Origin of the sequence: Streptomyces sp. 1331.2, from assembly GCF_900199205.1 — a bacterium.
Taxonomy (GTDB): domain Bacteria; phylum Actinomycetota; class Actinomycetes; order Streptomycetales; family Streptomycetaceae; genus Kitasatospora.
Genome location: NZ_OBMJ01000001.1, coordinates 4175574 through 4232094, shown reverse-complemented (window position 1 = coordinate 4232094; position 56521 = coordinate 4175574). Strand labels below are relative to the sequence as shown.

At 73.4% G+C, this 56521-nt stretch carries 49 protein-coding genes and 1 tRNA gene (2 of these 50 only partly in view); 22 read left to right on the top strand and 28 right to left on the bottom strand.

The features are described from left to right. The 3 genes from CRP52_RS18000 to CRP52_RS17990 all read left to right on the top strand — a co-directional run. On the top strand, positions 1-2184 hold the 3' portion of the coding sequence (locus CRP52_RS18000) for an ATP-dependent Clp protease ATP-binding subunit (protein ID WP_097237352.1). The gene continues 336 nt to the left of window position 1, outside the view; 2184 of the gene's 2520 nt are visible here — the last part of the coding sequence; the start codon falls outside the window, past its left edge; the stop codon is at positions 2182-2184. 343 nt (positions 2185-2527) lie between these two features. Then, positions 2528-4882, top strand: coding sequence for an immune inhibitor A domain-containing protein (locus CRP52_RS17995; protein WP_097237351.1), 2355 nt, complete (start codon positions 2528-2530; stop codon positions 4880-4882). 422 nt (positions 4883-5304) lie between these two features. Next, positions 5305-6225, top strand: a complete 921-nt coding sequence (locus CRP52_RS17990; RefSeq protein ID WP_179852838.1) for a M23 family metallopeptidase — start codon at positions 5305-5307, stop codon at positions 6223-6225. Between the two features lie 7 nt (positions 6226-6232). On the opposite strand, the gene CRP52_RS17985 is transcribed toward CRP52_RS17990, so the two are convergent. Continuing rightward, a complete protein-coding gene (locus CRP52_RS17985; RefSeq protein WP_179852837.1) occupies positions 6233-6889 on the bottom strand; it encodes a TetR/AcrR family transcriptional regulator in 657 nt (218 codons plus the stop codon). A gap of 222 nt (positions 6890-7111) precedes the next feature. Between CRP52_RS17985 and CRP52_RS17980 the strand changes: the two genes are divergently transcribed. After that, complete coding sequence (locus CRP52_RS17980) at positions 7112-8707, top strand: MDR family MFS transporter (protein ID WP_097237349.1); 1596 nt, start codon at positions 7112-7114, stop codon at positions 8705-8707. 60 nt (positions 8708-8767) lie between these two features. Here CRP52_RS17980 and CRP52_RS17975 read toward each other — a convergent pair whose 3' ends face one another. Next, entirely contained in the window at positions 8768-9706 is a 939-nt protein-coding gene (locus tag CRP52_RS17975) for an A/G-specific adenine glycosylase (protein WP_097237348.1), read from the bottom strand. A 214-nt stretch (positions 9707-9920) separates the two neighbouring features. On the opposite strand from CRP52_RS17975, the gene CRP52_RS40520 reads away from it, so the two are divergent. Then, complete coding sequence (locus tag CRP52_RS40520) at positions 9921-10829, top strand: hypothetical protein (RefSeq protein ID WP_143685774.1); 909 nt, start codon at positions 9921-9923, stop codon at positions 10827-10829. Between the two features lie 171 nt (positions 10830-11000). Here the strand turns inward: CRP52_RS40520 and disA are convergent, their stop codons facing one another. After that, entirely contained in the window at positions 11001-12059 is a 1059-nt protein-coding gene (disA, locus tag CRP52_RS17965) for a DNA integrity scanning diadenylate cyclase DisA (protein WP_030056163.1), read from the bottom strand. A gap of 200 nt (positions 12060-12259) precedes the next feature. Then, entirely contained in the window at positions 12260-13807 is a 1548-nt protein-coding gene (radA, locus tag CRP52_RS17960) for a DNA repair protein RadA (protein WP_097237346.1), read from the bottom strand. Between the two features lie 267 nt (positions 13808-14074). On the opposite strand from radA, the gene CRP52_RS17955 reads away from it, so the two are divergent. Continuing rightward, a complete protein-coding gene (locus CRP52_RS17955) occupies positions 14075-15904 on the top strand; it encodes a BACON domain-containing protein (RefSeq protein WP_097237345.1) in 1830 nt (609 codons plus the stop codon). Between the two features lie 61 nt (positions 15905-15965). Here the strand turns inward: CRP52_RS17955 and CRP52_RS17950 are convergent, their stop codons facing one another. Further along, on the bottom strand, positions 15966-17300 hold the full coding sequence (locus CRP52_RS17950; protein ID WP_097237344.1) for a DUF1254 domain-containing protein: 1335 nt from the start codon (positions 17298-17300) through the stop codon (positions 15966-15968). A gap of 76 nt (positions 17301-17376) precedes the next feature. After that, complete coding sequence (locus CRP52_RS17945; protein ID WP_097237343.1) at positions 17377-18756, bottom strand: DUF1254 domain-containing protein; 1380 nt, start codon at positions 18754-18756, stop codon at positions 17377-17379. Positions 18757-18903: 147 nt separating this feature from the next. Between CRP52_RS17945 and CRP52_RS17940 the strand changes: the two genes are divergently transcribed. Next, on the top strand, positions 18904-19944 hold the full coding sequence (locus CRP52_RS17940) for an NAD-dependent epimerase/dehydratase family protein (RefSeq protein WP_097237342.1): 1041 nt from the start codon (positions 18904-18906) through the stop codon (positions 19942-19944). 129 nt (positions 19945-20073) lie between these two features. Here CRP52_RS17940 and CRP52_RS17935 read toward each other — a convergent pair whose 3' ends face one another. The 7 genes from CRP52_RS17935 to CRP52_RS39645 all read right to left on the bottom strand — a co-directional run bounded on the left by CRP52_RS17935 (position 20074) and on the right by CRP52_RS39645 (position 27265). Further along, positions 20074-21123: a family 2 encapsulin nanocompartment cargo protein polyprenyl transferase gene (locus tag CRP52_RS17935; protein WP_097237341.1), complete on the bottom strand. Its 1050-nt coding sequence runs from the start codon at positions 21121-21123 to the stop codon at positions 20074-20076. A 217-nt stretch (positions 21124-21340) separates the two neighbouring features. After that, positions 21341-22756, bottom strand: a complete 1416-nt coding sequence (locus CRP52_RS17930) for a family 2B encapsulin nanocompartment shell protein (RefSeq protein WP_097237340.1) — start codon at positions 22754-22756, stop codon at positions 21341-21343. Positions 22757-23034: 278 nt separating this feature from the next. Beyond that, on the bottom strand, positions 23035-23580 hold the full coding sequence (locus CRP52_RS17925) for a methylated-DNA--[protein]-cysteine S-methyltransferase (protein ID WP_257032548.1): 546 nt from the start codon (positions 23578-23580) through the stop codon (positions 23035-23037). Positions 23581-23762: 182 nt separating this feature from the next. Further along, positions 23763-23996: a hypothetical protein gene (locus tag CRP52_RS17920; RefSeq protein WP_097237338.1), complete on the bottom strand. Its 234-nt coding sequence runs from the start codon at positions 23994-23996 to the stop codon at positions 23763-23765. Positions 23997-24329: 333 nt separating this feature from the next. Then, complete coding sequence (locus tag CRP52_RS17915) at positions 24330-25232, bottom strand: serine/threonine-protein kinase (protein WP_097237337.1); 903 nt, start codon at positions 25230-25232, stop codon at positions 24330-24332. Next, on the bottom strand, positions 25232-27064 hold the full coding sequence (locus CRP52_RS17910; RefSeq protein WP_257032547.1) for an ABC transporter ATP-binding protein: 1833 nt from the start codon (positions 27062-27064) through the stop codon (positions 25232-25234). The genes CRP52_RS17915 and CRP52_RS17910 overlap by 1 nt, the downstream gene beginning before the upstream one ends. 69 nt (positions 27065-27133) lie before the next feature. Next, positions 27134-27265 (bottom strand): hypothetical protein, encoded by a 132-nt coding sequence (locus CRP52_RS39645; protein WP_257032546.1) that lies wholly within the window; start codon positions 27263-27265, stop codon positions 27134-27136. Positions 27266-27679: 414 nt separating this feature from the next. Between CRP52_RS39645 and CRP52_RS17905 the strand changes: the two genes are divergently transcribed. The 6 genes from CRP52_RS17905 (at position 27680) to CRP52_RS39640 (ending at position 33152) form a co-directional block, all read left to right on the top strand. After that, entirely contained in the window at positions 27680-28120 is a 441-nt protein-coding gene (locus CRP52_RS17905) for a Tat pathway signal sequence domain protein (RefSeq protein WP_143685773.1), read from the top strand. Next, on the top strand, positions 28107-28997 hold the full coding sequence (locus CRP52_RS17900; RefSeq protein WP_257032545.1) for a class F sortase: 891 nt from the start codon (positions 28107-28109) through the stop codon (positions 28995-28997). The genes CRP52_RS17905 and CRP52_RS17900 overlap by 14 nt, the downstream gene beginning before the upstream one ends. 236 nt (positions 28998-29233) lie before the next feature. After that, the gene (locus CRP52_RS17890; RefSeq protein ID WP_143685772.1) at positions 29234-30109 is read left to right on the top strand and encodes a hypothetical protein; all 876 of its coding nucleotides are present in this window, start codon (positions 29234-29236) and stop codon (positions 30107-30109) included. Next, positions 30106-30918, top strand: a complete 813-nt coding sequence (locus CRP52_RS17885; RefSeq protein WP_097237334.1) for a response regulator transcription factor — start codon at positions 30106-30108, stop codon at positions 30916-30918. The genes CRP52_RS17890 and CRP52_RS17885 overlap by 4 nt, the downstream gene beginning before the upstream one ends. Then, positions 30915-32120 carry a sensor histidine kinase gene (locus CRP52_RS17880; protein ID WP_097237333.1) on the top strand — a complete coding sequence of 402 codons (1206 nt, stop codon included), beginning with the start codon at positions 30915-30917 and terminating at the stop codon, positions 32118-32120. Before CRP52_RS17885 ends, CRP52_RS17880 begins: the two co-directional genes overlap by 4 nt. A 441-nt stretch (positions 32121-32561) precedes the next feature. Then, complete coding sequence (locus tag CRP52_RS39640) at positions 32562-33152, top strand: nuclease-related domain-containing protein (protein ID WP_257032544.1); 591 nt, start codon at positions 32562-32564, stop codon at positions 33150-33152. 109 nt (positions 33153-33261) lie between these two features. Here CRP52_RS39640 and CRP52_RS17870 read toward each other — a convergent pair. Then, positions 33262-33335, bottom strand: a tRNA-Thr gene (locus tag CRP52_RS17870). Positions 33336-33617: 282 nt separating this feature from the next. Between CRP52_RS17870 and CRP52_RS17865 the strand changes: the two genes are divergently transcribed. From CRP52_RS17865 to CRP52_RS17855, 3 genes are all read left to right on the top strand, one after another. Continuing rightward, a complete protein-coding gene (locus CRP52_RS17865; RefSeq protein WP_097237332.1) occupies positions 33618-34709 on the top strand; it encodes an ABC transporter ATP-binding protein in 1092 nt (363 codons plus the stop codon). A 218-nt stretch (positions 34710-34927) separates the two neighbouring features. Next, positions 34928-35371 carry a hypothetical protein gene (locus CRP52_RS17860; RefSeq protein ID WP_097237331.1) on the top strand — a complete coding sequence of 148 codons (444 nt, stop codon included), beginning with the start codon at positions 34928-34930 and terminating at the stop codon, positions 35369-35371. 52 nt (positions 35372-35423) lie between these two features. Further along, complete coding sequence (locus tag CRP52_RS17855) at positions 35424-36308, top strand: nucleotidyltransferase family protein (RefSeq protein ID WP_179852836.1); 885 nt, start codon at positions 35424-35426, stop codon at positions 36306-36308. Positions 36309-36438: 130 nt separating this feature from the next. Here CRP52_RS17855 and CRP52_RS17850 read toward each other — a convergent pair whose 3' ends face one another. The 7 genes from CRP52_RS17850 to CRP52_RS17820 form a co-directional block, all read right to left on the bottom strand. Beyond that, positions 36439-38115: a DoxX family membrane protein gene (locus CRP52_RS17850; protein ID WP_097237330.1), complete on the bottom strand. Its 1677-nt coding sequence runs from the start codon at positions 38113-38115 to the stop codon at positions 36439-36441. Between the two features lie 167 nt (positions 38116-38282). After that, positions 38283-39275, bottom strand: a complete 993-nt coding sequence (gene rlmB / locus CRP52_RS17845) for a 23S rRNA (guanosine(2251)-2'-O)-methyltransferase RlmB (protein ID WP_097237329.1) — start codon at positions 39273-39275, stop codon at positions 38283-38285. 137 nt (positions 39276-39412) lie between these two features. Next, on the bottom strand, positions 39413-40807 hold the full coding sequence (gene cysS, locus CRP52_RS17840) for a cysteine--tRNA ligase (protein WP_097237328.1): 1395 nt from the start codon (positions 40805-40807) through the stop codon (positions 39413-39415). Positions 40808-40903: 96 nt separating this feature from the next. After that, positions 40904-41299 carry a PPOX class F420-dependent oxidoreductase gene (locus tag CRP52_RS17835; protein WP_097237327.1) on the bottom strand — a complete coding sequence of 132 codons (396 nt, stop codon included), beginning with the start codon at positions 41297-41299 and terminating at the stop codon, positions 40904-40906. A 147-nt stretch (positions 41300-41446) separates the two neighbouring features. After that, complete coding sequence (gene ispF, locus CRP52_RS17830) at positions 41447-41938, bottom strand: 2-C-methyl-D-erythritol 2,4-cyclodiphosphate synthase (RefSeq protein ID WP_097237326.1); 492 nt, start codon at positions 41936-41938, stop codon at positions 41447-41449. Further along, positions 41928-42683, bottom strand: a complete 756-nt coding sequence (gene ispD / locus CRP52_RS17825) for a 2-C-methyl-D-erythritol 4-phosphate cytidylyltransferase (RefSeq protein ID WP_257033083.1) — start codon at positions 42681-42683, stop codon at positions 41928-41930. The genes ispF and ispD overlap by 11 nt, the downstream gene beginning before the upstream one ends. A gap of 324 nt (positions 42684-43007) precedes the next feature. Continuing rightward, complete coding sequence (locus tag CRP52_RS17820; RefSeq protein ID WP_014136563.1) at positions 43008-43490, bottom strand: CarD family transcriptional regulator; 483 nt, start codon at positions 43488-43490, stop codon at positions 43008-43010. 428 nt (positions 43491-43918) lie between these two features. Here CRP52_RS17820 and CRP52_RS17810 point away from each other — a divergent pair, with 428 nt between their 5' ends. After that, positions 43919-44599, top strand: a complete 681-nt coding sequence (locus CRP52_RS17810) for a DUF461 domain-containing protein (protein WP_097237324.1) — start codon at positions 43919-43921, stop codon at positions 44597-44599. 153 nt (positions 44600-44752) lie between these two features. Here CRP52_RS17810 and CRP52_RS17805 read toward each other — a convergent pair whose 3' ends face one another. Both CRP52_RS17805 and CRP52_RS17800 read right to left on the bottom strand, forming a co-directional pair. Further along, positions 44753-45448: a response regulator transcription factor gene (locus CRP52_RS17805; protein WP_030061050.1), complete on the bottom strand. Its 696-nt coding sequence runs from the start codon at positions 45446-45448 to the stop codon at positions 44753-44755. Between the two features lie 2 nt (positions 45449-45450). Further along, the gene (locus CRP52_RS17800) at positions 45451-46893 is read right to left on the bottom strand and encodes a sensor histidine kinase (protein ID WP_097237323.1); all 1443 of its coding nucleotides are present in this window, start codon (positions 46891-46893) and stop codon (positions 45451-45453) included. Positions 46894-47199: 306 nt separating this feature from the next. On the opposite strand from CRP52_RS17800, the gene phoU reads away from it, so the two are divergent. Continuing rightward, on the top strand, positions 47200-47898 hold the full coding sequence (gene phoU, locus CRP52_RS17795) for a phosphate signaling complex protein PhoU (RefSeq protein ID WP_097237322.1): 699 nt from the start codon (positions 47200-47202) through the stop codon (positions 47896-47898). 177 nt (positions 47899-48075) lie between these two features. Then, positions 48076-48255 (top strand): hypothetical protein, encoded by a 180-nt coding sequence (locus CRP52_RS17790; RefSeq protein WP_097237321.1) that lies wholly within the window; start codon positions 48076-48078, stop codon positions 48253-48255. Positions 48256-48299: 44 nt separating this feature from the next. On the opposite strand, the gene CRP52_RS17785 is transcribed toward CRP52_RS17790, so the two are convergent. Beyond that, on the bottom strand, positions 48300-48890 hold the full coding sequence (locus CRP52_RS17785; protein ID WP_097237320.1) for a lytic polysaccharide monooxygenase auxiliary activity family 9 protein: 591 nt from the start codon (positions 48888-48890) through the stop codon (positions 48300-48302). Between the two features lie 266 nt (positions 48891-49156). Next, entirely contained in the window at positions 49157-49915 is a 759-nt protein-coding gene (locus tag CRP52_RS17780; RefSeq protein ID WP_097237319.1) for a phosphoglyceromutase, read from the bottom strand. Between the two features lie 151 nt (positions 49916-50066). On the opposite strand from CRP52_RS17780, the gene CRP52_RS17775 reads away from it, so the two are divergent. Further along, entirely contained in the window at positions 50067-51350 is a 1284-nt protein-coding gene (locus CRP52_RS17775) for an MDR family MFS transporter (RefSeq protein ID WP_097237318.1), read from the top strand. A gap of 10 nt (positions 51351-51360) precedes the next feature. On the opposite strand, the gene CRP52_RS17770 is transcribed toward CRP52_RS17775, so the two are convergent. Further along, entirely contained in the window at positions 51361-51909 is a 549-nt protein-coding gene (locus CRP52_RS17770) for a YbjN domain-containing protein (protein WP_097237317.1), read from the bottom strand. Positions 51910-51980: 71 nt separating this feature from the next. Further along, a complete protein-coding gene (mshA, locus tag CRP52_RS17765) occupies positions 51981-53351 on the bottom strand; it encodes a D-inositol-3-phosphate glycosyltransferase (RefSeq protein ID WP_373560561.1) in 1371 nt (456 codons plus the stop codon). Positions 53352-53565: 214 nt separating this feature from the next. On the opposite strand from mshA, the gene CRP52_RS17760 reads away from it, so the two are divergent. Beyond that, entirely contained in the window at positions 53566-54399 is an 834-nt protein-coding gene (locus CRP52_RS17760; protein ID WP_097237315.1) for an SAM-dependent methyltransferase, read from the top strand. 195 nt (positions 54400-54594) lie between these two features. Here CRP52_RS17760 and CRP52_RS17755 read toward each other — a convergent pair whose 3' ends face one another. Then, entirely contained in the window at positions 54595-55158 is a 564-nt protein-coding gene (locus CRP52_RS17755; protein WP_179852835.1) for an O-acetyl-ADP-ribose deacetylase, read from the bottom strand. A gap of 236 nt (positions 55159-55394) precedes the next feature. On the opposite strand from CRP52_RS17755, the gene CRP52_RS17750 reads away from it, so the two are divergent. Beyond that, on the top strand, positions 55395-56521 hold the 5' portion of the coding sequence (locus CRP52_RS17750) for a PP2C family protein-serine/threonine phosphatase (protein WP_097237314.1). It continues 394 nt past the right edge of the window; only the first 1127 of its 1521 coding nucleotides appear in the window; its start codon is at positions 55395-55397; its stop codon lies beyond the right edge, outside the window.

Below are 56521 nucleotides of genomic sequence, written 5' to 3'. Positions count from 1 at the left end.
ATCCGCGAGGGCGAGGGCGTCGCCGCCCAGGTCCTGGTCAAGCTGGGTGCCGACCTCAACCGGGTGCGCCAGCAGGTCATCCAGCTGCTCTCCGGCTACCAGACCGGCGGCGGCAAGGAGTCGGCCACGGCCGGCGGGCCCGCCGAGGGCACCCCGTCGACCTCGCTGGTCCTCGACCAGTTCGGCCGCAACCTGACGCAGGCCGCCCGCGAGGCCAAGCTCGACCCGGTCATCGGGCGCGAGAAGGAGATCGAGCGGGTCATGCAGGTGCTGTCCCGCCGCACCAAGAACAACCCGGTGCTGATCGGTGAGCCCGGCGTCGGCAAGACCGCCGTGGTCGAGGGCCTGGCGCAGGCGATCGTCAAGGGCGAGGTCCCGGAGACGCTCAAGGACAAGCAGCTCTACACGCTGGACCTGGGCGCCCTGGTGGCCGGCTCGCGCTACCGCGGTGACTTCGAGGAGCGCCTGAAGAAGGTGCTCAAGGAGATCCGCACCCGCGGCGACATCATCCTGTTCATCGACGAGCTGCACACCCTGGTCGGCGCGGGCGCCGCCGAGGGCGCCATCGACGCCGCCAGCATCCTCAAGCCGATGCTGGCCCGCGGCGAGCTGCAGACCATCGGTGCCACCACCCTGGACGAGTACCGCAAGCACCTGGAGAAGGACGCCGCGCTGGAGCGCCGCTTCCAGCCGATCCAGGTCGCGGAGCCCTCGCTGCCGCACACCATCGAGATCCTCAAGGGTCTGCGCGACCGCTACGAGGCCCACCACCGGGTCTCCATCACGGACGCCGCCCTGGTCGCCGCCGCCACCCTGGCCGACCGGTACATCTCGGACCGCTTCCTGCCGGACAAGGCGATCGACCTGATCGACGAGGCCGGTTCCCGGATGCGCATCCGCCGGATGACCGCGCCGCCGGACCTGCGCGAGTTCGACGAGAAGATCGCCGACGTGCGCCGCGAGAAGGAGAGCGCGATCGACGCGCAGGACTTCGAGAAGGCCGCGTCCCTGCGCGACGACGAGAAGCAGCTCCTGCAGGCCAAGGCCAAGCGCGAGAAGGAGTGGAAGGCCGGCGACATGGACGTCGTCGCGGAGGTCAACGAGGAGCTCATCGCCGAGGTCCTGGCCACCGCCACCGGCATCCCGGTCTTCAAGCTGACCGAGGAGGAGACCTCCCGCCTGCTGCGCATGGAGGACGAGCTGCACAAGCGCGTCATCGGCCAGAAGGACGCCATCAAGGCGCTCTCCCAGGCCATCCGGCGCACCCGTGCGGGCCTCAAGGACCCGAAGCGCCCCGGTGGTTCGTTCATCTTCGCCGGCCCGTCCGGTGTCGGTAAGACCGAACTGTCCAAGACGCTGGCGGAGTTCCTCTTCGGCGACGAGGACGCGCTGATCGCGCTCGACATGTCCGAGTTCTCCGAGAAGCACACCGTCTCCCGGCTGTTCGGCTCCCCGCCCGGCTACGTGGGCTACGAGGAGGGCGGCCAGCTGACCGAGAAGGTCCGCCGCAAGCCGTTCTCGGTCGTCCTCTTCGACGAGGTCGAGAAGGCCCACCCGGACATCTTCAACTCGCTGCTGCAGATCCTGGAGGACGGTCGTCTGACCGACTCCCAGGGCCGCGTGGTCGACTTCAAGAACACCGTCATCATCATGACGACCAACCTCGGCACCCGGGACATCTCCAAGGGCTTCAACCTGGGCTTCGCGGCCACGGGTGACACCCAGACCGGGTACGAGCGGATGAAGGCGAAGGTCGGCGAGGAGCTCAAGCAGCACTTCCGCCCCGAGTTCCTGAACCGCGTCGACGACATCGTGGTGTTCCACCAGCTGTCCGAGGACGACATCATCCAGATCGTCGACCTGATGATCGCCAAGGTGGACGAGCGGCTCAAGGACAAGGACATGGGCCTGGAGCTCAGCGTCGAGGCCAAGAAGCTGCTGGCCAAGCGCGGCTACGACCCGATCCTGGGTGCCCGTCCGCTGCGCCGCACCATCCAGCGCGAGATCGAGGACCACCTCTCCGAGAAGATCCTCTTCGGCGAGCTGCGGGCCGGCCACATCGTCGTCGTCGACGTCGAGGGCGAGGGCAAGGACGCCAAGTTCACCTTCCGCGGCGAGGAGAAGTCGGCCGTCGCGGACACCCCGGCGGCGGTCGCCTCGTCCGGTCCTGACCTGACGAAGTAGCCCAACTTTTAACAGACAACTTCACAGCAACGGAGCCCCCGGCGTTCGCGCCGGGGGCTCCGTGCGTTCCGGCCCGCGGGCGGCGGTACCGGTACGAACCGGGAAGGGCTGCTCCCGCGCTGGTTGGTGCGGGTGCGCTCCTTTTCTCAGTGAGGTTTAACGAAGATACGGTTGACAGATGGTCAGCTGATGGGAAGTCGCGGAGCATAGCGCCGTGGCCATGTCATGGTCAAGATCTATCTTTTTTATGCACGCTTGTATCCAATGACGTCCACCTGTCTTTCATTTTGGTTTGCCGGGCTTTGGCTGAGAGCTGGCCCCGGTCGGGGAGGACGTCACAACGTTGAAGAACACCAGGAGAACCGCTGCAGCCGCCACTGCCGCAGCGGTCATAGTCACGCTCGGCGCGGGCCTGTTCCCGGGCACCGCCGTCGCGGCCGGCTCGGCCCCCGTGCCGATTGACCCGGCTGACGCCGTTCAGGCCGTCAACACCGAGCACAACATCCCCGGCCCGCTGACGGCGAAGGTGGAGGCCGAGCAGAAGGCCGCCACCGAGAAGCTGCTCGACGGGACCGCCGAGGTCGAGGAGCACAACGGCTCGACCAGCGTGAAGCTCGGCAAGGACAAGTACGTCGAGCTCAAGCGCGAGCGCACCGACAAGATCTTCACGATCCTCGTCGACTTCGGCGACCAGGTGGACAACACCACCAAGACGCCGGACGGCAAGGTCAAGTACGGCGGTGAGGCCGGTCCGAAGCACAACGAGATCGAGCAGCCGGACCGCGCGACCAACAACTCGACCGCCTGGCAGGCCGACTACAACCAGCAGCACTACCAGGACCTGTACTTCGCCAAGGACAAGCCCTCGCTGAAGACCTACTACGAGAAGCAGTCCTCGGGCCGCTACTCGGTCGACGGTGTGGTCCAGGACTGGGTGCGCGTGCCGTGGAACGAGGCCCGCTACGGCTCCGACTACTGCGGCTCCAACGTCTGCGCCAGCGCGCAGGACCTGATCCGCGACGCCGTGGACATCTGGTACAAGGACCAGCTGGCCAAGGGTCAGACCGACGCCCAGATCAAGGCGACCCTGGCCCAGTACGACCAGTGGGACCGCTACGGCTCGCACCACGACGGGAACTTCAACCAGCCCGACGGGTACATCGACCACTTCCAGATCGTGCACGCCGGTGAGGACAAGTCGGCCGGTGGCGGCAAGCAGGGCACCAAGGCCCTGTGGGCGCACCGCTCGTACGTCTACGGCAACCTGACCGGCACCGCCGGCCCCGAGGGCAACAAGCTGGGCGGCGTCCAGGTCGGCAACTCCGGTCTCTGGATCGGCGACTACACCATGCAGCCGGAGAACGGCGGCCTCGGCGTCTTCGCCCACGAGTACGGCCACGACCTCGGTCTGCCGGACCTCTACGACACCGCCGGCAAGGGCATCGACAACTCCGTCGGCTTCTGGTCCATCATGTCCTCCGGCTCCTGGCTCGGTGAGGGCAAGGACAGCATCGGCGACATGCCGGACGACTTCGACGCCTGGAGCAAGTTCAAGCTCGGGTGGCTGAACGCCGACCACGCCAAGGCCGGCACCGAGTCGACGCACCACATCGGCCCGGCGGAGTACAACTCCAAGCTCCCGCAGGCGCTGATCGTCGACCTGCCGAAGAAGAGCATCACCACCGACATCAACAAGCCGTTCGGCGGCAGCAGCGAGTGGTGGAGCGGCAGCGCCGACAACCTCAACGTCACGCTGACCCGTGACGTCGACCTGACCGGCAAGACCAAGGCCAGCATCAACGCCAAGGCGTGGGTCGAGCTGGAGCCGGACTTCGACTACGCCTTCGGCGAGGTCTCCACCGACGGCGGCAAGACCTGGACCGTCGTGGACGGCACCTGGAACGGCGCCGCGCTGCCCAAGGAGAACGGCCGCCCGGCCCTCAGCGGCCTGACCGCCGCCTGGGGCGACCTGTCGTTCAACCTGGACGCCTACGCCGGCCAGAAGATCCAGTTCCGCTACCACAACACCACCGACGGCGGCCTGCACTACCGCGGCCTCGCGATCGACAACGTCTCGGTCGTCGCCGACGGCGCCACCGTGTTCAGCGACGACGCCGAGAACGGCGACAACGGCTGGGTGGCCGACGGCTTCAAGCGCTTCGGCGGCTCGTACACCAAGGACTACGCGCAGCACTACATCGCGGAGAACCGGCAGTACGTGTCCTTCGACCAGACGCTGAAGACCGGCCCGTACAACTTCGGCTTCGGCACCGCCAAGCCGAACTGGGTCGAGCACTACGCCTACCAGCCCGGTCTGCTGATCTGGTACTGGGACGAGTCCCAGACCGACAACAACGTCAGCGCCCACCCGGGCCAGGGCCTGATCCTTCCGATCGACTCGCACCCGACCCCGATCAAGTGGTCGGACGGCACCCTGATGCGTCCGCGCATGCAGGGCTTCGACTCGACCTTCGGCTCGCGCCGCGTCGGCCCGCTGACGCTGCACAAGAACGGTGTCGAGACGGTCGTCCCGAAGGCCAAGGGCGTCGACGAGTTCAACGACCTCAAGTCCTGGTGGACGAAGGACAACCAGTACGCGGGTGTCGACGTCCCGAAGACCGGCACCAGCATCGAGATCGAGAACGAGTCCTCGAACTACCTGGAGACCTGGATCCGGGTCCGCCCGGTCGACAACTGATCGCACCGGCAGTAGCGATCGGCCTGTGACCAGGCAGCTCTGAACGACTCCACGTCCGGCCCGTCCCCGCACCGCGCGGGGGCGGGCCGGACGCTTTTGCGCCGCTCCCGCCGAGGCCGGAGCAGACCGGCAAACCCCGGCGGCGGGTGGTGCTGGTCACAGGCCGGCGGCGCGGTACGACCGGCGGTAGTAGCGGGGCCGGGGGCGGGCGAGCCGGCCGGGCGCGGGCGGGGCGATCGGATTTCATGATCATTGCTCCGTCGGCTTGAATCTCCGGCGCCCCGCCGACTACACGCCGTAGTACGTCACCGCGTTTGGGACTCCGCCCGGTGACCGTTACACCTGAGTGGTCCCCCGCTCAGCACGCGCCCGAACCGGGCCCTTCGTGCTGCCCTCGTACGACCCGTGAGGTACGGCCACCGATGTCCGACGTCCCGCACCCGGGGCCGGCCCTGCGCCGGCTCGCCGCCCGCACGGCGGCCCGGGCGGCAGCCTGGCAGCCCCGGCTCGGCCACGCCGTCCGCGCCCACGCCGCGCCGCTGCGCGCGCTCGCCGCACCCCGGCACACCACGCTGCCGGGCAGCCGCCAGCGCTCCGAGCACGACCACGCACTGGTCTCGGCCGGGGCGGCCGTCGCGCTGCTCGCCGGCGTCCTGCTGGCGGCCACGCCCGGCAGCGCCTCGGCGCAGACCGTGCTGCCCACCACGCCGGGCAGCTCGGCCTTCACCGCGCCGCGGGCGGAGGTGCCCGACCCGGGGCTGGTCCAGGTCGCCGGGCCCAGCCCGTACAAGCTGCCCGAGGACGGCGAGTCGGCCCAGCAGTTCGTGGCGGTGGCGGCCAACCTGCTGCCGCTCGAAGCACCCGCCCCGGCCCCGGAGCCCGAGCCCGGGCCGGCCGCCGAGCCGGCGCCCGAAGCGGAGCCGGCGCCCGCACCCGAGTGGTCGGCGCCGGTGCCGGACGCGCCGACCACCAACCCGTACGGGGTGGCCAACCGCAGCTACGCGGCCGGGTACCACACCGGGGTGGACTTCGCGATCTCCCCGGGCACGCCGCTGCTGGCGGTCGGCAACGCGACCGTGGTCTCGGCCGGTTGGGACGGCGCGTACGGCAAGGAGGTCGTGCTGCGGCTCGCGGACGGGCACTTCGCGCAGTACGCGCACCTGTCCTCGCTGACGGTCTCGGCGGGCCAGCAGGTCGCGGCCGGCCAGCGGATCGGGCTGTCCGGGAGCACCGGCAACTCGACCGGGCCGCACCTGCACTTCGAGATCCGCACCAGCAACCGCTACGGCGCGGTGGTCGACCCGATCGCGTACCTCGCCGGGCACGGCGTCACGGACTTCTGACCGGCCCTCACGGCCGGGCGGGGGCCGGCGCGGGGGGCGCGGGCGGTGCCGGGTGGGTGATCCGGCCGCCGACCTCCAGTGCGACCGTCCGGGCGGCCTCCAGCGCCTCGTCCAGGTCGGCCACCGGCGGCTTCTCGCCCCACACGTTCTCGGGCCGGTCGCAGTCCTTGGCGTCCTGCTGGAGCAGGAACATCGACGAGTGGATGGTGAACAGCGTCATCGCGGCGCGCAGCCGGTCCTGGAAGCTCGCCTGCGGCCCGTGCACCAGCTGCATCATGGTGATGATCCGCTCCCGGAAGGCGAGCCCCGCCGGGGACTCGCGCAGGGCGGGCTGGTTCTCGTGGAAGAAGCGCAGCAGCGGGGCCCGCTCGGCCATCCCGTCCGCGAAGCGGCGGATCAGCTCGTCGCGCATCTCCGGGCTCCAGGCCTGCGTGCGGCCCCACGCGATGGTCTCGTCGATCGGCGCGGCCATCCGCTCGACGATGCCCAGGACGATGTCGTCCTTGGTCTTGAAGTGGTAGTACAGCGCGGCCTTGGTCACGCCCAGGCGGTCGGCGATCTCGCGCAGTGAGGTCTGCTCGTAGCCCTGCTCGGAGAAGAGCTCCAGCGACACCTCGATGATGCGAGCCCGGGTGTCGCTGCGGGGGCTGTGCGGAGTGCCCATGGCCTGCCTCATGACTGCGTCGGTGACTGCTGCGGACTCCCGGTGGTGTCCGCCCGGGCAACATTCTCCCTGCCCAGGGGGCCGCTCGGAAAACTGGCTTGACGACCGGCTAGTGGACAACTTACCGTGCCGACGATCGATAAACTAGCCGGGCGACAAGTAAGTGAGCCGCCGCACGGCCCGACGCTCCATCCGAACCACCCCTCCGGGAGACCCCACCTCATGTCACAGCCCAAGACCACCGGCCCGGTACCGGAGGAGAAGACGGCCGAGGAGGAGCAGCCGCGGTCACCCCGCGAGATCCGCCTCGTGATGATCGGCCTGGTCGTCACCATGCTGCTGGCCATGCTCGACAACCTGATCGTCGGCACCGCGATGCCGACCATCGTCGGCGACCTGGGCGGCGCCGAGCACCTGTCCTGGGTGGTCACCGCCTACACCCTGGCGACCGCCGCCTCCACCCCGATCTGGGGCAAGCTCGGCGACATGTACGGCCGCAAGGGGACCTTCCTCACCTCGATCGTGATCTTCCTGGTGGGCTCGGCGCTGTCCGGCCTGTCGCAGACCATGAACGAGCTGATCGGCTTCCGCGCCCTCCAGGGCCTGGGCGCCGGCGGTCTGATGGTCGGCGTCATGTCGATCATGGGTGCGCTCGTCCCGCCGCGTGAGCGCGGCAAGTACCAGGGGATGTTCGCCGCGGTGATGGCCCTCGCCACCATCGGCGGCCCGCTGGTCGGCGGCTTCATCACCGACCACCTGAGCTGGCACTGGACCTTCTACATCAACCTGCCGCTCGGCGTGGTCGCGCTCGCCGTCGTCATCGTCACGCTGAAGCTGCCGAAGGTCCGCAGCACCGCCAAGATTGACTACCTGGGCGCGATCCTGCTCACCGTCGGCATCACCTCGCTCGTGCTGATCACCACCTGGGGCGGCCAGCAGTACGCCTGGGGCTCCAAGGAGATCCTCGGCCTGGCCGCACTCTCCGCCGCCTCGCTGATCGCCTTCTGCTACGTGGAGCAGCGGGTCGAGGAGCCGATGCTCCCGCTCAGCCTGTTCAAGAACCTGAACTTCACCCTGGTCTCGATCATCGGCTTCATCGTCGGCTTCGTGATGTTCGGCTCGACCGTCTTCCTGCCGCTCTACCAGCAGATCGTCCAGGGCGCCTCGGCGACCAACTCCGGCCTGCTGCTGATGCCGATGATGTTCGGCATGCTGGTCGTCTCGCTGGTGGTCGGCCAGGCCGTCACCAAGACCGGCAAGTACCGGATCTTCCCGATCATCGGCACCCTCGTGATGGCCGGCGGCCTGATCCTGCTCTCCACGATGGGCACCGAGACCAGCAGCTTCACCTCGGCCTGCTGGATGGTCGTGCTCGGCGCCGGCATGGGCTTCCTGATGCAGATCACCATGCTGGTCGCGCAGAACAGCGTCGAGCTCAAGGACATGGGCGTGGCCAGCTCCACCGCCACCCTGTTCCGCACCATCGGCGGCTCCTTCGGCGTCGCGCTGTTCGGCGCGCTGTTCAACAACCGGGTGACCGAGACCATGAAGGAGAAGCTCGGCGAGCAGGCCGCGTCGGGCGGCGGGGTCAAGGACCCGGGCCAGATGAGCCCGGCCGCCCTGCGCCAGCTGCCCGCGAACATCCAGGACGCCTACCACCACGCGGTGTCCAACGGCATGCACACCGTCTTCCTGTGGGGCGCCGGGGTCGCCGTGATCGCCATCGCCGCCGCGCTGTTCCTGCGCGAGGTGCCGCTGCGCGGGACGGGCAAGGGCGAGAAGCCGACCGAGTCCTCGCTGGAGGCGGCGGCCGTCTGACAGTCCGCCCGTACGACCGCAGCGCCCCCGGGAGGTTCGTCCTCCCGGGGGCGCTCGGCCTTACTGCGGCAGCCGGTAGACGCCCTGCTCGACCGGCTCGACCAGGCCGTCCGCCACCAGGCCGTCCAGGGCCCGGGCCCGCTGCACCGCGTCCGGCCAGACCGCGTCCAGCCGGGCCTGCGGCACCGTGCCGTGCGCCTCGCGCAGCACCGCGAGCAGCTTGCCGCGCACCTGGCGGTCCGTTCCCTCGTAGGACTGGCCGCGCCGGGCCGGGCCCTCGTACGGCGGGCGGCCGGCCCGCTGCCAGGCGCAGCCGGCGAACAGCGGGCACTCCCCGCACTCCGGGCCGCGCGCGGTGCAGACCAGCGCGCCCAGCTCCATCACGCCGACCGCCCAGGTGGCGGCCGTCTCGGCGTCGTCGGGGAGCAGGGCGGTGGCGGTGCGGCGCTCGGCGGCGGTAGTGGCCTGCGCCGGGTATTCGACGCCGGTCACCGCGCGGGCGAACACCCGGCGGACGTTGGTGTCCAGCACCACGTGGCGCTGGCGGAAGGCGAAGGACGCGACGGCCGCGGCGGTGTACTCCCCCACCCCGGGCAGCGAGAGCAGGGTGGCGTGGTCGTCCGGGACCTCGCCGCCGTGCTCCTCGGTGATCGCCACGGCGGCCGCGTGCAACCGCAGGGCGCGGCGCGGGTAGCCCAGCCGGCCCCACATCCGGACCGCCTCGCCGGGCGCCTCGGCGGCGAGGTCGGCCGGGGTCGGCCAGCGGGTCAGCCAGGCCTCCCAGGCGGGCAGCACCCGCTTGACGGGGGTCTGCTGGAGCATGAACTCGCTCACCATGACGGCCCAGGGCGTCGCGTCGGGGCCCCGCCAGGGCAGGTCGCGCTTGCTCGCCTCGTACCAGTCCAGGACGGTCGAGTGGAACAGCGGCAGGGGCAGCGGCAGCCGGGCGTCGTCGGTGGGAGCGGCGGCAGTGGTGGCGGTGGCGGTGATGGCAGTCATGGCCCTTCGATCCTCCCACGCCCTCCGACCCGGCCGAAGGGGAGTCGAAGGGGAGTCGAAGGGGAGGAGATTCCTCCGGATCCTTCGGGGCGTCCCCGGAAATCGACCTCCCGGGGCTCCCTCGAACGGATCAAATGGCGGATCATGTGAAGGAAGGGGCGACTGTGCGGTGTTGGTGAGTCAATCGCCACACACAGTCTCGTAGAGTTTGGTCGTGCCCTCTCTGCGTCAACCCGTGGGACCGCTGCCGGCCTCGATCTACTGGCGTCGGCGCGTCGTCGTGCTCGCCGCCGTCGCGGCGGTCGTCGCCCTGATCGCCTGGCTGATGACCGATCAGGGCGGTGACGGCGGCTCACCGAGCAAGGCCGCCCAGGCCGTTCCCACCCAGCCCCAGACCCCGGCCGAGGCCATCACGCCCGGCGCCTCGCCGAGCGGCCCCGCGGCGCGCCCCGGTGGCGGCACCGGCGGCGGGAGCAACCCCGGCGGCGGTCCGGTGGCCGGCAGTGGCGGCACCGAGGTCAACCTGAGCGGCGGCACCGGCGCCAACCCCGCTCCCGCGGGCGGCGGCTCGGCGGCGGGCGCCGGGGCCGGCGGCGCCGGCGGCGCGGCGGGCAGCACCGGCGGCTCGGGCTCCGGCGGGCCTGGCGGCGCGGGCGGTACCGGCGGGTCGGGCGGCGGCGCTCCGGCGTTCAACACGCCCGAGATCATGGCGCTTCCGGTCTGCGCCTCCTCGCAGGTCGCCCTGGAGCTGGCCGGCACCCAGAACTCGTACCAGCCCAAGGACAAGCCGAAGCTGGCCCTGACGGTCAAGAACTCCTCCGGCGCCAACTGCCGGGTGGACTTCGGCCGGGTCGCCTCCGCGATCACCGTGAGCGCCAGCAACGGCGACCGGGTCTGGTCCTCCGGCGACTGCCCGGCCGACAAGGGCAGCATCTGGGTGCAGCTGGCGGCCAACGGCAACCAGACCGAGACCTTCACCTGGGACCGCAGCCGCAGCAAGCCGCAGTGCGCCACCGCCGACCAGGCGCCGCCGGCCAACGGCACCTACGTGGTGCTCGCCGAGCTCACCGGGCTCTCCGGGGACAAGGTCTCGGCGCGGACCTCGATCCGACTGGACAGCTGAGGGCCGCTCAGGCATTGGGAGCCTCCGATCGCCGCACGGCGGTCGGGGGCTCCGGTGTTTCCGCAGGACGGCCCCGGGGCGGAACGCGGGACGGCCCCCGGGAAGTGACTCCCCGGGGGCCGTCCGTACGTCTGCCGTCCGCAGTCTGCGGTCCGCGCAGCTGCCGTCCGGTCAGACGTAGCGCTCCAGGATGGACGATTCGGCAAGGCGGGACAGGCCCTCGCGGACCGAGCGGGCGCGGGTCTCGCCGACGCCCTCGACGGTCTGCAGGTCGTCGATGCTCGCGGCGAGCAGCTTCTGCAGGCCGCCGAAGTGCTCGACCAGGCGCTCTATCACCGTGTTGGGCAGGCGCGGGATCTTCGCCAGCAGGCGGTAGCCGCGCGGCGAGACGGCGGAGTCCAGGGACTCCGGCGTGCCCGAGTAGCCGAGCGCCTTGGCGACGGTCTGCAGGTCCAGCAGCTCGGCGTGGGTGAGCGCCTCCAGGTCGGCCAGCACCTCGGTGACCGTCCGGCCCTTCTTGGCGGCCCGCTCCGGGAAGTAGTCCCGGGCGACCAGTTCGCGCTCCGGCTCCACGCCCGCGATCAGCTCGTCCAGCTGCAGCGAGAGCAGGCGGCCGTCGATGCCGAGCTCCAGCACGTAGCCGGCGATCTCGGTGGCGATCAGCCGGACCATCTCCAGGCGCTGGGCCACGGCGGTGACGTCCCGGACCGTCACCAGGTCCTCGATCTCCAGCGCGGAGAGCGTGCCCGCCACCTCGTCCAGGCGCAGCTTGTAGCGCTCCAGGGTGGCCAGCGCCTGGTTGGCGCGGGACAGCACGGTGGTGGAGTCCTCCAGCACCCGGCGGGTGCCGTTGACGTACATCGCGATCAGCCGCATCGAGTGCGAGACCGCGACCACCGGGTAGCCGGTCTGCCGGTTGACCCGCTCGGCAGTGCGGTGGCGGGTGCCGGTCTCGTCGGTGGGGATGGTCGAGTCCGGCATCAGGTGCACGCCGGCCCGGACGATCTTGGTGATGTCCTTGTCGAGCACCACCGCGCCGTCGAGCTTGCACAGCTCGCGCAGCCGGGTGGCGGTGAACTCGACGTCCAGGACGAAGCCGCCGGTACAAAGGGACTCGACGGTCTTGTCGAAGCCCAGCACGATCAGGCCGCCGGTGTTGGCCCGCAGGACCCGCTCCAGGCCGTCACGCAACGCCGTGCCGGGGGCGATGGCGGTGAGGGAGGCCCGCAGCAGGGCCTCCTCACGGGAGGCCTTGTCCGCCCCCCGGTCGCTGGCTGCCACGTGACTCCTCCGGTCGACCCGTGCCGCGCGCCTCGCGCCGTGCGCCGGTCCGCGGTCTGTTGCTCTGTCGCTCAGTACCGCTCGGTACTGCCTATTGGCCTATGAGACTGGGGAAAGTCTAACTGCGTGTGGCCGCGGCAGGGCTTGGGTCAGCGCAGTTCGTCGGAGTCGAGCGGCTCCCAGCCGTCCATCAGGTCCTCCGGGTAGGCGGCGACCCGGGCGGAGCGGGGGGCCGGCGGCGCCGACGGAGCCTCACCACGGAGCCCGGTACGAGCATCGCCGCGGGCCTCCGGGCGGGCCTCGCCGCGTGGCTTGGCGGCGGCCCGGCGACGGCCCGGGATCGCCCGCAGCGCCTCACCGATGTCGGCCACCTCGACCACCTTCATGCCCGGCGGCACCTTGCCCGGGTCCGGCGGGACCAGGGCATGGGTGAAGCCCAGCCGGTGCGCCTCGGCCAGCCGCCGCTGCACACCCGTCACCCGCCGTACCTCGCCCGCGAGACCGACCTCGCCGATCGCCACCAGGTTGCTGGGCAGCGGGGTGTCGGTGGAGGAGCTGGCCACCGCGAGCGCGACCGCGAGGTCGGCGGACGGCTCGCTCAGCTTCACCCCGCCGACCGTCGCGGTGTAGATGTCCTGCTTGCCGAGCTTCACCCCGCCGTGCCGCTCGACCACGGCCAGGATCATCGCGATCCGCGGCGACTCCAGGCCCGAGGTGGTGCGGCGCGGCGAGGGGATCTGCGAATCCACCATCAGCGCCTGCACCTCGGCGACCAGCGGGCGCTTGCCCTCCAGGGTGACGGTGAGGCAGGTGCCGGGGACGGGCTTGTCACGCCTGGTCAGGAAGAGGCCGGACGGGTCGGCCAGGCCGACGATGCCCTCGTCGTGCAGCTCGAAGCAGCCCACCTCGTCGGTGGCGCCGTAGCGGTTCTTGACCCCGCGGATGAGGCGCAGCCGGGCGTGCCGGTCCCCCTCGAAGCTGAGCACCACGTCCACCAGGTGCTCCAGCAGGCGCGGACCCGCGATCTGGCCGTCCTTGGTGACGTGGCCGACCAGCAGGGTGGCCATGCCGCGCTCCTTGGACGCCCGGATCAGCGCGCCCGCCACCTCGCGGACCTGAGCCGGGCCGCCGGGGGCGCCGTCCAGCTCGGCGGAGGCGATGGTCTGCACCGAGTCCAGGATCAGCAGGCCGGGGTTGACCGCCTCGATGTGGCCGAGCACGGCGCCGAGGTCCTGTTCGGCGGCGAGGTAGAGGTGCTCGGAGAGCGCGTTGATCCGGTCGGCGCGCAGCCGGACCTGGCCGGCCGACTCCTCGCCGGTGACGTAGAGCGTGCGGTGCCGGTCGGTGGCCGCCTTGGCCGCGACGTCCAGCAGCAGGGTCGACTTGCCGACGCCGGGCTCGCCGGCCAGCAGCACCACCGCGCCGGGGACCAGCCCGCCGCCGAGCACCCGGTCCAGCTCCGGCACGCCCGTGGAGCGGGCCGTCGCGACCTGGCCGTCCACCTGGCCGATCGGACGGGCGGGCGCGCTGACCGGGCCGGCCGCCGTCGTCCGGATCGGCACCGCGCCGTACTCCTCGACCGTCCCCCAGGCGTTGCACTCCGGGCAGCGGCCGACCCACTTGGGCAGCTGGTTGCCGCACTCGGTGCAGCGGTACGCCGGGCGCGGCTTGGCGGTGGTCTTGGAACGCGGAGGCATGCGGCCCACGGTAGCGCCTGGGTCCGACAACGGCGGTCCGCCACTGGGCTCGCCGGGCATCCACACAGATGGGCGATGTTGTTACCCGAAAGAAGTACATACGCGGTGAATGACGGGGCCGGGCCGTCCGGGGTCTCTACCGTCGGTCGGGTGACAACGCGAACTGCGCGAACTGTGGGGCAGGTCGGGCCTGCGAGGCCGGCCGGGGCCGGCGGGCCTGGTGGGCCCGGTGGGCGGGGCGGGCCCGGTGGGCGGCAGGCCGCTGCTGTGCTCGCGGCGTACGAGCGGCAGGCGGACGGGCTGTTCACCTACTGCCTCTCGGTGCTGTGCGAGCACGACGCCGCCGCCGACGCCCTGCGCGAGGTCCGTGAACTGGCACAGCGGCACGGCGGCCGGCTGGCCGAGCCGGGGCTGGTACGGGCCTGGCTGTTCTCGCTGGCCCGGTACTGCTGCCTGCGGCGGCTCGCGGACGGGGACACGGCCGGCAGCGGGACGCGTGGCGTCGCCGGGGACGCCGCCGGGCCGGGCGAGGCCGAGGCGGCCCGGCGGCGGCGCGAGCTGGCCTCGCTCGCCTGGCCGGAGGCGGCCGGCACCGGCCCCGAGCAGCGCGAGGCGCTGGAGCTGTCCGTCCGGCACCGGCTGACCCCACTGGAGGTGGCGGCGGTGCTGGGCCTGCCGTTCGACCGGACCCGGGAGCTGCTGGCGGGCGCCGAGGCGGAGGTGGCCAGGACCAGGGCGGCGCTGCTGGTGCTCGGCGTCGGCAGCTGCCCGGAGCTGGACCGGCTCGGGGGTGCCGGAGCGGAGTCCTGGCGGGACTGGGTGCTCGGCCCGGCGCTGCGGCGGGAGCTGGTGCAGCACGTGGTGGACTGCCCGACCTGCCGGGGGACTGCGGAGCGGGTGGCCGGCGAGGCGGCGGAGGGGGCGGCAGGGCTGTCGGGGCTGCCGCTGCTGACGGCTCCGGGGCCGGCCTCGGGGTCGGCTGCCGGACCGGCGTCGGGTCCGACGGCGGGTGGTCCGGGCCTGGCCGCGGTGGGTGGGCCGGTCGGGGCGGCGCCGGGGTTGCGGTTCGACCAGGGCGGCTTCCCCCGGCACCGGGCGCCGGACGCGGGGCGTGGGCTGGCGGTCCGTCGGCGGGTGGTGACCACCGGGGTGCTCGCGGCCGTCCTGGCGGCGCCGGTGATCGCGCTCTGGGCCGGGCACCGGAGCTGCGGGTCGGGGTCGGCGGCCTCGGTGTCGGCGGTGCGGGTGGACGAGGCCGGTCAGGAGGTCGGGCAGCGGCCGCCGTGGACGGCGCGCGGGGGCGCGACGGGGCACGGGGCACCGGGGGTTCCGGGGCTGGAGCTGGCGGGGGCGGGCGGGGCCGGATTCGGTGGTGCAGAAACGTTGCTTCCCGGCTATCCCGGCTATCCGGGGTACCCGCGGCTGACCTTCCAGGGCGCGGTGGTCCCCGTCCCGGCCCACGGCGCAACCCCGCTCGGCAGCCCCACCCTGGTCGCCGCCCCGGTCCCCGCGGCCGAACAGGCCTCCGCCCCCGGCCCGGCAGGAACGGCCCCGGCCGGGCTGCTCACCGTCGAGGCCGGTGAGTACGGCAGCCGTACGGTCCTCACCCTCACCAACTCCGGCACCACGGACATCCACTGGCGCGCGGTGACGGACGCCGGCTGGCTCCGGCTCAGCCGCGACTCCGGGACGCTCGCCCCCGGGCAGCGGATCACCGTGATCGTCACCGTGGACGAGGACCTGGCACCGGCGACGCAGTGGACCGCCCGGATCGCCCTGCCCCCGTCCCAGGCGGTGGTCACCCTGGAGGGCGGGCCCCAGAACCGCGGCGGCTCGGGCTCGGGCTCCCCCTCGGCGGAGCCGACGCCGGCGGGGTCCGCCTCACCGACGGCCGCCCCTTCACCGACGGCCACCGGCGTGCCGTCCCCGTCGGGCACGCCTTCCCCCTCGGGCCCGGCGTCCCCGTCGGGCACGCCGACGACGGGCGGCACGCCCTCCGGTTCGCCCTCCCACTCGGGCGCGCCGACCGCGGCCCCGACGGCCAGTGCCTCCCCGCATCCGACGGGGACGGCCTCGGGCTCGCCGTCGGCGCGGTAGGGCGTGTCCGACACGCCCTGAGCACGCGGCCCGACGCGCGAGGTGCCGGGGCGCAGGGCCGTCAGGTGCGGTGGATCGGGGGGACCTGGTAGGTGCCGTCGAGGACCGGCGGCTTGGGCTGGTAGAGGCGGATGATCGGGCGGAACTCGCCGGGTGGGGTGGGGAGCCAGTTGGCGGCGGCGGTCGGGTCCTCGGGCTGGTCGTGCTGGAGGGTCAGGGTGAGGGAGCCGTCGTCGCCGTGGACCAGGCCGGGGGTGCGGTCGCCGATCGAGTAGCGGTCGATCGGGTTCTCCACCAGGTAGTAGTCCGGGACGGAGTACATCGTGACCGACCAGAACGCCTCGGCCGGGGGCGGCTGGTCGAAGCGCAGGGTGTAGTTGTGGACGCCGGTGAGGGGGCGGCCGTCGGAGTCGTCGTAGGTCACCGCGTACGACGCCTCGTAGGCGTGGTTGCCCCAGAGGCCGGCCCGGGCGGCGGCGGCCCGGCTGAGGTAGGCGGCGCGGCGGTCGGGGATGCGCCACTCGGGGTCGTCCAGGGTGCCGGGGCCCAGGTGGTCGGTGTTGTAGTCGAAGAGGTGGAGCGCGGAGCGCCACTCGCCGGGCGGGTGGTCCTCGGGCGGGCGGGTGGCGTCCTCGACCCGTTCGCGGCCGGCGGCCAGGCCCTTGGCCAGGGAGAGCGTCCACTCGGGGACGGCCGCGCGGTACGGCGAGGCGCCGTCGTCCAGCAGGCCGAGCGGGGCGAAGCGGCGCTGGTACTCGATGTCCGCGGTGGCCGGCGGGAAGGCCTGCATCCACACCCGCAGGCGTTCGAAGAAGGCCAGCCGCTCGGGGACGTCCGGGTCGGGCTCGGGCAGTCCGGCGACCAGGCCGCCCGGCTCCAGCGGCTCCAGGACGAGGGCGGACTGCAGGGCCCGGACCCGGGGCAGGTCGTCCGGGCCGGTGCAGGCGAAGCGGCCGACCACGGTGCCGACGGTGGTCGGCAGCTCGATCACCCGGGTCGGGTCCGGCGCGGTGCCGTGCCAGCCGGGCGGGACGACCAGCCAGGTCTGCGCGCCGGTGCCGGTGGCGCGGCGGCCGAGGTAGGCGACGTTGTCCGTCCAGGCGTCGATGAACTGCAGCACGTAGTAGGAACCGGCGGTGTCCGGGACGTGCAGCACCTGCGGGCCCTCGGAGAGGTCGAGTTGGGCGATCGAGTAGATCGTGTCGTTGTTGACCGAGACGAAGTGGTCCTCCGGGCCGGCCAGCCGGGCGGCGTGGCTGAACTGGTTGAACGGCGCCGACGGCAGGGTGCCCAGGCCGCCCCGGGTGAAGCGATCGACCATGGTGAGGCCGGCGACCATCGGGTAGCCGTAGACGTACGCGTCGGCGGCCAGGGCCTCCAGCTCGGGCTGGTTCATCGGGGGTCCTTCGTACGGTCGGGGCGGGTCGGGCGGTCGGGTCGGGCGAGGGGGAAAGGGAGGGCGGGCGGGACGGTCAGCGCGGGTCGAGCGGCGGGAGGTGCCAGCGGCCGTCGAGGACGGACCGGTCGGGGCCGTAGAGCCGGAGCACCACGGTGAACGGGCCGTCCGGGGCGGGCAGCCAGTTCGCGGAGTGCTCGGCGTTCGCGGGCCGTTTGTGCCGGACGTGCAGGGTGAGGCCGCCGTCCGGGTCGCGGACCAGGTCGGGGGTGTGGTCGCCGATCGAGTAGCGGTCCAGGGGGTTGTCGACCAGCCGGTGCCCGGGGAGCGCGTAGAGGGTGACGGACCAGGAGAAGCGGGCCGGCGGCAGTCCGTCCGGCGCGAAGCGGATGACGTGGTCGCGGTCGCCGGCGTGGGGTGGGCGGTGGCCGGCGCTGTCCGCCTCCCAACGGCCGTACCAGACCTCCTCGGCGGGCAGACCGTGCAGGTCGAGCGCGGCGCCGACGGCCTGGCGGAGGAAGTCCGCGCCGATCTGCGCGCGGGTGCCGAACAGCGTGTTCCGGTCGCGGAGTTCGGCGGTGGCGCGGTCCAGCAGGGCACGGCCGTCGGCGATCCCGCGGGCGATCTCGGTGCGCACCTCCAACGGGAGGGCGGCGGGCTCGAACTCGCCGCGGCCGTCGATGCCGAGGTCGGTGAGGCGGCCGCGCAGGTCGTGCTCGGCGGGCGGCAGCGGGACGGGGCCGTCCGGCGGGAAGAAGCCGAGCAGGAAGTCGAGGAAGGCCAGGAACTCGATGCCGTCCGGGACTTCCTCGCGCCAGACCGGCCAGACCGGTTCGGGGGCGGGCTCGGGCGCGGGCGTGCCGGTGTGGGCGTGCAGCGGGCGCAGTCGGTACTGCTCCTGGACGGCGGCGAGTTCGGCGACCGCGGCGGCGGTGTTCCCGGTGAGCCGGGTGCGGCCGAGGACGCCGACCAGCCGGGTGGCGGTGCGGATCACGCTGCGGATGCCGGGCGGGGGCTCGCCCTGCCAGTCGGGGCCGGCCACCAGGTGGTCGCCGGCCTCCGCACCGGTGGTCCGGGAGCCGATGAACCCGGCGCACACGGTGTCGAGATCGTGGACGGGGAGGACGTGGTAGCGGTCCTCGGCGGGCACCGAGACCACCCAGGGCTCGGTGCGCAGATCGAGCCACGCGCGGGAGTACGGGGTGTCCCCGGCGTCGGTGTCGGCGGCGGGGGTGCCGGGGTCGGAGGCGGAGGCTTCGGCGGGAGTGTCGGCGGGGGTGGGCGGTTGCGGGTGGTGGCGGAAGACGCCGAAGCCGCCGACGTACGAGGGGTCCGCGTCGTCCAGGGCCTGGGCGTAGAGGGTCCGGTAGGTGCGCAGGAGCGGCTGGGCGCGGATCCAGGCCTCGGCGGCGGTCGCGCGGACGGTGGCCGGATCCACGAGTGCCGGGTTGACCATGCTGTCGCTCTCCCTGCCGAATCGGATCGAATCGGTACAGATCGGATGCTAAGGGGGGCGGGATGGGGTGGCATGTCGGATCGGGCGGGGATCTGCTGAGCGCTAATCCGGGCGTTCGGGTGGGACGACGAGGGGAGGGTGTCCGGTATGAAGATCCTTCTGCTCGGGGGTTCGTCCTTTCTCGGACGGGCCTACGCCGCCGAGGCCCTCGCCCGGGGCCACCAGGTGACCACCTTCAACCGCGGCCGCAGCGCCGGCGACCTGCCCGGTGTCGAAGCCGTCCGGGGCGACCGCGACAGCGCCGGGGACCTCGCCCGGCTGGTCGACGGCCGCCGCTGGGACGCCGTGGTCGACACCTCCGCCCAGCAGCCCGCCCAGGCCGCGCTCGCCGCCGGGCTGCTGCGCGAGCGGGCCGGCCACTACACCGTCGTCTCCTCGGTGCACGCCTTCGCCGACTGGCCCGCCCGGGTGATCGACGAGGACTCCCCGCGACACCCCTGCCCCGCCGACACCCCGCCCGGGCAGCCGCCCTCCACCGCCCTCAAGGCCGGCTGCGAGCGCGCCGTCCTGACAGGCTTCGGCGCCGAGCGCTCGCTGGTCCTCAACAGCGGACTGCTCATCGGACCGCACGAGAACGGCGGCCGGCTGCCCTGGTGGCTGGAACGGATGGCACGCGGCGGGCGGGTGCTCGCCCCCGGGGATCCTCAGCGGACCATGCAGGTCATCGACGTCCGGGACTTCGCCGCCTTCGGACTCGACCTGCTGACGGCCGGGACGGCGGGCCGGTTCGTCACCACGGCACCGCCCGGGCGACTGAGCTTCGGCGAGTGGCTGGAGACCAGTCGGGCGGTCGCGGGCACCGCGGACACCGAGTTGGTCTGGATCGCGGACGGGCCGTTGCTCGCCGAGGGGCCGGACCGGGTCGATCCGTGGAGCGAACTGCCGCTCTGGGCACCGGATCTGCCCGAGATGGCGGGCACCTGGCTGGCCGACACCGGCCGGGCGGAGGCAGCCGGGCTGCACTGCCGACCGTTCACCGAGACCGCGCGGGACACCTGGGAGTGGCTGCGGACGCGCGGACCGGCCGAGGACACCGACGCCGAGGGGCGGAAGGGACGGCCGGGGGCACCGGTGCGACAGGGCATCGAACCCGCGAAGGAGCGGCGACTGTTGGCCGCCTTCGGGTGAGCGGGGCGGCCCGGCGGGGGCGGGGTGTTCGGCGGGGAAGGCGGGACCGGTGAGACCGGTGAGACCGGTGGGGAAAGGCTTCGGAGTGGGAAGTCGGACGGGCCGACTTCCCACTCCGGAGCCGCGCGTTCAGTGCGTGCGGCGGGTGACCAGCTCGGCGAGGGCCAGCAGTTCGTCGGCCGCGGCGGGCTCCGGTACGGCGGCGGCGAGTTGCGCCATCGCCGCGGCCATCCGCTCGCAGGACTCGCCCTGCGCCCAGCCGCGGCCCCCGGCGGCCTCGACGGCGGCCGCACACCGGGCCAACTCCTCGGGGCTCAGCGGGCGTTCGAGCGCGTACAGCTCGGCCAGCCGCCTGCCGTCGACGGTGCCCGAGCCGAGCGCCGCAACCACCGGCAGCGACTTCTTCCGGGCGACCAGGTCCGCGCCGACCGGCTTGCCGGTCACCGCAGGATCCCCCCAGATGCCGATCAGGTCGTCGATCAGCTGGAACGCCAGGCCGATCTCCCGCCCGAAACCGTCCATCGCCTGCGCGGCCTCCTCGGACGCACCCCCGTACAGGGCACCCATCGCGCAGGCGGCGCCGAGCAGGGCACCGGTCTTGGCCTCCGCCATCGCCAGGCACTCGGGCAGCGAGACGTCGTTGCGCTGCTCGAAGGCGCAGTCGATCTGCTGGCCCTCGCAGAGCTCGACCACGCAGTCGGCGAGCCGGCGGATCGAGCCGTGGGCGGCCGGGTGGCTGTCCTCGGCGAGCAGGCGCAGCGCGAGGGAGTGCATGGCGTCACCGGCCAGGATGGCCTCGGTGGTGCCGAACACCCGCCAGGCGGTGGGCCGGTGGCGGCGGGTGTCGTCCCGGTCGATGACGTCGTCGTGGAGCAGCGTGAAGTTGTGCACCAGCTCGACGGCGGCGGCCGCGGCGGCGGCCTCGCTCGGCGTCCCGCCCAGGGCCTGGGCGGCGGCGAGGACCAGGGCCGGCCGGATCGCCTTGCCGGCGGGGGCCGCGGCCGGGGTGCCGTCCGCCTCCCACCAGCCGAAGTGGTAGCCGGCGACCTTGCGCATCGTGCCGGGCAGCGAGTCGACGGCGGTCCGCATGACCGGGTCGACCAGCGCGCGGGCGCGGGCGAGGATGTCCGCCGCCTCGTGCCCCTCCTTGTGGTCCCGCTCCAGCGTGGGACTCGTCATGGGTCTCTCCCCCTTGTTGACGCCTGTCGTGGGTTGGCCCGGCATGGCGGGCCGGGGTTGCGCTGTGGGTGTCGGGCGCGGGGCCGGATGCGTGGGGACGTGCCGGGCGCATCGGGACGTGCGGGCGCGTCGGGACGTGCCCGGACGCGCCGTCCGGCCGGGGCGTGGGCGGTACCCCCGGCCGGACGGCGCGGATCTGCGGCGGCCCCGGCGGCCGTCAGCGCTGCGCGATGTCCACGTTCTCCAGGACGCCGACCGCGTCCGGCACCAGGATCGCGGCGGAGTAGTAGGCGCTCACCAGGTAGGAAATGATGGCCTTGTCGTCGATTCCCATGAAACGCACCGAAAGGCTCGGCTGGTATTCATCCGGAATTCCGGTCTGGTGCAGGCCGATGACGCCCTGGTTGTCCTCGCCGATTCGCATCGCGAGGATCGAGGTGGTGTTCCCGACGACCGGGATCTTGTTGCACGGAAAGACCGGCACGCCGCGCCAGGCCGTGACCTGCTTGCCGTCGACCTCGACCGTGCCCGGGTAGATGCCGCGCTTGTTGAGCTCCCGGCCGAAGGCGGCGATGGCCTTGGGGTGGGCCAGGAACATCCGGGTGCTGCGGCGGCGGCTGAGCAGCTCGTCCATGTCGTCCGGGGTGGGCGGGCCGGAGTGGGTCTGGATCCGCTGGTCGTACGCGGCGTTCTCCAGCAGGCCGAACTCGGGGTTGTTGATGAGCTCGTGCTCCTGGCGCTCGCGCAGGGCCTCGATGGTCAGCCGGAGCTGGTGCTCGGTCTGGTTCATCGGCTGGTTGTAGAGGTCGGCGACGCGGGAGTGGACCTTGAGGATGGTCTGCGCGACGCTCAGCTCGTACTCGCGGGGCTTGAGCTCGTAGTCCACGAAGGTGCCGGGCAGCTCGTACTCGCCCTGGTGGCCGGCCGAGAGGTCGATCGCGGCCTCGCCGTGCTTGTTCTGCGCCTGCTGGAAGCCGTTCAGGTACTCCATGACCTGCAGCTGCAGCGCCTCGGAGCGGTCGTGCAGCTCCTGGAAGGAGGGCCAGGCCAGCGACATCACGGTGCCGGAGGTCGCGGCGCGGACGGTGTACGGCCAGGTGCCGTCGTCCTGCTGGAGCGCCTCGTCGCCGAGGTGGTCGCCGTCGGCGAGGGTGCCGACCACCGTCTCCTCGCCGTACTTGCCGGTGCCCAGGCGGTCGAGCTTGCCGTGCGCGATCAGGAGGACCTCGCTGATCGGCGTGCCGGCCTGGACCAGGACCTCCCCGGCGGCGAACTCCCGCTGGGTGAAGCGGGAGGCCAGCTCCTCCAGCACGGCCTCGTCCTGGAAGCCGCGCAGCACCGGCACCTCGGCGAGCGTCGGCGGGACGATCCGCACCTCGGCGCCCGTCTTGACGAAACTCACCCGACCGCGGCCGACCGAGTAGCGCAGGCGGCGGTTGACCCGGTAGGTGCCGGCGTGCACCTGCACCCAGGGCAGCTTCCTGAGCAGCCAGCGGGGGCTGATGCCCTGCATCTGCGGCGCGGACTTGGTGGTCGTGGCGAGGTTCCGCGCGCCCGCCGTGCTCAGACTCTGCTGTCGGATCTCCTCCTGCGCGCCCGGAGCAGGAATACCGGCATTGGTTTCGGTCGACATGATGGGGAGCCCTTCGCATGCCTGATGAAGTGTCGCGTTGCACATTCGTCTTGCAGCTTCATGGTGGGCCCATTCGACGGGCTCCGCAATCACTCGTTCGAGTGGTTCAGAATAACCGAACAAATAGTACGAATAGATCACCTGATCGATATTCGATCGACTGTTTTCGACTATTTATTCGAACGACTCGGAATCCCGCCGCCCATCTTCCCCCACCAGGGCCGCCGTCCGCGCCACCGCCCACGCCACCCGACGCCGCCCCCGCGCCAACTCCCGCCCTACAGCGGCCCGTTCCAGTCGAGCGTCGGCTCCAGGACGCCCTCCAGGGTGAGCAGCCAGCGCTTCACCTCGATCCCGACCCGCCCGCCGCCGAAGCCGCCGATCCCGTCCGCCGCCACCACCCGGTGACAGGGCACCAGCAGGGCGACGGGGTTGGCGGCCATCATCTGCCCGACCGTCCGGGCGGCCAGGCCGGGCTCCTCGACGCCCTCGAACACCCCGCTGCGGGCGGCCAGTTCGCCGTACGTGATGGTCCGGCCGTACGGCACCTCGCGCCAGAGCGTCTGCAGGACGGTGCGGTGCGGCCCGGAACTCAGGCTCCAGTCGATCGGCAGGCCCAACTCGCGGGTGCGGCCCGCCAGATAGGCGCCAAGCCGCTCGGTGACGGCGGCGGCCTTGGACGCGTCGGTGCACGGGGGCACCTCGCCCTCGCGCCCGCCGTACCCGGCCGCCGCCACGCCGAGCGGGGTCACCGCGATGTGCATCGGACCGCTGGGCAGCGGCGTGGGCACGGTCAGCCAGGACATCGACCAGGACTGCGGCACGCTCGGGCCCCCACCCTCCGCCGGACCGGCCGCCGGCCACCCCGGCATCCGGAGGGCATCCCCGCCCCGCGCGCCATCGTACGGCCGGCGGGAGCCGGGGCGGGCGGCTCCGGGGTCGGGGTCGGGGTCGCGGGCGGCTCCGGGGTCGGGTCGGGGGTGGCCGGCGGTGTGGGGGGCTTCGGTCAGAGCCGCCCCTTCAGCCGGGTGGCGAGCCCCTGGGCCCAGTGCACCAGGTCGGCGCGGTCCGGGGTGCGGCCCTCGCAGAGCAGCGCGAGCTGCGCGTCGTTGATCCGGTTCGGCCCCGGGATCTCCAGCAGGTACGCCAGTTCGGCCAGGACGATGGCGAGCCGGTCGGCGTCCGTGTGGTCCAGGGTGACCGCGGACTCGTGGTGGCTGATGGTGAGCGAACCGGGCATTGGTCGACCTCCTCCGGAACCCCCGCCCCTCCACCGTACGGCCGGGTCGGCCGCCCCGCCCGCCGCGGAGGCCTGCGTGCGCGGGTGGGGCAGCCGGTTGCGCTCCGGGGCCGGCCGGGCGCGGTGCGCGGTCGATCGCACCGGCGGGCCGGGGGTGCGCCCCGAAGCCGTCCGAGGGGTGTCGGTCAGCTGTCCGGACCTCCCTCCCAGCGGCGGTGCCGTACCGCCGGTACGGCCAACACTACGACTCCGACCGCCAGTTGCCAGGGTGATCCGAACATATGTAGCGTGTCCACGCCAAATCGGTCGGCGAGCCGCCCGGCCGTGGGGAGTTCAGCCCTCGCCGTCCTCCGGCGCCGGCACCGCGCGGCGGCCCTGCGGGAGCAACCGGTCGAGAGCTTCCGCCAGTTCGGGCAGCGTCGGGCGCTCCTCCGGGGCGAGGCGCAGGCAGGCGTCGATGGCGGCGGCGAGCGAGCGGGGGAGGCGGCGGCTGCGGGACACCGGCGGTGCCGGAGCGATCGGAGGAGCCGGGCTCACCGGCTCGTCGCCGGAGGGAACGTCGCCGGAGGGACCGTCGCCGAAGGGAAGTTCGCCGGTGGCCGCCTCGTAGAGGGTGATGCCGATGCCCCAGACGTCGGTGGCCGACGTGAGGAGGCCGCCGGAGGCCTGTTCCGGGGCGAGGTAGCCGTCGGTGCCGATGCCGGGGGTGCCCGGGCCCGGGGGGCGGGCGATGCTGAGGTCGAGCACCTTGGCGTGGCGGCAGTCGATCACGATGTTGGAGGGCTTGAGGTCGAGGTGGAGCAGGCCCTGCCCGTGCAGGTAGTGCGTCGCCGAGCAGACGTGCAGTCCGAGCAGGGCCAGGTCGGCGGCGGCCGGGCGGCGCGGCCCGGTGTCGAGCAGGTGGGCGAGGGTCTCGCCGGTGAGGGTCTCCTGCACCGCGTACGGCTGCGGGCGTTCGCCGGTGCCGTAGCCGCGGACCAGGTGGGGATGGGTGAACTCGGTCAGCCAGCGGCCCTCGCGGAGCAGGCGTTCGCGCAGTCGGCGTTCGCGGCGGCGGTCGGGCCGGACCACCTTGACCACGCAGCGGCAGTCCCGTTCTTCGCTCCAGCAGTCGTAGACGTCCAGCCAGCCGGTGCGGCACAGGTGGGCCAGGACCGGGTAGCCGGGGGCGATGGACTCCCCGGCGGAGAACGGCGGCCGGGGACTCGTCGGGCCGCCTCGCGGAGCACGCCCCATCAGGCCACCTCCCGGAGCGGCGACCGGTGCAGCCGGTCGAGCCGGGCGTAGCCGTCGTCGCGGGCCAGCAGTTCCCGGTGGGTACCGCGGGCGACGACGCGGCCTTCGTGGAGCAGCACGATCCGGTCCGCGTTCCGTACGGTGAGCAGGTTGTGCGAGATGATGATCGTCGTACGGCCGCTCATCAGCCGCCCCAGCGGCTCCAGGATCCGCTGCCCGGACTCCACGTCCAGCCCCGTGGTCGGCTCGTCCAGCAGCAGCACGGGCGCGTCCCGGACCATCGCGCGGGCGATCGCGATCCGCTGCCGCTGCCCGCCGGACAGCAGGCCGCCGTGCCGGCCGACCAGCGTGTCGTAGCCCTCCGGCAGCCGGCTGACGAACTCGTGCGCGTCAGCGGCCTTGGCGGCGGCGAGGATCTGCGCGTCGCTCGCGCCCGGCCGCCCGTAGGCGATGTTCTCCCGGACGGTGCCGTGGATCACCAGGGTGTCCTGCAGCAGCACCGCGATGTGTTCGCGCAGGTCGGCCAGGGCCAGTTCGCGCAGGTCGATGCCGTCCAGCCGGACGGCCCCGCGCTCCGGGTCGTAGAAGCGCAGCAGCAGCCTGGCGACCGTCGACTTGCCCGCCCCGCTCTCCCCCACCAGGGCGACCGTCTCGCCGGGCTCGGCCCGGAAGGACACGTCGAACAGCGCCACCCGGGTCGTGTCCGGGTAGCGGAACCACACCCCGTCGAAGGCCACCGCGCCGTGCGTCCGGCCAGGGCGCAGCGGGACCGGCGGATCGGCCACCTGCGGCCGCTGGTCGAGCAGTTCGATGATCCGCTCGGCGGAGGCCGAGGCGGAGTAGAAGCCGTTGCTGAGCCGCGAGATCCCCCGGATCGGGCCGTACAGCCGGCTCAACAGGGCGACGAAGACGAGGAGTTCGCCGAGGGTCAGCCGGTTGTGGACCAACTCCCAGGCGCCCAGGCCGAGCACGATCAGCGCGCCGACCAGCTCCAGCAGCTCCACGATCGGCGCGAACAGCGCCCGCAGCCGGGTCGCCGCCATGGTCGCCCGGAACCGTGCCAGGCTCTCCCGGCGGAAGCGTTCCTGCTCCCAGCCCTGCCGGTTGTACGCCTGCACCAGCGCGATGTTGCCCAGCGTCTCCTCGGCGAGCGCGCTCACCGAACCGGTGCGCCGCCGCCGCTCCCGCGACGCCGCCTTCACCAGCGTCGAGAAGCGCCGCGCCGTGAGCCAGAACACCGGCGCCACCACCAGGGCCACCGCGGCGAGGTCCCAGCGCAGGTAGAACAGCACCCCCAGGAAGACGGCCAGCTCGGCGACGTACGCGACCGCGTCCAGGACGCCCGAGAGGAGGAAGGTCTCGACCGCCTCCACGTCCGACGTCAGCCGCGACAGGACGTCGCCGAGCCGCCGCCGCTCGAAGAAGCCCAGGGAGAGCCCCTGCAGATGACGGAACACGTCCGTGCGCAGGGCGAGCAGGAAGCGCTCGCTGACCCAGGCCGAGGTCGTCTCGTCGGCGAAGCGCAGGCCCCCTGCCATCAGCGTCAGCCCGGCGTAGCCGAGCGCGACCGGCAGGAACAGCCCGAGGTTGCGCGGCACCAGCACGTCGTCGACGACGACCTTGAACAGCCAGATCGCGGCCGCGTCGACCACCGGCCCGAGCAGAACGAACCCCAGCAGCAGGACCAGCCAGCGCCGACCCCCGCGGGTGTAGGGCCAGAACCGCCCGAACACCCGCCGCAGCGGGACGGCCGGGGCCGGCTCGACGACCTGATCCACGCGGCCGTCGCCGTCACTCCCGTCGACGGCCATCAGCCGCCGCAGCGACCACACGGTACGAGTCCAGACCCCGGAACCTGGCCGGGCCAGTGACGGCCCGGCCCGGACAGGACGGCGACGCCGTCAGTGCCGCGAGTTGCTTCCACGGCGGCGACGACGGCGGTCGTTCGTCTTCGAATGACTGGTCTTCGTGCCGGAACCGGCCCGCTTGCGCGGGTGCCGCATCGCCGGCAGCAGGTTGGCGAGGATGCTCATCACTACCACCTCTCTGTTGGTTCGGTCTTTCCCCCACCCATGGGTACGCAGCGGGCAGCGGGGGTGCTCACCGGGCGGGGGAGGTGTTACGGGCGCCGGGTTGTTACGGGCGGCCGGTCGTTACACAGCCGATGGGCGGCCGTGACACGACCGGCCGAGGGCCGCGACACGGCTCTCCTACCGTCACTGTCGACGCCCCGGGCCGTACGGCCGGAGGGCGTCCGCGACGAGGACGTCCGCGTTCGGCGCCGACGACGGACGTCAGCGACCACGCCGCGTTCCGTGTCCCGCGACCTGCGTCCGGCGACCCGCGTCCTGCGGAGTCCCGCACGACGCGGTCCGCGACGCCGCCCGGCGTGACGCGATCCGAACACATGAAGACCGACCTGGATACCGATCCGGATGGAGAACACCATGAGCAGGAGCCGTACCGACCGCTCCCCCGCCCGCCGCGTCCTGGCGGCCTGCGCCCTGACCGGGGCCGCGCTGCTGGCCGCCGTCACCGGCGGACAGGCGTGGGCCGACGGCGCTCCGAAGCCCGTCGCGACCGCCCCGGGAGCCGCTGCCTCCCCGGCCGCGGGCACCGCGGGGGTCGCCACTCCGACGGCCACCCCGAAGGCCCGGGAGGCCGCCCCCGTGTCCCCGGTGGCCACCGCCACACCGTCTCCGCTGGCGCCCAAGGGTGCCCAGCCGCAGGTCCGCGAGGTGCCGAAGGGCGCCGCGCAGGCCGGTGACGGCTCCGGTGCCGCCGACGGCTCCGGCCTGATGCTCGCGGGCGGCGGCGCCGTCGCGGCCGTCGGCGCCGGGGCGCTGGGCTTCGCCGTCCTGCGCCGCCGCTCCGGTGCGCGCGGCTGACACCGGTCCCGAGTCCGCCGGGCACCCCGGCGCCGTTCCCCCGCACCCGGCCAGTCCGGGGAACGGCGCCGGGGCCGCCCCGACGGCGGGGACCGGAAGCCGCGGCAGCACCCGCGCCGAACGGGCCCGCGGGGGCGGTCGCGGAGGCGGGCACGGAGGCGGTCGCGGACGGCGCCGCGCCGCCAAGCCCGGCCCGAGCGTCCTGCGCCGTACGGCCTTCGGCACGGCGGGCCTGCTCTGCCTGGTGCTCGGCACCTCGCTGGCACTGTCCGGCCGGGAGGCCCCGGTGGTGCGGATCGAGTCCTCGGGGCACGGCACCGGCGCGAACACCGCGCCGTCTGCGCCCACGACCGGCGCCAGCGGTACCACCGGAAGCACCGGAACTGCTGGTACCACTGGGACCACCCCCGCCACCGCCCCGAAGCCGTACGCCCCCTCCCCGCCGACCCGCCTGCTCGTCCCCGCCGCCGGGGTGGACGCCCCGGTGACCGGCCTCGGCCTGAACGCAGACGGGACGGTCCAGGTGCCGCCGGCCGACCGGGGCGAGGAGGTCGGCTGGTACCGCAACGGCCCCGCCCCGGGCGAGACCGGGCCCGCCGTCCTCATCGGGCACCTCGACACCGTGCACGGCCCGGCCGTCTTCCGGCAGCTGCCGAAGCTGCAGCCCGGTGCGCTGATCCAGGTGCGGCGCGCGGACGGCAGCACCGTGGACTTCAAGGTCCGCACCCTGCTCCAGGCCGCCAAGAACGACTTTCCCACCGAGCAGGTCTACGGCGACACGCCCGCGCCCGCGCTGCGGCTGATCACCTGCGGCGGGCGGATCGGCTCGGACGGCCACTGGACGGACAACATCATCGTCCTGGCGGACCTGGCCTGAGCCGGCCTCAAGCCCGCCCCGGGAACCACCACCAGCCGCCCGGGCGACCTACCAGCAGGACGGCCACGGGACGATCCACCGGGCGCCACCAGCACCGGTACCGGCAGCAACACCGGTACCGACACCGGCACCGCCACCGGCACAGGCACCGACACCGGCACCGCCACCGGCACAGGCACCGCCACAGGCACCGGCACAGGCACCGGCACCGCAGACCAGGAGGACGAGCACCGACCGTGGCAGCACCACCCGCACCCCGTCGCCGGCCCGGCGCCGTCCCCGTGGCGGCCCTGGCCGGCCTGGTCGTCCTCCTCGCCCTCGCCGCCCTGGCCTTCGGCCGGGCCACCCCCGGCGGCCTGCGGGACCACGGCCCGGCCCATCCCGTCACGCCGCCGCCCGTCCCCCGGCCGCTCTGGCCGGACCTGGCCCCCTCGCCGTCGCCCACCCCGCCCGGCTCCGGGTCCGCCGGCGCCACCCAGGCGCCGCCGGAGCCCGTCCCGGACCTAACCGTCCCCGGGCACGACCTCACCGCGGTCGACGTCCGTGCCCTCCTCACCAAGGACCCGGCGCTGACCCCAGAGGAGCGCAGGACGCTCGGCACCTCCACCGGGTCCGACGCCCGCGCCCCCGAGATCCGCGCCCCGGAGTTCCGCGACCTCACCGGGGACGGCCGACCCGAGCTGATCACCACCGTCACCACCCCGGGGCCGGTGTTCCTGCACGTCTACACCCTCGTCGAGGACCGCGTCGTGCCCATCCTGTCGGTGCAGGTCCAACGGACCTTCAACGCCGCGACCATCGGCTCCGACCTGGTGCTGTACGAGTCGACCGGCGTCTACGTCCGGACCACCAGCCACTACCGCTGGGACGGGGTCCGGCTCGTCCTGCTGGAGCGGAAGGACGAGGGTTTGGGTGTCCTGCCGCCCACCGGCCCCACCGGCCCGGACTCCCTCCAGACGCCCACCGCCACCCCCAAGCCCGCGGCCACGCCGTCCGGCCCCGACGTCGTCGGCCCGCGACCGGCCCCCGGGGGAGCCGTCCCGTCCCCGCGCGCACCCGAGCCGACCAGCCGGCCCTCCGCCCCCACCGTGACCCCGGAGCCGAAGCGATGACCCCCGCACCGCACCCCGCCGCCACCCCCGCCCACCCGCACATCCTGCTGGTCGAGGACGACGAGGTGATCCGCGAGGCCACCCGGATGGCCCTGGAACGCTACGGCTTCCCGGTCAGCACGGCCGCCGACGGGCTGGAGGGGCTGGAGGCCTTCCACGCCGTACGGCCCGACCTGCTCCTGCTGGACGTGATGCTGCCGCTGCTCGACGGGGTCGGCCTGTGCCGCCGGATCCGCGAGGAGAGCCAGCTGCCGATCCTGATGATGTCGGCGCGCACCGACCCGGTGGACGTGGTCTCCGGGCTGGAGGCGGGCGCGGACGACTACGTCGTCAAGCCCTTCGAGAGCGCCGTACTGGTCGCCCGGATCCGTACCGTGCTGCGCCGCATCCCCGTCGCGCCCGCGACCGTCACCCCCGAGCCCCCGCCCGCCGACGCCGCCGAGCCCGTGCCGTCCGGCTCGGAAACCCCGTCGATCCAGTCGGCCCCGGCGACCCCGCCGATCCCGCCGCCCTCCCCTGCCCTCCGCAGCTTCGACGGCCTGCAGGTCGACACCGAGAGCATGGAGGTCCGGGTGGACGGCCGCCTCGTCCCGCTCACCCCCACCGAACTGCGGCTGCTGCTGGAGTTCACCGCTGCGCCCGGCATCGTGCTGGAACGTTCCACCCTGCTCGAACGGGTCTGGGACTACGAGTGGGGCGCCGACACCCGGGTCGTGGACGTCCACGTGCAGCGGCTGCGCGCCAAGATCGGCTCCGGCCGGATCGAGACCGTCCGCGGCTTCGGCTACAAGCTGCGGCGCCCGGCATGACCCTGCGCCGCCAGATCGCCACCGCCGTCGCAGCCATCTCCGTCCTGGTCGCGGTGGCCGTCGGCCTGCTGGTCCACCAGGCGATGATCCGTCAGCACGTCGACCAGGCCCGTGCCACGGCGCTCTCCGCCCTGGACTCCTCCCTGGCCGGCTACGCCCGCGGTGACGATCCGACCGGCCGGGGCGCCACCCTGGACGACCCGGCCCTGCCCGAGCGGCTGCGCGCCCTCGCCTCCGGCGGCCGGCAGGGCTCGCTGCTCGCGACCGACGGCAGGGGCGAGTCCCTGTGGGCGGCCGGCCCGGTGGAGCACGGGGTGCTCTCCGTCCGGGTGGACTTCGCCCAGGACCGGCAGGCCATCGCCGACCTCGACCGGATCATCCTGCTCACCGTCGTCGCCGCGGTCTTCACCACCGTGCTGGCCGGCGTGCTCGTCGCCGACCGGATCAGCCGCCGCCTGCGCACCGCGGCCGTCGCCGCCCGGGACATCGCCGCCGGCGGGACGGACACCCGGATCGGCGAGCTCGTCGACGGCAAGGACGAGGTCGCCGACCTCGCCGCCGCCGTCGACCAGATGTCCCGCACCCTGCACCGCCGGCTGGCCGACGAACAGCGCTTCACCGCGGACGTCGCCCACGAACTGCGCACCCCGCTGACCGGCCTGGTCACCGCCGCCGAGCTCCTGCCGCCCGGCCGCCCCACCGAACTCGTCCGCAACCGGGTCCAGGCCCTGCGCGGCCTGGTCGAGGACCTGTTGGAGGTCTCCCGCCTGGACGCGGACGCCGAGGCCCCCGACCTCTCCGCCATCCCGCTGGAACGCGCCGTACGCCGGACCGTCTCCCTCACCGGACTGGACGTCACCGTCGAGGTCGCCGCCGACCTCCGGGTCCGCACCGACCTGCGCCGGCTGGACCGCATCCTCGGCAACCTGCTCCTCAACGCCCACCGCCACGGCGCCGCCCCGGTCCACCTGCACGTCGACGGCCGCCGCATCACCGTCCGCGACCACGGCCCCGGCTACCCCGACGACCTCCTCCGGCACGGCCCCCAGCGCTTCCGCACCAACGCCCCCGAACGCGGCCGCGGCCACGGCCTCGGCCTCACCATCGCCACCGGCCACGCCCGCGTCATCGGCGCCACCCTCACCTTCACCAACCACCCCACCGGCGGCGCCACCGCCACCCTCACCCTCCCCCCGGACTGATCCCCGACCCGTCCCCGACCCGTCCCCGGCGTTCCCGCCGATCGGTGCGTGGGCATGCTCACCACGCCGGGGAGGGCATGCCGGAGGGGGGCTCATGACGGAACTGGTGGTCAAGCCTTGGCAGGTGCCGGGGAAGGAGCGGCTGTACGTCAACAAGGCCGGTGTCCGCGGGGATTCGGTGGCCTGGCTGGACTGCAGGACGGGCGTCGTGACGGTCGACGTCCCGGAGTTCGAGGCGCCGGCGCTGGCCAGGGTCGAGGCGTGGTGCCGGACCTCCGGCCGTCACGTCCCACCCCGCACCGTCCGGCGGCGAGGGGCGGGCCGGGGAGCCGGCCGGGGAGAGCAGCACCGGCCCGTCCCCCGAGGATCCCGTTCCTCCCCCCGCTGTGCGCGGAGGACGACCTCGCGCGGAACCGGCCCGGCGCCGGGCTGGAGAGCCTGGTGCGCGAGGGCGAGGAGCGGTACGGGCGGCTCGTCCGCCTCGCTGCCCGGCTCTCCCGTCAGCGCCTCGGCGATTCGAGCACGCTCCGCGGCCTGGAGGGCGAGCGCTTCGTCGGGGCCCGGCTGGAGCCGCTGAGGGCCGCCGGCTGGAAGGTCCTGCACGGGGTGCCGCTGCCGTCCGGGTCCGACATCGACCACCTGGTGATCGGCCCGCCGGGCGTCTTCACGGTCAACTCCAAGCACCACCCGGGCGCCACCGTCTGGGTCGGCGACAAGGTCGTGAAGGTCAACCGCAACGGCTACCCGTACGTGGAGAACTCCGAGTTCGAGGCGAGCCGCACCGCCCGGCTGCTCACCGAGTGGTGCGGCTTCGAGGTGCCGGTCCACCCCGTCATCGCCGTCGTCGGCGCCCGGCGGATCACCCTCGGCGCCACCCCGCCGGTGACGGTCGTCGACGCCGAACGGATCGCCGACGTCCTGCCCACCCACCCGCCGGCGCTCCCCCCGAACCGGGTGGACCAGGTCTTCACCGTCGCCCGCCACCGCTACGTCTGGGCCCAGTCGGACCGCCGCAACCGCAAGCCCCGCTGACCCACCCCGCCCCCCGACACGTCCCAACCCGGCCCAACTCGGCCCCCCGACAACGCCGAAGGGCCGACCCGCCCGGCATCACCCCGGCGAATCGGCCCTCCGTCCACTGAGCCCCCTGTCGGGTTCGAACCGACGACCCCCGCTTTACAAGAGCGGTGCTCTGGCCAGCTGAGCTAAGGAGGCACGGTGGCCGTCCGCGACGGATCACGGCGGCACCGGGGGCAGTCTACCGGGCCTGGGTGGTGGGGTGGTGGGATATCCGGGGGTTGGTGGGGTGGGTGGGCGTGATGGAACCGATGCCGAAATCGGGTCGGCGGGGGGCTGACAAGCGGCGGATGCGCAGGTAGCGTCGCCGGGAGTCGGGCTGTGCAGTGGTTCAGACCACTGACGGGCCGGCGGAGCAGAACAGACACCCTTTACTCGGATCGTCCGGCACGTTCCTGCCGGTGAAGGAGAGCACCAACCATGGCTTCTGTCACGTACGACCAGGCGACGCGCATCTACCCCGGGGCCACCAAGCCCTCGGTGGACGCCCTGGACCTGGAGATCGCGGACGGCGAGTTCCTCGTGCTGGTCGGCCCCTCGGGCTGCGGCAAGTCGACCAGCCTGCGCATGCTGGCCGGTCTGGAGGACGTCAACACCGGCGCGATCCGGATCGGTGACCGGGACGTCACCCACCTGCCGCCGAAGGACCGGGACATCGCGATGGTGTTCCAGAACTACGCGCTGTACCCGCACATGACCGTCGCCGAGAACATGGGCTTCGCGCTCAAGATCGCCGGCGTGAACAAGGCGGAGATCCGCACCAAGGTCGAGGAGGCGGCGAAGATCCTCGACCTCACCGAGTACCTGGACCGCAAGCCGAAGGCGCTCTCCGGCGGTCAGCGCCAGCGCGTCGCGATGGGCCGCGCGATCGTCCGGCAGCCGCAGGTCTTCCTGATGGACGAGCCGCTGTCGAACCTGGACGCCAAGCTCCGCGTCTCGACCCGCACCCAGATCGCCGGTCTGCAGCGCCGCCTGGGCATCACCACGGTGTACGTCACCCACGACCAGACCGAGGCGCTCACCATGGGGGACCGGGTCGCGGTGCTCAAGGACGGTCTGCTGCAGCAGGTCGACACCCCGCGCAACATGTACGACAAGCCTGCCAACCTCTTCGTGGCCGGCTTCATCGGCTCGCCCGCGATGAACCTGATCGAGGTGCCGCTGGTGGACGGCGGGGTGAAGTTCGGCGGCTCGGTCGTCAACATCTCGCGCGAGGACCTGGCCGGCGCCGGCACCGACAAGTCGGTGACCGTCGGTGTGCGCCCCGAGCACTTCCAGATCGTCCCCTCCGGCGGCATCGAGGGCGTCGCGGTGACCGTGAACGTGGTCGAGGAGCTCGGCTCGGACGGCTTCGTGTACGGCACCACGCAGATCGGCGGCGAGGACCGCGACCTGGTCGTCCGCGTGCCCGGCCGTCAGATCCCGGCCCGCGGCGAGACGATCCACGTCGTGCCGATCGCCGACGAGACCCACGTGTTCTCCTCCAGCACCGGTGCCCGCCTGAGCAGCTGACGACTGACGACTGACGGCTGACGGCCGGCGCGGCAGTCCGCACGACTGCGGACGGCCGCGGACGACCCACGACGGAGCCCGTCGGACCCCTCCGGGTCCGACGGGCTCCGTCCGTACACCCCGACGTCAACACGGTGCAGGGACGAACCCGGACACCGCGTCACTCGATGGTGTAACGGAGGGCGATCCGGCCCGCACCCACCGCTACTCTCCTGAGGGTGAAGCAGCTTGTGCGCCGTATCGGCCAGACCTTCGCCCTGACCCTGCCGGTCGTCCTGGTGACCACCGGCACCCTCGCCGTGACCCGGGTCCCGTGGGCCCCACCGACCGGGCTCGACCAGCAGGTCGTGGCAGCGTCCAGCGGCGACGGCGCCGGGATCGGACGCTCCAACCCCGCGGCCAAGGCCCCGGACGGTCTCGCCCCGCAGGAGTCGCTGCGGGTGGCCCTGCTGGACGAGCTGCGCGCGAAGAACCCGTCCGCCGCGCTGGACCTGCTGGAGCGCTCGATGCGCGAGCAGCCCTCGCTGACGCCGTACTGCACCTCGCTGGCCAGCGAGTTGGGCAAGGCGGCGGTGCGCAAGTACCAGGGCGACGTCCAGCGGGCCCGCTCCTTCGCCCGCCCGGTCTGCGACGGGTCGTTCGCCGCGGGCGTGGTGGGCTGACGCCCCCCGCGTAGCCCCCGCGTAGCCGGGGTCGGCGTCCTATTGTTCAGGCATGACCGCTGACTCCGGCCCCACCGCCGACCCCGCGTCCCCCAACTCCCCGCAGCCCCAAGCGCCGCAGGCGTCCCAGGCACCGCAGGCGTCCCAGGCACCGCAGGCGTCCCAGGCACCGCAGGCGCCGCAGGCACCGCACCCGCCCCGGCCGAGTTCGACGCCCGTCATCACCCAGGCCGTCATCCTGGCCGGCGGCCAGGGCTCCCGGCTGCGCCCCTACACGGACGACCGCCCGAAGCCGCTGGTGGAGATCCCCGGGACGGGCACGCCGATCCTCGGCCACCAGCTGGCCTGGCTCGCCTCCGAGGGCGTCACCGACGTCGTGATCTCCTGCGGGCACCTCGCCGACGTGCTGGAGGAGTGGCTGGACAGGGCGGATCTGCCGCTGCGGGTGCGCACGGTGGTCGAGGCGGAGCCGCTGGGGCGCGGCGGCGGGCTCAAGTACGCGGCGAAGGCGCTGCCTCGGCCGGACGAGCCCTGGTACGCGACCAACGGCGACATCTGGACCCGCTTCAGTCTGCGCGACATGGCCGCCTTCCACCACGAGCGGGACGCCGTCGCGACGCTCGCGCTGGCCCGGCCGCGGATCCCGTGGGGCGCCGTGGAGACCGACCAGTTCGGCAACGTGCTGGACTTCATCGAGGCGCCGCCCTCGCCCTTCCTGATCAACGCCGGCCTGTACGTGTTCAGCCCGGAGTTCGCCGAGCTGCTGCCGGACGTGGGCGACCACGAGCGCACCACCTTCCCCCAACTCGCCCGCGGCAAGCGGCTGGCGGGCTACCAGCTGCCGCAGGGCGTGTACTGGCGGGCGATCGACACCGCCAAGGACCTCACCGAGGCGGCCAAGGAGCTCGCGGCCTTCACGGGCCGCGCCCCGCAGTAGCGCCCGCGAACGCGCCCGCGGAACACCGACTGAACCGGCGACCGGACCGCCGGCGTACCGGCCCGCCGGCACGCCGATCGGCCGGGTGCTCCCCCACGGAGCACCCGGCCGATCGACGTCTCCGGCCCCCTCAGGTCGCGGTGGGCGCCCCCGGGTGGGCGGCCCGGCCACCGCCGGACAGGTCGGCCAGCGGCGCGCTGCCCAGCACCCCGCCAAGCAGCCCCGAGCCGCTGCTCGGGCTGGGCTTGGGGGCCGAGCCCGAGCCGCCGGGGCCGGGGGTGCTGCGCGGCGCGGGCGCGGAGCCGCCGGCGCCGCCGGCCGGGGCGGGCGGGGCCGGGGAGGTGCCCGCGCCGACGTCCGGCTTGCCGGAGTGCGCCTTGCCGCTGGGCGTCGGGGTGGCGGACTTGGCCGCCGGGGCGGTGGTGGGTGCGGTGCTCGGCGTCGGGGTGGCCGGGCGCGGGGTGGCGGGCGAGGGCGTGGTGGACGAGCCCTTGCCCCCGGGGGCGCCGGACGGGCCGCCGGCCGGCCACACCGGGGTGCCGTAGTCGGTGGCCGGACGGTTCGGTGCCTGGTGGGCCCGGGCGCCGCTGCGGACGGCGGCGCCGAGCATCGAGCCGAGCAGCAGGGTCAGGCCGACGACGACCGTGGTGACCACCGTGCCGCGCCGCAGCACCCGGCGACGCAGCGCTCCGGGGGCGTCCGCGCCGATCCGGCGCCAGGCCTCCAGGTTGAGCCGGCCGTCCAGTGAGGCGAACGGCGCCCCGGCGATCAGCAGCGGGCTCCAGGCCGCGAGGAAGATCAGGTCGGGGGTGTCGTAGACCGGGACGGCCCGCCAGCTGACGGTGAACAGCAGCGCGGCGGAGAGCAGCATCGCCGCGCCGGCGGCGAGCCGCTGCCAGAGGCCCAGGATGGTGAGCACGCCGACGACGATCTCGGTGAAGGAGACCGCCAGGCCGGCGCCGACCGGGTGGGCCATGGCGAAGGCCAGCAGCGGCTCGGCGACCTTCCAGGGGTGCAGCGAGGAGAGCCAGCGCATCATCGAGCCGCGTTCGCCGCCGTCGAAGTACACCGGGTCGCAGAGCTTGCTGAACCCGGCGTAGACGGAGAGCGAGCCCAGGACGGCGCGCAGCGGCAGCAGGACGAGGCCGAGGTCGACCCGGCGGCCGGGGTACCAGGGCTGCCTGCCGTCGGCGTCGGTGGCGGAGACCTCGGGCAGTTCGCCGCTCGGGGTCCAGCCGTGCGGCTCGCCGACCGGGCCGACGCCCGCGTCGGTGGCGGTGCCGCTGCCCGCGCGGGGCTGGCGCGGGACGGTCCGGGCGCCGGCGAGGGACGGCAGCACCTGGGTGTCCGCCTCGACCAGGCCGATGCCGCCCGCCGGGGTGCCGCCCCGCTGGACGGCCTCCAGCAGCCGGGTGGCCGCGAGGTCCCCGGGGGGCGCCTGCCCGGTCCAGGTGACGGCGGTGACCCGGCCCTTGCGGCGCGGTCCACCACCGGCGCCGCCGGCCCCGGCCCCGGCCAGCGCGGGGACGGCGGAGGCAGGCACGACGACCTGCGGGGTGACCAGCGGACGGCGGATCAGGCCCTGGTTGGCGTACGGGTCGCCGAACGCGGCGCCGGTGGACATCAGTCCGGCCGGTGCCTCGATCAGCGGCGCCACCGGGGAGCCGAGCCGGAGCCGGAAGCTCGCCTGGGTGCTGCTGAGCCGCGCGGGGTCCGACTCCACCTTCACGGTGTCGAGGCCGGGGCCCGCGTCTATCCCGGTGCTGCCGCCGCCGAACAGGGGGCGCCGAGGTGTTCTGGTGTCCACGCCCGTCTAACCGGGTGACGGCCGCTTAGGACACTCTCCCGGGTGGATGTCCGGCGCACACTTGAAGTGATCATGAAAAAAGCGATCGGGCCCGGTCGGGCCCGATCGCTTTCACCCGGATTGCGGAGAATTCGGAAGAACACCTCCGCCCGGCACCCGGGATGTGCTCAGCGCTTGGCGCGCAGCCGGGCGGCCTCGTACAGGACGATGCCCGCCGCGACACCGGCGTTCAGCGACTCGGTCAGACCGGACATCGGGATCCGCACCCGCATGTCGCAGGTCTCCGAGACCAGCCGGGACAGGCCCTTGCCCTCGCTGCCCGCGACGATCACGACCGGGCCGGTCAGCAGCTCCAGGTCGCCCAGCTCGGCCTCGCCGTCGGCGGCCAGGCCGACCACCATCAGGCCGGCCTTCTGGTAGGCCTCCAGGGTGCGGGTGAGGTTGGTGGCCCGGGCGACGGGCAGCCGGGCCGCGGCGCCGGAGGAGGTCTTCCAGGCGCCGGCGGTCATGCCGGCCGCGCGGCGCTCGGGGATGACCACGCCGTGCGCGCCGAAGGCGGCGGCGGAGCGGACCACGGCGCCCAGGTTGCGCGAGTCGGTGACCCCGTCCAGCGCGATGATCAGCGCGTCCTGGCCGGCGTCGGCGGCGTCCGCCAGCAGGTCGTCGGGGTGCGCGTACTCGTACGGCGGCACCTGGAGCACAAGCCCCTGGTGGTTGAGGCCACCGGTCATCTGGTCCAGCTGCGGGCGCGGGGCCTCCATCAGCGGGATGCCGCGGTCGTTGGCGGCCTGGAAGGCGTCGCGCACGCGGTCGTCGGTGTCGATGAACTGCTGGACGTACAGCGCGGTGGCCGGAACGTCGCCCTGCAGGGCCTCGACCACCGAGTTGCGGCCGAAGACCAGCTCGGCGCTGCCCGCGCCGCCGCGGCCGCCCCGACCGCCGCCGCCGGCCCGGCGCATGCCGGCCCGGGCCTTGGCGTCCCGCTCGCGCTTGAGCGCGGCGTTGGCGGCCCGCTGCTTCGGGTGGCCCTTGCGCTCCTCGCCGCGAGGGGTCGGGCCCTTGCCCTGGAGCGCCTTCCGGCTGTGGCCGCCGGTACCGACTGACGCGCCCTTCTTCGATCCGGGGTTGCGGCGGTTCCTGCGCTGGCTGTTGCCGGCCATGGCTGTACTTCCTGTCTGTCCGGCATGCCCCGGCCGCCCCGCTCTCTCCGGCGGCGGCCGACGGCATGCGCTACGTCATGCGGGAGGGCCGCACCGGTCCGGTACGGCCCACCCATCACCCCGATCGTCGGATGGGGTTACTGGCTGTTGATCGTCCAGCGCGGGCCGGACGGGGTGTCCTCGATCGCCAGCCCGGCCAGGCCGAGCTGGTCGCGGATGGCATCCGCAGTGGCGAAGTCCTTGCGCTCGCGCGCCGCCTGCCGCTGGTCCAGGACCAGGCGGACCAGCGAATCGACCACACCGTGGAGGTCCTCGCCACGCTCCGTCCCGGCCCAGTGCGGGTCGAGCGGGTCGAGGCCCAGCACTCCGAGCATCGCACGGACCTCGGCCAGTCGCGCCACCACGCTCTCCTTGTCGTCCGCGTTCAGGGCGCTGTTGCCCTGGCGGACGGCGGTGTGCACGACGGCCAGCGCCTGCGGGACGCCGAAGTCGTCGTCCATCGCCTCGGCGAAGGCCGGCGGCACCTCGGGCGCCGCGTCGACCATGCCGCAGCGCTCGACGGCGCGCTGGACGAAGCCCTCGATCCGGCCGAAGCCGGCCTCGGCCTCGCGCAGCGACTCCTCGCTGTACTCGATCATCGACCGGTAGTGCGGGGAGCCCAGGTAGTAGCGGAGCACGATCGGCCGCCACCGCTGGACCATCTCGGAGACCAGCACCGAGTTGCCGAGCGACTTGCTCATCTTCTCGCCGGCCATGGTGACCCACGCGTTGTGCGCCCAGAAATTGGCGAAGTCGTCGCCGTACGCCTTGGACTGGGCGATCTCGTTCTCGTGGTGCGGGAAGATCAGGTCGAGCCCGCCGCCGTGGATGTCGAAGGCCGTGCCCAGGTACTTGTGGGCCATCGCCGAGCACTCCAGGTGCCAGCCCGGGCGGCCGCGGCCCCACGGGGTGTCCCAGCTCGGCTCGCCCGGCTTGGCGGCCTTCCACATCGCGAAGTCGCGCTGGTCGCGCTTGCCGGTCTCGCCCTCGCCCTCGGGCTGGCGCAGGTCGGCCAGCTTCTGGTTGGAGAGCGCGAGGTAGTCGGGGTACGACTTCACGTCGAAGTAGACGTTGCCGTCGACCGCGTAGGCGTGGCCCTTCTCGATGAGGCCCCGCATCATCTCGATCATCTCGGGGATGTGCCCGGTGGCCCGCGGCTCGACGGTCGGCGGCAGGCAGCCGAGCGCGGCGTAACCGTCGTTGAAGGCGCGCTCGTTCTCGTAGGCGATCTGCCACCACGGGGTGCCGAGCTCGCGCTCCTTGGCGATCACCTTGTCGTCGATGTCGGTGACGTTCCGGGCGAAGGTCACCTGGTAGCCGCGGTAGGCGAACCACCGCTGCATGATGTCGAAGTTGAGGCCGGACCGGATGTGCCCGATGTGTGGCGCCGACTGGACGGTAGCGCCGCACAGGTAGATCGAGACACAACCCGGTACAAGCGGGACGAAGTCGCGTACCTGGCGGGTGCTGGTGTCGTACAGACGAATGCTCACAGCGTCAAGCGTAGTGGGCGGCGGGGGGTGCCCCGCCACATTCCCCGGGACGACGCCGGTGCGGCCCCGGGGAACGCCGGTTCGCGGGCGGGGAGATCAGATGCTGCCGACCACCTTGCGCGGGCTGAGTCGCACGACCACCCGGACGTCGTCCGGACCGTCCCAGGTGTACTTGTCCTCGCCGCGGTACTTGCCGGCCAGCTCGTCGATCAGCTCCCGGCCGCCCTCGGTGGTGAGCGTCACTTCGCCGCGCGCCTCGAAGTACTCGTACGGGCTGTCGGCCGGGTTGACCAGGATCGACACCCGCGGGTCCCGGACCAGGTTGAGGTGCTTGCGGCGGCCCTCGACGGTGGAGAACAGGATGTCGTCGCCGTCCCGCTTGACCCAGACCACCGAGGACTGGGGGCTGCCGTCGGGCTGGATCGTGGAGACCACGGCAAAGCTCTTGCCGTCGATCAACGCCTTGGCACGGTCGGAGAGTTGGGCACTCATGGGAAATCCTCATCTCGTCGTCGGTGCGGACCGCGGAGGCCGGCTGCCCATCCGTGGCCCGCCCCGAACCCTATCGACTCGACTTCCGGCAGGCCCGGTTGAACACCCGTCAGGTGCGGATAATTCCGGCGCGCCGAGGCTGCCCGCTCAACGCCGCTCGTACACCAGGGCGGTGGCGATCGCGGCCAGACCCTCGGCCCGGCCGGTCAGGCCCAGCCCGTCGGTGGTGGTGCCGGAGACGGAGACCGGGGCGCCGACCGCCTCCGACAGCGCGGCCTGCGCCTCGGCGCGGCGCTTGCCGATCTTCGGCCGGACACCGATCACCTGGACCGCGACGTTGCCGATCTCGAAGCCCGCCGCGCGGACCAGCCGGGCCGCCTCGCCGAGCAGCTTCACCCCGGAGGCACCGGCCCACTCCGGGCGGTCGGTGCCGAAGTGGGCGCCCAGGTCGCCGATCCCGGCGGCCGAGAACAGCGCGTCGCAGGCGGCGTGCGCGGCGACGTCGGCGTCCGAGTGCCCGGACAGCCCGACCTCGGCGTCCGGCCACTCCAGCCCGGCCACCCACAGCGGGCGGCCGGCCTCGAAGGCGTGCACGTCGGTGCCGATCCCGACGCGGGGGATCAACGGGTCAGTAGGCATCGGCGGCCCTCCGGCGGGCGAGTACGGCCTCGGCGAGCACGAGGTCCAGCGGGCGGGTCACCTTGAACGCCTCCTCGTGGCCGGGCACCACGACGACCCGGCCGCCGTAGCGCTCGACCAGGCCGGCGTCGTCGGTGACCGGCGGCGCGTCGGCGGCGCCGGCGCTCTCCTCGGCCAGCGCCTTGGCGTGCACCTCGACCAGGGTGGCGCGGTCGAAGCCCTGCGGGGTCTGCACCGCGCGCAGGGTGGAGCGCTCGGGCGTGTCCAGCACCGACTCGGGGTGGCCCGGGTTCGGCTCGACCCGCTTCACGGTGTCGGCCAGCGGCACCGCGGGCACCACCGCAGGCGCCCCGGCCCGGACGGCAGCCGCGACGGCGTCCACCACCTCGACCGGGACCAGCGGACGGGCCGCGTCGTGCACCAGGACGATCTCCACGCCCTCCGGGATCGCGGCCAGGCCCAGCCGGACCGACTCCTGGCGGGTCGCGCCGCCGGCCACCACTCGGATGTCCTTGTCGTCCAGCCCGTGGCTGTCCAGCAGGGCGACCACCTCGGCCACCCCGTCGGCGGGCGCGGCGACCACGACCAGGCCGACCGCCCGGCTGCGGGCCAGCGCCCGGACGGCGTGCACCAGGAGCGGCACACCGCCCAGTTCCCGCAGGGCCTTCGGGGCTCCCGGCCCCAGCCGCTCGCCCCGTCCGGCGGCGGGCACCACTGCTGCTGCGACTGCTGCTGACGCGTTCAGGTTTCACTCCTTCGGCGAAGTGGGTATGGCCATGGCGTGCCCGGCGGGCGCACCGGGCCCCTTCCGAAGAACCACGGTCCGCTGCCCGCCGCACAGCTCCGCAGCATCCGCACTCCGCACCATGGGCGAGAAGTGCGGTGCACGCGGCGCAGAAACGGTCTTGCAGGCCTGGACCGGCTCAGGGCGGGGGCGTCGTCCGGACACGCCTCAGCGCCCGGAGTGCCACTGCACCACCCTCGGACGGTTCGTCCGAGCAGCGGCGCGCCGGCACCGGGCGCTGTGAGCGTTGGGCGAAAGCCCGACTGCACTGTGGTGGCGCGTGCGCTACGAGGCGAGGACCTCGTCGAGCAGCGTCTCCGCCTTGTCCTCGTTGGTGTTCTCCGCCAGCGCGAGCTCGCTGACGAGGATCTGGCGCGCCTTCGCGAGCATCCGCTTCTCGCCGGCCGAGAGGCCGCGCTCGCGCTCGCGACGCCAGAGGTCGCGCACGACCTCGGCGACCTTGATAACGTCGCCCGAGGCGAGCTTCTCCAGGTTCGCCTTGTAGCGACGGGACCAGTTGGTCGGCTCTTCCGTGTACGGTGCGCGCAGCACCTCGAAGACCCGGTCCAGACCCTCCTGGCCGACTACATCGCGCACGCCGACGAACTCCGCGTTCTCGGCGGGCACGCGGAGCGTCAGGTCTCCCTGCTGCACCTTGAGCACCAGGTAGGTCTTGTCCACACCTTTGATCTGGCGAGTTTCGATGGCCTCGATCAGCGCGGCCCCGTGATGGGGGTAGACCACCGTGTCGCCAACCTTGAACGTCATGTGACAGGACCCCTTCCGTGGCTTTCCAGAATAACACGCTTCTCGGCGCACCCGAAGGGCGTTTTCGCAGGTCAGGGCCGGTCTCGGGGCTTGACAAGGACCCCCATGACGTGCTGCGACCGGTGTTCGAGAGGGGCTTCCCGCAGGTCGGAGGCGGTTCCGGGGTTCGGCGAAACCCTTGCGCAACACCCCGGCAACCATGATTGGATCTTGAGCTTTCACCCTTTTTCGGGTCGCGGCCGAATCGTTATTCGATCTCGGTCGAAGCTTGTCCGGGCTGTGACCGGGACATGCCGGACGTACGGCCGGACGGCCCCCGGCGGCCCTCAGGAGTGCGACACGGGGACCACCCCGTGAGGAGCGCATAAACGAGGTCGATAATCTGAGACCTGACCTACCGACACGTGACCTAGGGAGAAGCCGCCGCCGTGAGCCGCAGCCTTCGACGCGGCAGCATCGCCGCCATCGCCGCCATCGCCATCGCCTCGCTGTCGTCCTGCGCGGCCGGCAACACTCCGGACACCCTGCAGATCAAGCCCGACAACGCTGCGGCGACGCTCGGGACGAACCTGCGGCTGAACAACATCGTGGTCGTCACCGGAGAGAGCGCCACGGGCGACTACACCGGCCCGGCCAACGTGGTCGTCAACATCTCGAACACTGCGACCACCCCGGCCGAGCTGCAGTCCATCGCCATCGGCTCCAGCCCCGCGACCTTCACCGACGCCGCGGGCGGCCCGCTGTCCGGCATCGTCATCCCGGCCGGCGGCGCCGTGGCGATCGGCGGCCCGGGCAACCCCTCCGCCAGCGTCTCCTCCGCCAGCGTCCACGTCGGCGGCTTCGCCCCCACGACCTTCACCTTCAAGGACGGCCAGAAGGTCGACGCGCAGGCCGGCGTGAGCCCGGACGCGGGCGAGGCCGGCCGCGGCCTCTACAAGGGCTTCGGGCCGACCCCCTCGGCGAGCGCCACGCCCGGCAAGACCTCCTCCCCCAGTGCGGGCGCCCCGACGCCCGGCGCCACCACCGCGCCGGCCACCCCGGGCGCCCCGACCACCGGTGCCGCCGTCCCGGCCGGCGCGACCACCCCGGCCGTCCCGGCCGCGCACTGACACCCCGCTCCCGGTGGGCCCGCCACGGCCCGCCGGGAGCAACGCGAAGGCCCCCGGCCGGCGACTGCCGGCGGGGGCCTTCCGCGTGCGGTGGGGCCGGGCGCCCGTACGGGCCACGGCCCGGGCTCCGGCCCCGCACCGCTCCGGGGCGGTTTACGGCTCGAACTTGTAGCCCAGGCCGCGGACGGTGACCAGGTAGCGCGGCGCGCCCGGGTCGGGCTCGATCTTGGCCCGCAGGCGCTTCACGTGGACGTCCAGGGTCTTGGTGTCGCCGACGTAGTCCGCGCCCCAGACCCGGTCGATCAGCTGCATGCGGGTCAGCACCCGGCCCGCGTTGCGCAGCAGCATCTCCAGCAGGTCGAACTCCTTGAGCGGCAGGTCGACCTTGGCGCCGTCCACGGTGACCACGTGCCGGTCCACGTCCATCCGGACCGGGCCCGCCTCCAGGGCACCCGGGCCGCCGCCGTTCTCGCCCGCGCCGCCGTCCTCGCCGCGGCGGCGCAGCACCGCGCGGATCCGGGCGACCAGCTCGCGGGTGGAGTACGGCTTGGTGACGTAGTCGTCAGCGCCTATCTCCAGACCGACGACCTTGTCGATCTCGCTGTCCTTGGCGGTCACCATGATCACCGGGACGTTGGAGCGCACCCGGAGCTGGCGGCAGACCTCGGTGCCGGGCAGGCCCGGCAGCATCAGGTCGAGCAGGACGAGGTCGGCACCGTTGCGTTCGAACTGCTCCAGGGCGTCGGGGCCGGTGGCGGCGACGGCCACCTCGAAGCCCTCCTTGCGGAGCATGTACGAGAGGGCGTCGCTGAACGACTCCTCGTCCTCGACCACCAGTACTCGGGTCACGATCAGGCCTCCGGGGCAAGCTGGGGGGTTGTGGCTGACAGGTGTTGTTCCCGCTCCCCGGCGGGGAGCGAACGGTCCGTACGGTCTCTGCGGTCCGTACGGTCTCTGCGGTCCGTACGGTCCACGTGGTCCGTGGTGAGGGTCCGGGGTGCCGCGGCGGGGGTGTCCTGGCCGTCGGCGGAGTCGTCGGCTTCGGCGGAGTCGTCGGGTTCGTCGGCTTCGTCGGCGGCGGGCGCCTGTCCGGCGGGCAGGCGGATGGTGAAGGTCGAGCCCTGGCCCTCGACGCTCCACACCGAGACGGTGCCGCCGTGCGAGGCGGCGACGTGCTTGACGATGGAGAGGCCGAGGCCGGTGCCGCCGGTCTGCCGGGAGCGGGCCGGGTCGACGCGGTAGAAGCGCTCGAAGACCCGCTCGCGGTCCTTCTCGGAGATGCCGATGCCCTGGTCGGTGACCGAGATCTCGATGAGTTCGCCGTCCGCCTCCCCGAGCGCCGCGGCGCTGGAGATCCGCCGGGTGGCGATCGCCACCCGGGTGCGGGGCGGGCTGTAGTTGACGGCGTTCTCGACCAGATTGCCGAGCGCGGCGGCCAGCTGGCCGCGGTTGCCGTGCAGGTAGAGGCCGGCGATGCCGCCGGCCGCGATCAGGATCTGCTTGGCGGCCGCCTGCTGGCGGCAGCGGTCGATCGCCTCGGCGATCAGCTCGTCCACCGCGACCGGCTCCGGGTCGGCCATCAGCCGGTCGTCCTGGACCCGGGAGAGGTCGATGATCTCCTGGACCAGGCTGGCCAGCCTGGTCGCCTCGACCTGCATCCGGCCGGCGAAGCGCTGCACCGCCTCCGGGTCGTCGGACGCGTCGGCGACCGCCTCGGAGAGCAGCGACAGGGCGCCGACCGGGGTCTTGAGCTCGTGGCTGACGTTGGCCACGAAGTCCCGGCGGACGGCCTCCACCCGGCGCCGGTCGGTCTGGTCCTCGACCAGCACCAGCACCAGCCGGGAGCCCAGCGGGGCGACCCGGACGGAGACCGCGAGCGGCTCGGCCGCGCGGGCCGCGCCAGCTCGGGGCACCTCCAGCTCGACCTGGCGGATCTCGCCGTCCCGGCGGGTGGCCCGGGCCAGCGCCAGCATCGGGTCCACGGCGACCGCGCCGCCGCGCACCAGGCCCATCGCGTAGGCCGCCGAGCTGGCCTTGACCACCTCGTCGCCCTCGCCCAGCACGATCGCGCAGGAGCGCAGCACCGAGAGCACGGTGTCGACCCCCGGCGGCAGCGGGGGCTCGGGGGTGCCGGTGCCCAGTGCCTGGTGCCGGCCCTGGTTCCTGCCGCCGGTTGCGCCGTACTTGCCGCGGGCCTGCTCGCGCTCGCTCCAGCGGAAGGCGATGGAGGCGGTGAGGCCGACGCCGAGCCCGGCAATGGCGCAGGCAGCGGCGGCGGCCACGTTCACGTCCATGTGGCCAGCGTAAGCGCACGGCCTGGCCACTCCCCAAGGGGTGGATCAAGGCATCCACCACGCGTTGCCGAGAATTCACCTCCACGTACCCGCCGATTCACCGCACCGGCCGAACGTCGTCGCCCGGGCGGCGGAAAGTTGGCCGGGCAGCCCGTGTGGGAGAGATCGGTGTGCCGAACGGCGGCCACCGGCTCGGGTGTGCGCGTACGATGCGCGCCACCAGCAGCGGTCACCCGGACGCCGGAACGACGGTCCTACGGGATGACCGGTCGGCACCGCCACCGACACAGCTTCTGAGGAGAGAACATGCGCGACGCGTACCACGAGGAACTCGATGCGATCGGCGACAGCCTGGTCGAGATGGCCCGGCTGGTCGGCTCTGCCCTCGGCCGCGCCACCACCGCCCTCCTCGACGCGGACCTGGCGCTGGCGGAAAGCGTGATCTCCGCCGACGCGCGGATCAACGACCTGCACCACGAGCTGGAGAGCCGGGCCATCGACCTGCTGGCCCGCCAGCAGCCGGTCGCCACCGACCTGCGCATCGTGGTCACCTCGCTGCGGATGAGCGCCGACCTGGAGCGCTGCGGCGACCTCGCCCGGCACGTCGCCAAGGTCGCGCGGATGCGCTACCCCGACACGGCGGTGCCGCGCGACCTGCACTCCACCGTCCTGGAGATGGGCCAGCTCGCCCAGCGCCTGGTGGCCAAGGCCGGCCTGGTGATCGCCACCAAGGACGTCGACAAGGCCCTGGAGATGGAGCAGGACGACGACGCCATCGACAGCCTGCACCGCGAGCTGCTGTCGCACCTGATCGACGAGCGCTGGCACCACGGCATCGAGACCGCCGTCGACCTCACCCTGGTCGGCCGCTACTACGAGCGCTTCGCGGACCACGCGGTGTCGGTCGCCAAGCGCGTGGTGTACCTGGTGACGGGCGAGCACGTGGCCGAGTTCGTGGCCGCCACCGAGGCCGCCGAGGCCGTGGAGGCCGGTTCCGCGGAGTGAGCTCCGCTCCGACGGCCGCTCCCCCCGAGGGGTGAGTAAACCTGTGGCGAGGGTGGTGCGGGCGCACGGTTCTCCGTACGTCCCACCACTGCACGCCCGTTGACGCTCCCTCCGTTCGGCGTTTCACTCGAACTATCGGGCGCCGGAGTGTGCCCGCTTCACGGAGGGAACCGCTCGATGAAGGCCAACCCGACCCGCCCGGCACCGGCCCGCGAGACCGTCGAGCCACCCGCCCCGAGGCTGCTGCCCGTCCTCGCGGCCGGCTGCGGCTGCGGCCCGGGCTGCGGCTGCGGCTGCCAGTCCGGTGCGCCCTGCCAGTGCGGCGGCGCGGACGGCGGCTGCTGCGGCGGCCACTGAGGCGTGCGGCCCGCACCGGTTTCGGGTGCGGGCCGTTCCCGCGGTCAGAACCTGACGTCGGTGCAGGAGTAGAAGGCGTTCCCGGTGTCGGCGATCTCCCAGACCGCGACGACCACCTGGTGGCCGGTGCGCCCGGTCGGGATGGTCGCGGTGTGGCTGAGCGTGCTCGGCACCTGCTTCCCGCCGTACGGCACGGTCAGGAAGGGCGTCAGGTCCAGGTCGGCCCGGGTGACCGGCCGGCTCGCGTCGTAGCCGGGCTTGGTCAGGTAGTACTTGAAATTCGTGGTCGCGTGCCGGGCGGTGAGCTTCCAGGTGAAGGTGAACGGCCGGCCCGCCGTCACCGCCGTGGTCGGCCAGCTGCCGCCGTGCGGGTCGTCGAGTTCGGCGAAGCGGGCGTTGCCGCCGGCGCAGATGGTGCCGTCGGCCGGGCCGGCGGACGGGAAGCCCTTCGGGCCCTCGACGCTCTGCGGCTCCCACTGGATCTCGCCGCAGTCCCAGGCGACCGCGTCCGCGGCGCAGCGCGCGGCCCGGCTGGGCGGGGTCGAGATGTAGCCGTGCGAGGACGCCGGGAAGGCGAGCGCGAGCGGGACGGCCAGCGCGGCGACGGCCGCCCCGACGATGTGACGTGTGCGCATGGTGCTCCTCCGTGGGGGTGGATGGAGAGTGCGCCGGGGCGCAGACGCGCGCGCGTGGGGGTGCGGCGGCCCGAACGGGGGGATTCCTGGCATGCCTGCGCCAGTCCGGTGCCCTCACGGTAGGAGCCGCCACCCCGCCCGTCAATGGTCTGAACCACTTTCACCCTTGCCCAACTCCCGGGAGGGGAAGGCGGGTTGGACGAAGAAGGCCCCGCTCCCGGCGAACCGGGTGGCGGGGCCCACAGGCCTTCGGGCTACTTCTCGGGTTACTTCTTGCCCTGGTTCTTGACCGCCTCGATGGCCGCGGCGGCGGCGTCCGGGTCGAGGTAGCGGCCGCCCTTGGTGAGGGGCTTGAAGTCGGCGTCGAGCTCGTAGACCAGCGGGATGCCGGTCGGGATGTTCAGGCCGGCGATGGCCTCGTCGGAGATGCCGTCGAGGTGCTTGACCAGCGCGCGCAGGCTGTTGCCGTGGGCGGTGACCAGGACGGTCCGGCCGGCGGCGAGGTCCGGGACGATGGCGTCGTACCAGTACGGGAGCATCCGGTCGACGACGTCCTTGAGGCACTCGGTGCGCGGACGCAGCTCGCTCGGGATCTCGGCGTAGCGCGGGTCCGCGGCCTGCGAGTACTCGGAGTCGTCGGCCAGCACCGGCGGCGGGGTGTCGTACGAGCGGCGCCACAGCTGGAACTGCTCCTCGCCGAACTCGGCCAGGGTCTGGGCCTTGTCCTTGCCCTGCAGCGCGCCGTAGTGCCGCTCGTTCAGGCGCCAGCTGCGGCTGACCGGGATCCAGTGGCGGTCGGCCTTGTCCAGGGCGATCTGCGAGGTACGGATGGCGCGACGCAGCAGCGAGGTGTGCAGGACGTCGGGGAGCAGACCCTCGGCGGCCAGGAGCTCGCCACCGCGGGCGGCCTCCTTCTCGCCCTTCTCGTTGAGGTCGACGTCGACCCAACCGGTGAACAGGTTCTTCTGGTTCCACTCGCTCTCGCCGTGACGGAGCAGGATGAGTCGGTACGTCGTGTCAGCCATGGCCCCCAGCTTAGTGGAGGGCCCGAAAACCCCTGGTGGGGACCGTCGACCGGTGGGTAATGTGTGCGCCGCGCACCTGCCACTTACGTGCGTCGGCTGGCCGGGCCCGCCCGCGCCGCTCAGCGGACGCCTGCCCTCGGGAGCCTCCACCATGCTCGTCACCCCCCGGTTCCGAAGAATGATCCAGGAGACGGCGGGCGGGCTGCCGCGTCAGTTCTGGTGGCTCTGGGTCTCGACCCTGGTCAACCGGCTGGGTGCCTTCGTGGTCACCTTCCTGGCGCTCTACCTCACCAGCACCCGGGGGTACTCGGCGTCCTACGCGGGCCTGGTCGCCGCGCTGTTCGGCCTCGGCTCGACGGCCTCCGCGATCGTCGCCGGGGTGCTGACCGACCGGATCGGGCGGCGCCCGACCCTGCTCGCCGCGCAGCTCGGCACCGCGCTGTTCACCGTCGTGCTCGGCTTCACGGACGGCCGGGTGGCGATCGCCGTGGTGGCCTTCCTGGTGGGCTTCTGCAACAACGCCACCCGGCCGGCCATCTCGGCGATCATCGCGGACATCGTCCCGGCCGCCGACCGGGTCCGTGCCTACTCGCTGAACTTCTGGGCGATCAACCTGGGCTTCGGCCTCTCCTCGGCGGTCGCCGGCCTGATCGCCACCCACGGGTACCTCACGCTCTTCCTGCTGGACGCGCTCTCCACGGTGCTCTGCGCCGTGGTGATCTTCGTCAGGATCCCGGAGACCAAGCCCGACGCCCCGGCGGAGAAGGCCGACGAACCGACGATCGGCCTCGGCGCGGTGTTCCGGGACAGCCGCTTCATGGCCGTGGTCGGGCTCACCCTGCTGCTCGCCCTGGTGATCCAGCAGGGCTCCACCACCCTCGCGGTGGACATGGGCCGCCAGGGGGTCACGTCCGTCGAGTACGGCCTGGTCATCGGCCTGAACGGGCTGCTGATCGTGCTGCTGCAGATCCCGCTCACCCGGTGGGTCGAGAACCGCAGCCGGTCGGCCATGCTGGCGGCGGCCGCGCTGTTGATCGGCTGGGGGTTCGGGATGACGGCCCTCGCCGGGTCCTCCGCGTGGTTCTACGCCCTCACCGTGACGGTCTGGACGATCGGGGAGATCTTCTACACGCCGACCCTCATGGGGCTGATCGCCGAGCTGTCGCCGACGCATGCCCGCGGGCGCTACCAGGGCGTCTACTCGCTCTCCTGGTCACTGGCCTCGTTCCTCGGCCCGGCCGCGGGCGGCGTGCTGCTGGAGCGGGCGGGCGGCGGGGTGCTGTGGGGCGCCTGCGCCGTCTGCGGGATGGTGGCCGCGGCCGGGTACACCCTGCTGGGGAAGCGGACCGGTGCCGCGGCGGGGGCCGGACCCCTGGTGGCCGTTGGGGTGACGGCGCCCGCGGCGGAGGCCGAGAAGGCTCCGGCGGACGCCTGAGCCCTGCCGGTCAGTCGGCGGTCGGAGCGCCTTCGGGCGCCGGGGAGCCGTCGGCAGTCGGGGCGGCCAGGTGGGCGAAGGCGGCCAGGTTGCGGGTGGACTCCCCGCGCTTGGTCCGCCACTCCCACTCGCGCCGGATCGCCGAGGCGAAGCCCAGCTCCAGCAGGGTGTTGAACGGCTCGTCCGCGTTCTCCAGCACCGTCCCGAGCAGCCGGTCCACGACCTCCGGGGTGAGCGCCTCCAGCGGCAGCCGGCCGGCCAGGTAGACGTCGCCGAGCGCGTCGATCGCGTACGCGACGCCGTACAGCCGGGTGTTGCGCTCCAGCAGCCAGCGGTAGACGCCCTCGTGGTTCTCGTCCGGGCGGCGGATCACGAAGGCGTTCACCGACAGGGTGTGGTCGCCGACCCGCAGGGCGCAGGTGGTGCTCAGCTTCCGGGTGCCCGGGAGCGTCGCCACCAGCGTGTACGGGTCGGTGGCGGCCGGCTCCCAGCCCACCCCCGCGTCGTCCAGGGCGGTGCGCAGGAGGGTCAGGGCCTCGTCCTTGGTGCGGATTGCCATGGGGGTGACGTTACTCGGCGGTACCCGCACCGCGCGCGGGGGCCGGGAACCGGCGACGAGGGGCCGGGCGCTCAGGTCAGCCGGCGCCGGGTGACGGCGAGCCGGCCGGCCGGGCGGGCCAGGCTGCCGGCGTACACCTCGGCGGTGGTCGCCGCGGCACTGTCCCAGCCGAAGCCGGCCGCGTGCCGGGAGGCCGCCGCGCCGCGCCGGGCCACCAGCTCCGGGTCGGTCACGTACGGCTCCAGCGCGTGCGACCAGTCCAGCGGGTCGTGGCCGCGCACCAGGGTGCCGGTCTCGCCGTCGCGCACCGCGACCGGCAGGCCGCCGACCGAGGCCGCCACCACCGGGGTGCCGCAGGCCTGCGCCTCCAGCGCGACCAGGCCGAAGGACTCGCTGTACGAGGGCATCACCAGGGCCGTCGCCGCGCGGTACCACTCCGCCAGCCGCTCCTGGCCGACCGGCGGGTGGAAGCGCACCACGTCGCAGATGCCGAGCTGGGCCGCGAGCTTGTGCAGGCTCTCCGGCCGGGCCAGCCCGGTGCCGGACGGCCCGCCGACCACCGGCACCACCAGGCGTTCGCGCAGCTCGGGGCGGCGGGCCAGCAGCTCGGCGACCGCCCGCAGCAGCACGTCCGGGGCCTTGAGCGGCTGGATCCGGCCGGCGAAGAGCAGCACGGCGGCGTCCTGCGGCAGGCCCAGCCGGGCCCGGGCGGCGGACCGCGCCTGCGGGCCGCCGGGGCGGAAGACGTCCAGGTTGACCCCGGGGTGGACGACGGCCAGCTGGTCCGGCCGGGCGGAGTAGTGCAGCGCCAGCTCGGCGGCCTCCTCGGTGGTGTTGGCGATCAGCCGGTCGGCCGCCTCCACCACCTGGGTCTCGCCGATCACCCGGGCCGCGGGCTCGGGCGTGTCGCCCTCGGCCAGCGCGGCGTTCTTGACCTTCGCCATGGTGTGCATGGTGTGCACCAGCGGCACTCCCCAGCGCTGCGCGGCGAGCCAGCCGACCTGCCCGGAGAGCCAGTAGTGCGAGTGCACCAGGTCGTAGTGGCCGGGGCGGTGACCCGCCTCGGTGCGCAGCACCCCGTGGGTGAAGGCGCACAGCTGGGCCGGCAGGTCCTCCTTGATCAGGCCCTCGTACGGCCCGGCGGTGACGTGGCGGACCAGCACCCCGGGGGCCAGCTCGACGGTCGGCGCGTCGTCCGAGCAGATCGCCCGGGTGAAGACCTCGACCTCGATGTTGAGCTCGGCCAGGCGCTTGGCCAGCTCGACGATGTAGACGTTCATCCCGCCGGCGTCCCCGGTGCCGGGCTGGTGCAGCGGCGAGGTGTGCACGCTCATCATGGCTATCCGGCGCGGGCGGCGGCGGCCCGGGACGAGCGACTGGAGCCGGCCGCGCGCGGGCACGGCCGGCTGGGCACGGCGTACCGAACGGACGGGATGCTGGATCACCTGGCTGAAGCCTCCTCTGTGCGGCCCGTCTGCGGTCCGCGTGGGGCCGCCCGTTGTCCGGTGTGCGCTGCCCCGTCCGGGCACACATCACCACCAGGATGCCAACCACACGGGCGTCGTGCCGCATTCCCGGTCCGCCCCACGAACCGGGCGGGTGGGCGTCGCCCCTGGTCAGCGCGGTGCCGCCGAGGGCCCGACTACCCTTCTGGGCATGGCTGCCTCCTTCGACCCCGCCACCGCCGCGCCCGCCCGCGGGCGGACCGGACGCCCGGTGGGGACCGTCACCCGGGGCACCACCAACACCAACCGGCTGCGCCGGATGGACCGCTGGATCGCCCACACCCTGGGCCGCGCGCTGCGCTCCGCCGCGCGCCCGCCGGTCGCGGTGGACCTCGGCTACGGCGCCGCGCCCTGGACGGCCGTCGAACTGGCCGGGCGGCTGCGCGCGGTGCGGCCGGACGTGCGGGTGGTCGGGATCGAGATCGAGCCGGAGCGGGTCGCGGCCGCGCTGCCGTACGCCGAGCCGCCGCTGCTCACCTTCCGGCGCGGCGGCTTCGAGGTGCCGCTGGACGGCGGTGCGCCGGCCCAGCTGATCCGGGCGGCCAACGTGCTGCGGCAGTACGAGGAGTCGGCGGTGGCCGGGGTCTGGGAGCGGCTGTGTGCCCGGCTCGCCCCGGACGGGCTGCTGGTCGAGGGCACCTGTGACGAGGTCGGGCGGCGGCACGTCTGGGTCGCGCTCGGCCCGGAGGGGCCCCGGACGGTGACCTTCGCGGCCCGGCTGGGCGGCCTCGACCGGCCCTCCGACCTGGCCGAACGGCTGCCGAAGGCGCTGATCCACCACAACGTGCCGGGCCGCCCGGTGCACGCCTTCCTGACCGACTTCGACCGGGCCTGGGCGGCGGCCGCGCCGTACGGGGCGTTCGGGGCGCGGCAGCGCTGGGTGGCCTCCTGCACGGCGCTGGCGGGCAGCTGGCCGCTGGTGGACGCCCGCGGGCGGTGGCGGCAGGGCGAGGTCACGCTGCCCTGGTCGGCGTTGGCGCCGTAGCCGCCGTACGGGGGTGCGGGAGGGTGCGTGTGAGGGTGCGGGCGGGCGGTGTTCGCGGGAGCTGGTGAGCGAACCGATGCATTCACTCGAACGAGTTATCGAATATCTCTGGCGTGTTGACGCCCCGCCGCGCCACGATGGACCCGGCCGGGCGGCGACACCACAGGCCGCCCGGCAGCACCGCCGGCCTTGCTGTCAGCCGTCCAGCCCGAGCAGGTCCCGCCGGGCCTGGTCGAACACCTGGTACATCTCCGACCCGAACAGCACGAACCGCACCTCCGCCAGCTCCGCGCCCGCCTCCGCGTCACCGCCGTCCAGCACCTGCGCGACGGTGGTCAGCGCGATCCGGGCCGCATCCGCCGGCGGCCAGCCGTAGATCCCGGCCGACACGGCCGGGAAGGCCACCGTGCGCGCGCCCAGCTCAGCGGCGGCGCGCAGCGACTCGCGATAGCAGGAGGCCAGCAGCTCCGCCCGCTCCTCGTACTCCTCCGCCCGGTACACCGGCCCGACGGTGTGCACCACCCACCGGGCCGGCAGCCGTCCGGCTGTCGTCGCCACCGCGCGCCCGGTGGGCAGCCCCTTGCCCCAGTGCGAGGCGCGCAGCCGGCGGCAGTCCGCCAGGATCTGCGGCCCGCCCTTGCGGTGGATCGCACCGTCCACCCCGCCACCACCCAGGAGGGAGGAGTTGGCGGCGTTCACCACCGCGTCCACCTGCTGTTCCGTGATGTCACCCTCGACCAGGGTGATCCGCGTCCGCACCGCCTGCCCCCTTCTCCGCCCCGCGCGGCAGCCGCCGGGACGGGCATCCGAACCGTCGTCCGAGTCGTATCACCACACCGCCACCGGCGTGGCAATAACCACAACGGCGCCGGTCGGCCAGAGAAATCCCCGGAGATCACGTTATGGTCGCGAGAAGTTCCCCGACGCACGGTGCCAGGAGGGCACTGCGGACGGACGTCGACCGTTACGCAGTCGGGGAAAGGGAGGAACCACCGATGCCCGCAACGGGAGACGGGCGGGCACCTGGTGCCGCGGACCTGCCGGGCGCCCATGGCGGCGCCCCCGTCGGTCATGCCCGCACCCGCCCGGCCAGCACCGGCCCCACGACGGCGACTCCCCCGATACCCCACCCCCGTTCGCAGCCCGTCCGGGGCGCCCGCGCGGCCCACGCCGCCCACCCGTCCCACGTCTCCGAGGTCATGCCGGGCCCCGGCCAGGACGGCCCCGCCGACAGCGGCGCACCGCTGCGGCTGCTGGTCATCGAGGACGACATCTCGGACGCCCAGCTGATCAAGGCGGCGGTGGCCGACAGCGGCACCTCGATCGAGATCCACTGGGCCCGCGGCCTCGACCAGGCCACCGCCCTGCTGGCCCCGCCCGCCCACTCGGCCCGGCGCGGACGCAGCCGCGGCCAGGAGTTCGGCTGCGTGCTGCTCGACCTCACCGCGCTCGCCGACCTGCCGCACCCCTCCGACTCCTCCGACGGGCTCGAAGGCCTGCACGAACTGCTCCGGCGCGCCCCGCACATCCCCGTCGTGGTGCTCACCGACGCCGCCGGGGCCGAACTCGGCGCGGCCGCCGTCGCCGCCGGCGCCCAGGACTTCCTGATCAAGCACGAGACGGACGGCCCGCTGCTGGCCCGCGCCCTGCGCTACGCCGTCGAACGCAAACGCGCCGACGAGTCCCAGCGCCGCCTCGTCGAGGCCGAGCTGCGCGGCCAGGAGAACGCCCGCCTCCAGCGCCACCTGCTGCCCACCCCGCTGCTGGACGGCGCCGGGCTCTCCTTCACCCGGCGCTACCGCCCCGGCCGCCGCCGCGCCCTGCTCGGCGGCGACTTCTACGACGCCGTGCGCACCGACGACGGCACCGTCCACGTCGTGATCGGCGACGTCTGCGGCCACGGCCCGGACGAGGCCGCGCTCGGCGTCGCGCTCCGGATAGCGTGGCGCACCCTGGTCTTCGCCGGCCTCACCGGCGAGGCCCTGCTCACCACCCTCCAGCACGTGCTGGAGCACGAGCGGCGCAGCGACGAGATCTTCGCGACGCTCTGCATGCTCGTCATCGAGCCCGGCGGCACGGACGGCAAGCTCGAATCGCTCGGCTCCGGCGAGCGGGCCCGGCT

What these genes read in the sequence shown, in the direction of transcription:
- CRP52_RS39645 (WP_257032546.1), bottom strand. Translation starts at nt 27,265, where the DNA reads ATGAGCATCCTCGCCAACCTGCTGCCGGCGATGCGGCACCCGCGCAAG.
- CRP52_RS17980 (WP_097237349.1), top strand. Translation starts at nt 7,112, where the DNA reads ATGTCACAGCCCAAGACCACCGGCCCGGTACCGGAGGAGAAGACGGCC.
- CRP52_RS17780 (WP_097237319.1), bottom strand. Translation starts at nt 49,915, where the DNA reads ATGGCTGACACGACGTACCGACTCATCCTGCTCCGTCACGGCGAGAGC.
- phoU (WP_097237322.1), top strand. Translation starts at nt 47,200, where the DNA reads ATGCGCGACGCGTACCACGAGGAACTCGATGCGATCGGCGACAGCCTG.
- CRP52_RS17915 (WP_097237337.1), bottom strand. Translation starts at nt 25,232, where the DNA reads ATGGGGCGTGCTCCGCGAGGCGGCCCGACGAGTCCCCGGCCGCCGTTC.
- CRP52_RS17800 (WP_097237323.1), bottom strand. Translation starts at nt 46,893, where the DNA reads ATGGACGTGAACGTGGCCGCCGCCGCTGCCTGCGCCATTGCCGGGCTC.
- CRP52_RS17990 (WP_179852838.1), top strand. Translation starts at nt 5,305, where the DNA reads ATGTCCGACGTCCCGCACCCGGGGCCGGCCCTGCGCCGGCTCGCCGCC.
- CRP52_RS17935 (WP_097237341.1), bottom strand. Translation starts at nt 21,123, where the DNA reads ATGACGAGTCCCACGCTGGAGCGGGACCACAAGGAGGGGCACGAGGCG.
- CRP52_RS17865 (WP_097237332.1), top strand. Translation starts at nt 33,618, where the DNA reads ATGGCTTCTGTCACGTACGACCAGGCGACGCGCATCTACCCCGGGGCC.
- CRP52_RS17945 (WP_097237343.1), bottom strand. Translation starts at nt 18,756, where the DNA reads ATGGTCAACCCGGCACTCGTGGATCCGGCCACCGTCCGCGCGACCGCC.
- CRP52_RS17920 (WP_097237338.1), bottom strand. Translation starts at nt 23,996, where the DNA reads ATGCCCGGTTCGCTCACCATCAGCCACCACGAGTCCGCGGTCACCCTG.
- CRP52_RS17885 (WP_097237334.1), top strand. Translation starts at nt 30,106, where the DNA reads ATGACCCCCGCACCGCACCCCGCCGCCACCCCCGCCCACCCGCACATC.
- CRP52_RS17820 (WP_014136563.1), bottom strand. Translation starts at nt 43,490, where the DNA reads ATGACGTTCAAGGTTGGCGACACGGTGGTCTACCCCCATCACGGGGCC.
- CRP52_RS17855 (WP_179852836.1), top strand. Translation starts at nt 35,424, where the DNA reads ATGACCGCTGACTCCGGCCCCACCGCCGACCCCGCGTCCCCCAACTCC.
- CRP52_RS17930 (WP_097237340.1), bottom strand. Translation starts at nt 22,756, where the DNA reads ATGTCGACCGAAACCAATGCCGGTATTCCTGCTCCGGGCGCGCAGGAG.
- CRP52_RS17760 (WP_097237315.1), top strand. Translation starts at nt 53,566, where the DNA reads ATGGCTGCCTCCTTCGACCCCGCCACCGCCGCGCCCGCCCGCGGGCGG.
- radA (WP_097237346.1), bottom strand. Translation starts at nt 13,807, where the DNA reads ATGCCTCCGCGTTCCAAGACCACCGCCAAGCCGCGCCCGGCGTACCGC.
- CRP52_RS17790 (WP_097237321.1), top strand. Translation starts at nt 48,076, where the DNA reads ATGAAGGCCAACCCGACCCGCCCGGCACCGGCCCGCGAGACCGTCGAG.
- CRP52_RS17985 (WP_179852837.1), bottom strand. Translation starts at nt 6,889, where the DNA reads ATGGGCACTCCGCACAGCCCCCGCAGCGACACCCGGGCTCGCATCATC.
- CRP52_RS17905 (WP_143685773.1), top strand. Translation starts at nt 27,680, where the DNA reads ATGAGCAGGAGCCGTACCGACCGCTCCCCCGCCCGCCGCGTCCTGGCG.
- ispF (WP_097237326.1), bottom strand. Translation starts at nt 41,938, where the DNA reads ATGCCTACTGACCCGTTGATCCCCCGCGTCGGGATCGGCACCGACGTG.
- CRP52_RS17835 (WP_097237327.1), bottom strand. Translation starts at nt 41,299, where the DNA reads ATGAGTGCCCAACTCTCCGACCGTGCCAAGGCGTTGATCGACGGCAAG.
- CRP52_RS17785 (WP_097237320.1), bottom strand. Translation starts at nt 48,890, where the DNA reads ATGCGCACACGTCACATCGTCGGGGCGGCCGTCGCCGCGCTGGCCGTC.
- CRP52_RS17775 (WP_097237318.1), top strand. Translation starts at nt 50,067, where the DNA reads ATGCTCGTCACCCCCCGGTTCCGAAGAATGATCCAGGAGACGGCGGGC.
- CRP52_RS17975 (WP_097237348.1), bottom strand. Translation starts at nt 9,706, where the DNA reads ATGACTGCCATCACCGCCACCGCCACCACTGCCGCCGCTCCCACCGAC.
- CRP52_RS17770 (WP_097237317.1), bottom strand. Translation starts at nt 51,909, where the DNA reads ATGGCAATCCGCACCAAGGACGAGGCCCTGACCCTCCTGCGCACCGCC.
- CRP52_RS17950 (WP_097237344.1), bottom strand. Translation starts at nt 17,300, where the DNA reads ATGAACCAGCCCGAGCTGGAGGCCCTGGCCGCCGACGCGTACGTCTAC.
- rlmB (WP_097237329.1), bottom strand. Translation starts at nt 39,275, where the DNA reads ATGGCCGGCAACAGCCAGCGCAGGAACCGCCGCAACCCCGGATCGAAG.
- CRP52_RS17940 (WP_097237342.1), top strand. Translation starts at nt 18,904, where the DNA reads ATGAAGATCCTTCTGCTCGGGGGTTCGTCCTTTCTCGGACGGGCCTAC.
- CRP52_RS17880 (WP_097237333.1), top strand. Translation starts at nt 30,915, where the DNA reads ATGACCCTGCGCCGCCAGATCGCCACCGCCGTCGCAGCCATCTCCGTC.